The sequence below is a fragment of the Pseudomonas sp. 1912-s genome, assembly GCF_029269205.1.
Taxonomy (GTDB): Bacteria; Pseudomonadota; Gammaproteobacteria; order Pseudomonadales; family Pseudomonadaceae; genus Aquipseudomonas.
On the sequence record NZ_JARIXR010000021.1, the window covers coordinates 57,141 to 114,453 of the forward strand.

The 57,313-nt window shown below is 62.0% G+C and carries 53 protein-coding genes and 1 tRNA gene (2 of these 54 only partly in view); 23 read left to right on the forward strand and 31 right to left on the reverse strand.

Annotated features, from left to right (window positions below; all coding sequences use genetic code 11):
- The 5 genes from P3C29_RS23090 to glnT all read right to left on the reverse strand — a co-directional run.
- Positions 1–782, reverse strand: partial view of an ammonium transporter gene (locus P3C29_RS23090; protein WP_275965545.1) — the 5' portion only. 544 nt of this gene lie to the left of the window's left edge; the window shows 782 of its 1,326 coding nt (coding positions 1–782); its start codon is at positions 780–782; the stop codon falls past the left edge of the window.
- A 205-nt stretch (positions 783–987) separates the two neighbouring features.
- Entirely contained in the window at positions 988–2,316 is a 1,329-nt protein-coding gene (locus tag P3C29_RS23095; protein WP_275965546.1) for an FMN-binding glutamate synthase family protein, read from the reverse strand.
- Between the two features lie 15 nt (positions 2,317–2,331).
- Positions 2,332–3,006, reverse strand: coding sequence for a protein glxC (locus tag P3C29_RS23100; protein WP_177079427.1), 675 nt, complete (start codon positions 3,004–3,006; stop codon positions 2,332–2,334).
- An 11-nt stretch (positions 3,007–3,017) separates the two neighbouring features.
- Positions 3,018–3,923 (reverse strand): glutamine amidotransferase family protein, encoded by a 906-nt coding sequence (locus tag P3C29_RS23105; RefSeq protein WP_177046663.1) that lies wholly within the window; start codon positions 3,921–3,923, stop codon positions 3,018–3,020.
- Between the two features lie 22 nt (positions 3,924–3,945).
- Entirely contained in the window at positions 3,946–5,280 is a 1,335-nt protein-coding gene (gene glnT, locus P3C29_RS23110; RefSeq protein ID WP_275965547.1) for a type III glutamate--ammonia ligase, read from the reverse strand.
- A gap of 280 nt (positions 5,281–5,560) precedes the next feature.
- On the opposite strand from glnT, the gene P3C29_RS23115 reads away from it, so the two are divergent.
- The 7 genes from P3C29_RS23115 to P3C29_RS23145 all read left to right on the forward strand — a co-directional run bounded on the left by P3C29_RS23115 (position 5,561) and on the right by P3C29_RS23145 (position 13,971).
- A complete protein-coding gene (locus P3C29_RS23115; RefSeq protein ID WP_177046668.1) occupies positions 5,561–6,160 on the forward strand; it encodes a helix-turn-helix domain-containing protein in 600 nt (199 codons plus the stop codon).
- 1,041 nt (positions 6,161–7,201) lie between these two features.
- Positions 7,202–8,068 (forward strand): formyltetrahydrofolate deformylase, encoded by an 867-nt coding sequence (gene purU / locus P3C29_RS23120; RefSeq protein ID WP_275965548.1) that lies wholly within the window; start codon positions 7,202–7,204, stop codon positions 8,066–8,068.
- A complete protein-coding gene (folD, locus tag P3C29_RS23125; protein ID WP_275965549.1) occupies positions 8,065–8,970 on the forward strand; it encodes a bifunctional methylenetetrahydrofolate dehydrogenase/methenyltetrahydrofolate cyclohydrolase FolD in 906 nt (301 codons plus the stop codon). The genes purU and folD overlap by 4 nt, the downstream gene beginning before the upstream one ends.
- Positions 8,952–10,193, forward strand: a complete 1,242-nt coding sequence (locus tag P3C29_RS23130) for an FAD-dependent oxidoreductase (RefSeq protein WP_275965550.1) — start codon at positions 8,952–8,954, stop codon at positions 10,191–10,193. Before folD ends, P3C29_RS23130 begins: the two co-directional genes overlap by 19 nt.
- 14 nt (positions 10,194–10,207) lie before the next feature.
- A complete protein-coding gene (locus tag P3C29_RS23135) occupies positions 10,208–10,507 on the forward strand; it encodes a sarcosine oxidase subunit delta (protein WP_177047429.1) in 300 nt (99 codons plus the stop codon).
- Entirely contained in the window at positions 10,504–13,401 is a 2,898-nt protein-coding gene (locus tag P3C29_RS23140) for a 2Fe-2S iron-sulfur cluster-binding protein (protein WP_275965551.1), read from the forward strand. The genes P3C29_RS23135 and P3C29_RS23140 overlap by 4 nt, the downstream gene beginning before the upstream one ends.
- Positions 13,402–13,404: 3 nt before the next feature.
- Positions 13,405–13,971, forward strand: a complete 567-nt coding sequence (locus P3C29_RS23145) for a sarcosine oxidase (RefSeq protein ID WP_275965552.1) — start codon at positions 13,405–13,407, stop codon at positions 13,969–13,971.
- On the opposite strand, the gene P3C29_RS23150 is transcribed toward P3C29_RS23145, so the two are convergent.
- Positions 13,959–15,365, reverse strand: a complete 1,407-nt coding sequence (locus P3C29_RS23150) for a cytosine permease (RefSeq protein WP_275965553.1) — start codon at positions 15,363–15,365, stop codon at positions 13,959–13,961. The genes P3C29_RS23145 and P3C29_RS23150 overlap by 13 nt on opposite strands.
- A gap of 322 nt (positions 15,366–15,687) precedes the next feature.
- Between P3C29_RS23150 and P3C29_RS23155 the strand changes: the two genes are divergently transcribed.
- A complete protein-coding gene (locus tag P3C29_RS23155; protein ID WP_275965554.1) occupies positions 15,688–16,173 on the forward strand; it encodes a flavin reductase family protein in 486 nt (161 codons plus the stop codon).
- Positions 16,174–16,215: 42 nt separating this feature from the next.
- Here the strand turns inward: P3C29_RS23155 and P3C29_RS23160 are convergent, their stop codons facing one another.
- Positions 16,216–18,162, reverse strand: coding sequence for a methyl-accepting chemotaxis protein (locus tag P3C29_RS23160; protein WP_275965555.1), 1,947 nt, complete (start codon positions 18,160–18,162; stop codon positions 16,216–16,218).
- A 188-nt stretch (positions 18,163–18,350) separates the two neighbouring features.
- Between P3C29_RS23160 and P3C29_RS23165 the strand changes: the two genes are divergently transcribed.
- Entirely contained in the window at positions 18,351–19,394 is a 1,044-nt protein-coding gene (locus P3C29_RS23165; RefSeq protein WP_275965556.1) for an LLM class flavin-dependent oxidoreductase, read from the forward strand.
- 105 nt (positions 19,395–19,499) lie between these two features.
- On the opposite strand, the gene P3C29_RS23170 is transcribed toward P3C29_RS23165, so the two are convergent.
- Complete coding sequence (locus P3C29_RS23170; protein ID WP_275965557.1) at positions 19,500–20,855, reverse strand: PAS domain-containing methyl-accepting chemotaxis protein; 1,356 nt, start codon at positions 20,853–20,855, stop codon at positions 19,500–19,502.
- 122 nt (positions 20,856–20,977) lie between these two features.
- Here P3C29_RS23170 and ltnD point away from each other — a divergent pair, with 122 nt between their 5' ends.
- The 6 genes from ltnD to P3C29_RS23200 all read left to right on the forward strand — a co-directional run bounded on the left by ltnD (position 20,978) and on the right by P3C29_RS23200 (position 27,501).
- Positions 20,978–21,976 (forward strand): L-threonate dehydrogenase, encoded by a 999-nt coding sequence (ltnD, locus tag P3C29_RS23175; protein ID WP_274610272.1) that lies wholly within the window; start codon positions 20,978–20,980, stop codon positions 21,974–21,976.
- Positions 21,977–21,986: 10 nt separating this feature from the next.
- A complete protein-coding gene (otnK, locus tag P3C29_RS23180) occupies positions 21,987–23,279 on the forward strand; it encodes a 3-oxo-tetronate kinase (RefSeq protein WP_275965558.1) in 1,293 nt (430 codons plus the stop codon).
- Positions 23,276–23,914 (forward strand): aldolase, encoded by a 639-nt coding sequence (locus P3C29_RS23185; RefSeq protein WP_275965559.1) that lies wholly within the window; start codon positions 23,276–23,278, stop codon positions 23,912–23,914. Before otnK ends, P3C29_RS23185 begins: the two co-directional genes overlap by 4 nt.
- A gap of 181 nt (positions 23,915–24,095) precedes the next feature.
- Complete coding sequence (locus tag P3C29_RS23190; RefSeq protein WP_201123131.1) at positions 24,096–25,556, forward strand: SLC13 family permease; 1,461 nt, start codon at positions 24,096–24,098, stop codon at positions 25,554–25,556.
- Positions 25,557–25,577: 21 nt separating this feature from the next.
- Positions 25,578–26,360, forward strand: a complete 783-nt coding sequence (otnI, locus tag P3C29_RS23195; RefSeq protein WP_169387945.1) for a 2-oxo-tetronate isomerase — start codon at positions 25,578–25,580, stop codon at positions 26,358–26,360.
- A 70-nt stretch (positions 26,361–26,430) separates the two neighbouring features.
- On the forward strand, positions 26,431–27,501 hold the full coding sequence (locus tag P3C29_RS23200; RefSeq protein ID WP_201123127.1) for an alpha/beta fold hydrolase: 1,071 nt from the start codon (positions 26,431–26,433) through the stop codon (positions 27,499–27,501).
- Here the strand turns inward: P3C29_RS23200 and P3C29_RS23205 are convergent.
- Both P3C29_RS23205 and P3C29_RS23210 read right to left on the reverse strand, forming a co-directional pair.
- Positions 27,498–28,319: a DeoR/GlpR family DNA-binding transcription regulator gene (locus tag P3C29_RS23205; RefSeq protein ID WP_275965560.1), complete on the reverse strand. Its 822-nt coding sequence runs from the start codon at positions 28,317–28,319 to the stop codon at positions 27,498–27,500. The genes P3C29_RS23200 and P3C29_RS23205 overlap by 4 nt on opposite strands.
- A gap of 116 nt (positions 28,320–28,435) precedes the next feature.
- On the reverse strand, positions 28,436–29,563 hold the full coding sequence (locus P3C29_RS23210) for an alpha/beta hydrolase (RefSeq protein ID WP_275965561.1): 1,128 nt from the start codon (positions 29,561–29,563) through the stop codon (positions 28,436–28,438).
- Between the two features lie 164 nt (positions 29,564–29,727).
- On the opposite strand from P3C29_RS23210, the gene P3C29_RS23215 reads away from it, so the two are divergent.
- A complete protein-coding gene (locus P3C29_RS23215; protein WP_178120991.1) occupies positions 29,728–30,567 on the forward strand; it encodes an EcsC family protein in 840 nt (279 codons plus the stop codon).
- 67 nt (positions 30,568–30,634) lie between these two features.
- Here P3C29_RS23215 and P3C29_RS23220 read toward each other — a convergent pair.
- The 5 genes from P3C29_RS23220 to P3C29_RS23240 form a co-directional block, all read right to left on the reverse strand.
- Positions 30,635–30,710, reverse strand: a tRNA-Gly gene (locus tag P3C29_RS23220).
- Between the two features lie 63 nt (positions 30,711–30,773).
- Complete coding sequence (gene pgsA, locus P3C29_RS23225; RefSeq protein ID WP_003208929.1) at positions 30,774–31,334, reverse strand: CDP-diacylglycerol--glycerol-3-phosphate 3-phosphatidyltransferase; 561 nt, start codon at positions 31,332–31,334, stop codon at positions 30,774–30,776.
- Between the two features lie 32 nt (positions 31,335–31,366).
- Entirely contained in the window at positions 31,367–33,190 is a 1,824-nt protein-coding gene (gene uvrC, locus P3C29_RS23230) for an excinuclease ABC subunit UvrC (protein WP_085989921.1), read from the reverse strand.
- A gap of 16 nt (positions 33,191–33,206) precedes the next feature.
- On the reverse strand, positions 33,207–33,848 hold the full coding sequence (uvrY, locus tag P3C29_RS23235; protein ID WP_008436066.1) for a UvrY/SirA/GacA family response regulator transcription factor: 642 nt from the start codon (positions 33,846–33,848) through the stop codon (positions 33,207–33,209).
- A 151-nt stretch (positions 33,849–33,999) separates the two neighbouring features.
- On the reverse strand, positions 34,000–34,365 hold the full coding sequence (locus P3C29_RS23240) for a helix-turn-helix transcriptional regulator (protein ID WP_201123123.1): 366 nt from the start codon (positions 34,363–34,365) through the stop codon (positions 34,000–34,002).
- Between the two features lie 81 nt (positions 34,366–34,446).
- Between P3C29_RS23240 and P3C29_RS23245 the strand changes: the two genes are divergently transcribed.
- The gene (locus P3C29_RS23245) at positions 34,447–34,689 is read left to right on the forward strand and encodes a DNA-binding protein (RefSeq protein ID WP_275965562.1); all 243 of its coding nucleotides are present in this window, start codon (positions 34,447–34,449) and stop codon (positions 34,687–34,689) included.
- Between the two features lie 64 nt (positions 34,690–34,753).
- Here P3C29_RS23245 and P3C29_RS23250 read toward each other — a convergent pair whose 3' ends face one another.
- Together P3C29_RS23250 and P3C29_RS23255 are read right to left on the reverse strand one after the other, a co-directional pair.
- The gene (locus P3C29_RS23250) at positions 34,754–35,188 is read right to left on the reverse strand and encodes a GNAT family N-acetyltransferase (RefSeq protein WP_201123121.1); all 435 of its coding nucleotides are present in this window, start codon (positions 35,186–35,188) and stop codon (positions 34,754–34,756) included.
- Between the two features lie 13 nt (positions 35,189–35,201).
- Positions 35,202–35,954, reverse strand: a complete 753-nt coding sequence (locus P3C29_RS23255; protein ID WP_275965563.1) for a carbon-nitrogen hydrolase family protein — start codon at positions 35,952–35,954, stop codon at positions 35,202–35,204.
- A gap of 619 nt (positions 35,955–36,573) precedes the next feature.
- Between P3C29_RS23255 and P3C29_RS23260 the strand changes: the two genes are divergently transcribed.
- On the forward strand, positions 36,574–37,650 hold the full coding sequence (locus P3C29_RS23260) for a 3-deoxy-7-phosphoheptulonate synthase (RefSeq protein WP_275965564.1): 1,077 nt from the start codon (positions 36,574–36,576) through the stop codon (positions 37,648–37,650).
- Between the two features lie 112 nt (positions 37,651–37,762).
- On the opposite strand, the gene P3C29_RS23265 is transcribed toward P3C29_RS23260, so the two are convergent.
- The 11 genes from P3C29_RS23265 to P3C29_RS23315 form a co-directional block, all read right to left on the reverse strand.
- Entirely contained in the window at positions 37,763–38,473 is a 711-nt protein-coding gene (locus P3C29_RS23265; RefSeq protein WP_010173699.1) for an NAD(P)H-dependent oxidoreductase, read from the reverse strand.
- 9 nt (positions 38,474–38,482) lie between these two features.
- Positions 38,483–40,102 (reverse strand): ABC transporter ATP-binding protein, encoded by a 1,620-nt coding sequence (locus tag P3C29_RS23270; protein WP_275965565.1) that lies wholly within the window; start codon positions 40,100–40,102, stop codon positions 38,483–38,485.
- 2 nt (positions 40,103–40,104) lie between these two features.
- Positions 40,105–40,932: an ABC transporter permease gene (locus P3C29_RS23275; RefSeq protein ID WP_201123111.1), complete on the reverse strand. Its 828-nt coding sequence runs from the start codon at positions 40,930–40,932 to the stop codon at positions 40,105–40,107.
- A 3-nt stretch (positions 40,933–40,935) separates the two neighbouring features.
- Positions 40,936–41,895, reverse strand: a complete 960-nt coding sequence (locus P3C29_RS23280; protein WP_010173705.1) for an ABC transporter permease — start codon at positions 41,893–41,895, stop codon at positions 40,936–40,938.
- Between the two features lie 157 nt (positions 41,896–42,052).
- Positions 42,053–43,639, reverse strand: coding sequence for an ABC transporter substrate-binding protein (locus P3C29_RS23285; protein ID WP_010173707.1), 1,587 nt, complete (start codon positions 43,637–43,639; stop codon positions 42,053–42,055).
- A gap of 12 nt (positions 43,640–43,651) precedes the next feature.
- Positions 43,652–45,262, reverse strand: coding sequence for a 5-guanidino-2-oxopentanoate decarboxylase (locus P3C29_RS23290; RefSeq protein WP_275965566.1), 1,611 nt, complete (start codon positions 45,260–45,262; stop codon positions 43,652–43,654).
- Positions 45,263–45,273: 11 nt separating this feature from the next.
- Entirely contained in the window at positions 45,274–47,373 is a 2,100-nt protein-coding gene (locus P3C29_RS23295; RefSeq protein WP_275965567.1) for an acetate--CoA ligase family protein, read from the reverse strand.
- A gap of 18 nt (positions 47,374–47,391) precedes the next feature.
- Positions 47,392–48,552, reverse strand: coding sequence for an acyl-CoA dehydrogenase family protein (locus tag P3C29_RS23300; protein ID WP_010173712.1), 1,161 nt, complete (start codon positions 48,550–48,552; stop codon positions 47,392–47,394).
- Positions 48,553–48,593: 41 nt separating this feature from the next.
- Positions 48,594–49,385, reverse strand: a complete 792-nt coding sequence (locus P3C29_RS23305) for an enoyl-CoA hydratase-related protein (protein ID WP_010173714.1) — start codon at positions 49,383–49,385, stop codon at positions 48,594–48,596.
- 153 nt (positions 49,386–49,538) lie between these two features.
- A complete protein-coding gene (locus tag P3C29_RS23310) occupies positions 49,539–50,177 on the reverse strand; it encodes a TetR family transcriptional regulator C-terminal domain-containing protein (RefSeq protein ID WP_010173716.1) in 639 nt (212 codons plus the stop codon).
- Between the two features lie 41 nt (positions 50,178–50,218).
- Entirely contained in the window at positions 50,219–50,977 is a 759-nt protein-coding gene (locus tag P3C29_RS23315; protein WP_010173719.1) for a class II aldolase/adducin family protein, read from the reverse strand.
- Between the two features lie 131 nt (positions 50,978–51,108).
- On the opposite strand from P3C29_RS23315, the gene P3C29_RS23320 reads away from it, so the two are divergent.
- The 4 genes from P3C29_RS23320 to P3C29_RS23335 all read left to right on the forward strand — a co-directional run bounded on the left by P3C29_RS23320 (position 51,109) and on the right by P3C29_RS23335 (position 54,773).
- On the forward strand, positions 51,109–53,064 hold the full coding sequence (locus P3C29_RS23320) for an FAD-dependent oxidoreductase (RefSeq protein WP_275965569.1): 1,956 nt from the start codon (positions 51,109–51,111) through the stop codon (positions 53,062–53,064).
- On the forward strand, positions 53,040–53,630 hold the full coding sequence (locus P3C29_RS23325) for a cupin domain-containing protein (protein ID WP_275965576.1): 591 nt from the start codon (positions 53,040–53,042) through the stop codon (positions 53,628–53,630). Before P3C29_RS23320 ends, P3C29_RS23325 begins: the two co-directional genes overlap by 25 nt.
- A gap of 121 nt (positions 53,631–53,751) precedes the next feature.
- The gene (locus P3C29_RS23330; protein ID WP_169387814.1) at positions 53,752–53,958 is read left to right on the forward strand and encodes a hypothetical protein; all 207 of its coding nucleotides are present in this window, start codon (positions 53,752–53,754) and stop codon (positions 53,956–53,958) included.
- Complete coding sequence (locus P3C29_RS23335) at positions 53,946–54,773, forward strand: hypothetical protein (RefSeq protein WP_275965570.1); 828 nt, start codon at positions 53,946–53,948, stop codon at positions 54,771–54,773. The genes P3C29_RS23330 and P3C29_RS23335 overlap by 13 nt, the downstream gene beginning before the upstream one ends.
- 14 nt (positions 54,774–54,787) lie before the next feature.
- Here the strand turns inward: P3C29_RS23335 and P3C29_RS23340 are convergent, their stop codons facing one another.
- From P3C29_RS23340 to P3C29_RS23350, 3 genes are all read right to left on the reverse strand, one after another.
- Positions 54,788–55,543: an outer membrane protein gene (locus tag P3C29_RS23340; protein ID WP_275965571.1), complete on the reverse strand. Its 756-nt coding sequence runs from the start codon at positions 55,541–55,543 to the stop codon at positions 54,788–54,790.
- 133 nt (positions 55,544–55,676) lie between these two features.
- Positions 55,677–56,228, reverse strand: coding sequence for a DUF3455 domain-containing protein (locus P3C29_RS23345; RefSeq protein WP_201123091.1), 552 nt, complete (start codon positions 56,226–56,228; stop codon positions 55,677–55,679).
- A 135-nt stretch (positions 56,229–56,363) separates the two neighbouring features.
- The gene (locus tag P3C29_RS23350; RefSeq protein ID WP_010173726.1) at positions 56,364–57,062 is read right to left on the reverse strand and encodes a hypothetical protein; all 699 of its coding nucleotides are present in this window, start codon (positions 57,060–57,062) and stop codon (positions 56,364–56,366) included.
- Between the two features lie 225 nt (positions 57,063–57,287).
- Here P3C29_RS23350 and P3C29_RS23355 point away from each other — a divergent pair, with 225 nt between their 5' ends.
- A protein-coding gene (locus P3C29_RS23355) for a hypothetical protein (RefSeq protein ID WP_275965572.1) crosses the window boundary here: on the forward strand, positions 57,288–57,313 show its start. 838 nt of this gene lie beyond the right edge of the window; the window shows 26 of its 864 coding nt (coding positions 1–26); its start codon is at positions 57,288–57,290; its stop codon lies beyond the right edge, outside the window.

Below are 57,313 nucleotides of genomic sequence, written 5' to 3' on the forward strand. Positions count from 1 at the left end.
TTGAGCCCGCCACCGGAGCCGATATTGAACCCGAACCAGCCCACCCAGAGCATCGCCGCGCCAGCCATGGTCAGGCTCAGGTTGTGAGCCGGCATCGGCGTGTTCTGGTAGCCCTTGCGCTTGCCCAGGATCAGGCACGCAGCCAGTGCAGCCACACCGGCGTTGATGTGCACGGCGGTGCCGCCGGCAAAATCGAGTACGCCCCAGTTATGCATCAAGGCACCCGAACCACCCCACACCATATGCGCCACCGGGGCATAGACCAGGGTGAACCACACGGCCATGAACAGCAGCGCCGCCGAGAACTTCATGCGTTCGGCAAAGGCCCCGGCGATCAGGGCCGGGGTGATGATGGCAAAGGTCATCTGGAAGGTCACGAACACACCTTCCGGAATATCCCCCACCAGGCTCTCGGGGGTCATGCCGGCCAGAAAGGCCCGGCTCAACCCGCCGACAAAACTGTTGAACGTCACCTGCCCTTCGACCATGCCGGTGGTGTCGACCACCATGCTGTAGCCGTAGATCACCCACAACACGCCCACCAGGCCGGCGATGCCAAAGCACTGGGTGAACAGCGAGAGCATGTTTTTCGCACGTACCAGGCCGCCGTAGAACAACGCAAGCCCCGGCAGGCACATGAACAGCACCAGCACGGCGGCGGTGACCATCCAGGCGGTGCTGCCGGTGTTCAAGGTGGGGGCGTCGGCGGCCTGGGCCAAGGGTGCGAAGGCAGCGGCCGCCAGTAACGCGAAAAGGGATTTGCCAAGAAGACGATTGACCATGTTCAAAGCTCCTGCAAAAGAAATGGGATGGGACTGGCAGTGAGCAGTTGTTGTTTGGGGAGCCTCTTGGCGGGCCCCTTGATTTGATTTTTTTTGTGGCGAGGGAGCTTGCTCCCGTTCGACAGCGCAGCTGGAGCCGGCTCTTTCAGGGCTGCTTCGCACCCCAGCGGGAGCAAGCTCCCTCGCCACAGGTTTTCATCCAGTTTCAGTAACCGCTACCGGAACCCGGTACCCAACGGGTCCCCGCCAGCGGCACCCGGGCCATGGCGGCCGACTCCACCGTCAGCGCCACCAGGTCCTCGGGGTCGAGGTTGAGCAGGTGGGATTTGCCGCATGCACGAGCCATGGTCTGCGCCTCCAGCACCATCACCCGCAGGTAGTTGGCCAACCGACGCCCGCCTTCTACCGGGTCGAGGCGTTTCGACAGCTCCGGGTCCTGGGTGGTGATCCCGGCCGGGTCGCGGCCGTTCTGCCAGTCGTCGTAGAAGCCGGCGGCGGAGCCGATCTTTTTCAGCTCCGCGTCCAGCCGTGGGTGGTTATCGCCCAGGGCAATCAACGCCGCCGTACCGATGGCAACCGCGTCCGCGCCCATCGCCATGGCCTTGGCCACATCGGCGCCGTTACGAATCCCGCCCGACACGATCAACTGGACCTTACGGTGCATGCCCATCTCCTGCAAAGCCTGTACCGCTTGCGGGATGGCCGACAGAATCGGGATGCCAACGTGCTCGATAAACACTTCCTGGGTGGCGGCCGTACCGCCCTGCATGCCGTCGAGGACAATCACATCGGCACCGGCCTTGACCGCCAGCTTCACGTCGTAATACGGCCGGCTGGCGCCGATTTTCACGTAGATCGGCTTTTCCCAATCGGTGATTTCCCGCAGCTCGGCAATCTTGATTGCCAGGTCATCCGGGCCGGTCCAGTCCGGGTGGCGGCACGCGCTGCGCTGGTCGACGCCAATCGGCAAGGTGCGCATGCCGGCCACGCGCTCGGTGACTTTCATCCCGAGCAACATGCCGCCACCGCCGGGCTTCGCGCCCTGGCCCAGGACGATCTCGATGGCGTCGGCCTTACGCAGGTCGTCGGGGTTCATGCCGTAACGCGACGGCAGGTACTGATACACCAGATGCTGGGACTGACCGCGCTCTTCCGGGGTCATGCCACCGTCGCCGGTGGTGGTGCTGGTGCCGGCGATGGTCGCGCCACGCCCCAGGGCTTCCTTGGCGTTGGCCGACAGCGCGCCGAAACTCATGCCGGCGATGGTCACCGGAATCTTCAGGTGGATCGGTTTCTTGGCAAAGCGATTGCCGAGGATCACGTCGGTACCGCACTTCTCGCGATAGCCTTCCAGCGGGTAGCGCGACACGCTGGCGCCCAGCAGCAGCAAGTCATCGAAGTGCGGCAGCTTGCGCTTGGTGCCGCCGCCGCGAATGTCGTAGATGCCGGTTTCAGCGGCACGCTGGATTTCCTGGATGGTCAGACGGTCGAAGGTGGCCGACTCGCGCAACACTGGAGGGGTTTGTTCACTCATGGTGGAGCTCCTGGATCAGTACGCGGAGGCGTTATCGACTTTGAAGTTGTAGAGCTGGCGGGCCGAGCCGTAGCGCTTGAAGTCCGCCGCCTGATGGGCGAAACCGGCGCGGTCGAGCAGTTCCTGGAGTTCTTGCAGGTGCTCGCTGCGCATCTCTTTTTCGATGCAATCGGAGCCCAGGGACTCCACCGTACCTTTGACGTAGATATGGGTTTCATACAGCGAATCCCCCAGCGCATCGCCGGCATCGCCGCACACCACCAGGCGCCCGGCCTGGCCCATGAAGCAGCTCATATGACCGATGCTGCCGCCGACAACGATGTCGATGCCCTTCATGGAAATACCGCAACGCGCCCCCGCGTCACCTTCAATCACCAGCAAGCCGCCATGGGCCGTGGCGCCGGCGGCCTGGGAGGCGCTGCCTTTGACGCGCACCGAGCCCGACATCATGTTCTCGGCGCAGCCCACGCCGACATTGCCGTGCACGGTGATCGACGCCTGTTGGTTCATGCCCGCGCAGTAGTAGCCCGCGTGGCCCTCGATATCGATGGACACCGCCTGGTTCACCCCCACGGCGAGGTTGTGCTTACCGTTGGAATGGGTGACGCGCCATTCGTTATCGATAGCCTGCGCGTGCAGCGCCTGGTTGAGATCGCGCACGCTGGCGGTGGAAAGATCGATGGTTTTCATGTGTGCGCTCCTTAAGCTGACTCGCGTTCCCAGATGTACAGGGTGGCCGGTGCGGGCTCCCAGATACGGGCGTTTTCAATCCCCGGCAGGCTCGACAGCGCCTGGTACTCGGAGGCCATGGCGACGTAGTCGTCGGTCTCGGCGAGAATCGCCGGCTTGCAGGCAATCGGATCGCGGATCACCGCAAAACCGTTACGCGTGCCGATGGCAAAGGTGAAGAAGCCGTCGAGGTCTTCCAGGGAGTGATCCAGCGCTTCCTTGAGGGAATCGCCCTGTTGCAGGCGCCAGGTCAGGTAGCCGGCGGCGACTTCGGTGTCGTTGTCGGTTTCGAAATGGATGCCTTCGCGCTTGAGTTCCTGGCGCAGGCGGAAGTGGTTCGACAGCGAACCGTTGTGCACCAGGCACAGGTCGGCGCCGGTGGAAAACGGGTGGCTGCCTTCCATGGTCACTGCACTTTCAGTGGCCATGCGCGTATGGCCGATGATGTGGCTGCCCTGCATGCTCGCCAGACCGAAGCGCTGGGAGATCTCTTGAGGCAAGCCCATGCCCTTGAGAATCTCGATGCTCTGCCCGGCGCTCATGATGCGCACGCTCGGTGCCAGTTCGGCCAGGGCCAGGCGCACCGGGGCTTCGTCGGCGTGGATCTTCAATACAGCGGCACTGGCGTTCTGGAACCAGTCCAGGGAACAGCCCAGGCGCCCTTCCAGCTCGCCCATCAGGGCTTTCCAGTCAAACGCTTCGGTGGTCGCCTGCAGGGTCAGCTTGACCCAGCCGTCGGCCACTTCGTCGCCGTAGATAGCGAACCCGGCACTGTCCGGGCCACGGTCGGTCATGGCCTGCAACATGGGTTCAAAGAGCTTGCCGAGCTGGGGCTCCAACTGCGGGTTTTTCAGGTACAGGCCTACGATTCCACACATAACAAGTCTCCGTCACACGGTGTCAGAAAAATTCGGTATAGCGCTGGATTTCCCAGTCGCTCACATGGCGGCTGTACTCAACCCACTCCATGCGCTTGAGCTTGATGAACTCACCCACGATCTGCGGGCCCAGTACCTCGACGAACAGCGGGTCGGCTTCCAGGGCGTCGCAGGCTTCCTTGAGGGATTGCGGCAGGGTCTTGATGCCGCGCTCGGCGATCTGCTCAAGGCTCAGGCTGTAGAGGTTTTCGTTGCAGACGTGGTCGATTTCCAGCTGGCGATCAATCCCGTCCAGGCCGGCCGCGATGATCGCGGCGCTGACCAGGTAGGGGTTGCAACCGGCGTCCGGCAGGCGGAACTCAAGGCGGCCATAGGGCACCCGCACCATGGCGGAACGGTTGTTGGCGCCGAAGGCAATAAAGGCCGGGGCCCAGGTGGCACCGGACAAGGAGTTGCCCACCACCAGGCGCTTGTAGGAGTTGACGGTTGGCGCGGCGAACGCGCACAGGGCCGGGCCGTGGGCGAGCAAGCCGGCGGCGAAGTGATAGGCCATTTTCGACAAGCCCATGCCGCTTGGATCGCTGGCATCAAAGAACAGGTTTTTGTTCTCGGCGCTGCTGATGGACAGGTGAAAGTGCATACCGTTGCCGGCGCGCTTCGGGTCGGGCTTGGGCATGAAGGAGCAGATCATGCCCAAGTCATTGGCGATCTCGCCGGCGGCCATGCGGAAGAAGGTAAAGCGGTCGGCCGAGGTCAGGGCATCGCTGTAGGTGTAGTTGATTTCGAATTGGCCGTTGGCGTCTTCGTGGTCGATTTGATAGACCTCGAAATCCACCGCCTGCAAGGCTTCGGTCAGTCGCTCAAGAAACACCCGCGAGCGCGACAGCCCTTTGTAGTCGTAGCAAGGCTTGTCCAGGTTGTCGCTGGGGTCGACCAATTGCAGCTTGCCCTGCTCGTCCCGGCGCATCAGGTTGAACTCGGGCTCCAGGCCGGTGTTCAGGGTCCATCCCTTGTCTTGCAGGCGCTGCACTTGCTGCTGCAGCACGTAGCGGCTGTCGTAGGGATGTGGCTTGCCGTCCACATGGCCGACGCACACCACCCGCCCGTAGCCCGGCTGCCATGGAACCGGGGTCAGGGTCGACAGGTCGCCGCGGGCCATGAAGTCAGGCCCGTGAGGCTCCATGCCCATGCCGCTGATGGCGAACCCGGCAAAACCTGCACCCTCTTCGGCCACCGTCTTGAGCCCGCAGATCGGCACCGACTTGGTCTTGGCCGCACCGTGTATGTCCACAAACTGCGCAAGCACGTACTTGATCCCGTGCTTGTCGATGATGCGCTGGGTTTCTGCTGGCAACATTGCGTGTCACTCCTCGCGAAAGGCAAAACCGTGTGGGTGGGCCTACTGTCTTTTTATTCCTAAAAAGAAAGTTAGTTTCCCTGCAGGAATGCAATACCCTTGCCAGATTCGCGAGCGACCGATTGAAGTGCCGATCAAAGCGCTTTTGTGCTGTATATATGGGAAAATTCTTTTCCCCGCAGGAATACGTAAAGCGGGGTGGCCTTCAAGTGCCAGACTTTGCACTTTCCCAGTGCGAAAATAATATTACTGAACGGAAACCGTGCAGGAGCCGATGATCATGTCCACCGAAACCGCCCCGCGCCTCAAGCTCGAGCAATACCTGGGGCTGCAGATCAAACGCCAGCGTCAGGCCCAGGACCTGAAGTTGTCCGATGTGGCGAAGATTGCCGATATCAGCCAGGGCATGTTGAGCAAGATTGAGAATGCCCAGGTGTCTACCAGTCTCGATACCTTGAGCCGCTTGTGTGATGTGCTTGGGCTGCCGTTGTCGAAGTTGTTCAGTGAGTATGACCAGCAGGATGGCAGTGCCTTGTTGGTCAAGGCTGACCAGGGGATGGAAGTGGTGCGTCGGGGGACCGAGAAGGGGCACACCTATCACCTGCTCAACCATACGCGGGGGCCCAAGAAGAGCTTCGAGGCGTATATGGTCAGCATGGATGACGCGAGTGAAGAGTTTCCGACCTTTGCCCACCCTGGGACTGAGTTTTTGCATTTGCTCGAGGGTGAGCTGATTTATCGGCATGGGAATCAGCTGTATCGGATGGAGGCCGGGGATAGCTTGACGTTTGAGGGGGAGATTCCTCATGGGCCGGAGGAGTTGGTGCAGGTGCCGATTCGGTTGTTGTCGATCATGAACTATGGCAACGATAAGGAGTGATTGGGGGCATATCCGTTTCTTCGGTTATGGCTTCTATTGGTTCCGCTCTTACAGCGGGTCACTTTTGAAAGGAGCCGGAATGCCGGCCCAGCCAAAAGTAACCAAAAGGCTCTTGCCCCACCACTCGGCACCTCGCCTAGGCTCGGTGTGCCCTCACTCCGGCGTTGGACCGTGGGCCGCCGCGATGGGCCATCCTTGGCCCAGCGCGGCTAACCCGGCGTCCTGCCGGGTTACCCACGCTCCAAAGCCTGCGTTCGGCCAGCGTGGTTTAACGGGGCGCCTAAGATCAAGATCAAAAGCAGATCAAGAGCACAGCGGCCTACAGGCCGGCTTGAGTGGTGTGAAGCAAAGGCAACATCAAGATCAAAATCTACAGCGGGCACGGTCAAATGTGGGGGCTGGCTTGCCTGCGATGCAGACAACTCGGTACATCAGACACACCGAGGTGATGCCATCGCAGGCAAGCCAGCTCCCACAGAAAAGCAGAGCTGCATCAGTTTCAGATTTGGCTTTGGCTTTTGATCTGGCTTCTACCACTCAAGCCGGCCTGTAGGCCGCTGTGCTGTAGATTTTGATCTTGATCTGACTGCCCCATTCAGCCCGAGGCCGAACGCAGGTGGTGCGGAGCGGGTAAACCGGCAGGACGCCGGTTTAGCCGCGCTGGGCCAAGGATGGCCCATCGCGGCGGCCCGCGGAGCATCGCCGGAGTGAGGGAACACCGAGCCTTAGCGAGGTGCCGATAGGCGGGGCAGAGCCCTTTGCTTACTTTGGGGCTTTTCCAAAGTGAGTCGCTGTAAGAGCGAAACCATAGGCGGCCGTTACCTAAATAACGGATATGTACCCCAAAAGCCCCCGGCAAAAACTTTCCCCCCAGTTAAAAAACTTTCCCAAACCCCTAGACGCCTCGCCCCCATTCCCCTATAAAGCCATTTCAGGAATATTTTATTCCCCACAAGAAAACGCGCTCATGGAATGAGCCAGCTGTCCTCAGACATTTTTTCGCTATGCGATGAGCTGCCGCCATCATCCCGAGGACGTGTCATGCAACACGAAAAAAACCATTTCATCATCAAGGTCACCTGTCCTGCGGTGTCCGGCATCGTCGCAGCCGTGACCACCTACCTGGCGGACAACGCTTGCTACATCGGGGAGATGGCGCAATTCGACGACGATTTCAGCGGCCGCTTCTTCATGCGCGCCGTGTTCCGCTTCAATGACGGCCACCCCGGCGACCTCGAACAGATCAAGACCGGCTTCGCCGACATCGCCCAGGCCTTCGACATGCAGTGGGAACTGCACGACACCCGCGAGCCCATGCGCGTGATGCTGATGGTCAGCAAATTCGACCACTGCCTCACCGACATGCTCTACCGCTACCACAAAGGCGAGATGGACATGACCATCACCGCCATCGTCTCCAACCACCTCGACTTGCGGCCCATGGCCGAGCGCGAGGGCATTCGCTTTATCTACCTGCCGGTGGCAAAGGACAACAAAGCCACCCAGGAAGCCGAACTGATGAAGATCGTCGACGACACCCGCACCGAGCTGGTGGTGCTGGCGCGCTACATGCAGATCCTGTCCGACGACCTGTGCCGGCAACTGTCGGGGCGCGCGATCAACATTCACCATTCGTTCCTGCCTGGTTTCAAAGGCGCGAAGCCCTACCACCAGGCCTATCAGCGCGGTGTGAAGCTGATCGGGGCCACGGCGCACTACGTTACCAGCGACCTCGATGAAGGCCCGATCATCGAACAGGAAGTCCAGCGCGTAGACCACGTGTACAAGCCTGACGACCTGGTCGCCATCGGCCGTGACACCGAAACCGTCGCCCTGTCCAAAGCGGTCAAGTACCACCTGGAGCACCGGGTATTCCTCAACCAGGACAGAACGGTGGTGTTCCGGTGAGTGACCCTAAACTGATCGACGGCAAAGCCGCCGCCGCCCGAGTGCTGCTGCAAGTGCGCGAGGATGTGGCTCGCCTGCGTGAGCAAGACATTGAACCGGCACTGGCGGTGATCCTGGTGGGCAACGACCCGGCCAGCCAGGTCTATGTGCGCAACAAGATCCTGCGCGCCGAAGAGGTGGGTATTCGCTCCCTGGAACACAAGCTGCCCGGCGACACCAGCACCGAACAGCTGCTGATCCTGATCGGCCAGCTGAATGCCAACCCGGCGATCAACGGGATCCTCCTGCAATTGCCGCTGCCGCCGCAGATGGACGAACTACGCGCCCTGGAAGCCATCTTGCCGGAGAAGGACGTGGACGGCTTCCACAGCCAGAACGTCGGCGGCCTCAGCCAGGGTCGTGCGGTGCTGACGCCTTGCACCCCCAGTGGTTGCCTGTATTTGCTGGAACAAACCCTGGGTGATTTGCGGGGCAAACATGCGGTGGTGATCGGCCGTTCGAACATCGTCGGCAAGCCCATGGCCGCCCTGCTGCTCAAGGCGGATTGCTCGGTCACCGTGCTGCATTCCCGCAGCCAGAACGCACAGGCCTTATGCCGACAAGCCGACATCGTGATCGCCGCCGTTGGGCGCCCGCGCTTGATCGATGCCAGCTGGTTGAAGCCGGGCGCAGTGGTGATTGACGTCGGCATCAACCGCATCGACGACGAGGGCCGCAGCCGCCTGGTGGGCGACGTCGACTTCGACGGTGCCCTGCCCCATGTCGCCGCCATCACCCCGGTGCCCGGCGGTGTCGGCCCGATGACCATCGCTTTCCTGATGAAAAACACCGTGACCGCAGCCCTTGCGCAACACCACGCCTTACGCAGCCAATCGGAGGCCGTATGCCATTCAATCTATTGAAATACGGACTGAGCTCGGAGTACCCGGTGGAGGTGGACCTGCCGCCGCCCAAGGAACTCAAGCCCAGCTATGACGTGGTGATCATCGGTGCCGGCGGCCATGGCCTTGCCACCGCTTACTACCTGGCCAAGTACCACGGCATCACCAACATTGCCGTGCTGGAAAAGTCATACCTGGGCGGCGGCAATACGGCGCGCAATACGGCGGTGATCCGCTCCAATTACCTGACCAGCGAGGGCGTCCGTTTCTATGCTGAGTCGGTGAAGATGTTCCAGTCGCTGTCCAACGAATTCGACTTCAACATCATGTACTCCGAGCGCGGTCAACTGACCCTCGCGCATACCGATGCCACCGTGCGTTCGTTCCGCCAGCGGGCCGAGGTCAACAAGCATTTTGGCGGGCGTACCGAGATGATCGACCGCCAACAGATCCGCGAGTTGGTGCCCAGCCTCAACCTCGACCCCGGCCACTTGCCGGTGATCGCCGGGCTCTGGCACATCGACGGCGCCACCGCGCGCCATGACGCCGTGGCCTGGGGTTACGCCAAGCAGGCGGCCAAGCGTGGCGTGGAAATCCACCCGCTCACCGAAGTGCAGGACCTGATCATCGAAAACGGCGCGATCACTGCGGTCAAGACCAATCGCGGCACCATCAAATGTGGCTGCGCGGTGCAGGCGATTGCCGGGCACAGTTCGTTGCTGATGGCCAAGGCCGGCATCCGCTCGCCGATCCAGACCTTCCCGCTGCAGGCGATGGTGACCCAGCCGTTCAAGCCGTTCCTCGACCCGCTGGTGAGTTCCTCGGCCCTGCACTGCTACGTGCAGCAAACCAGCCGCGGCGAAGTGGTGTTCGGCGGCGGTTCCGACCCTTACCCGTTGTTCAACACGCGTTCGACCCTGGACCTGAAGGAAAGCCTACTGGCCCACGCCATCGAGATGTTCCCATTCCTGGCCAACGCCAAGTTGATGCGCCAATGGGCCGGGATCACCGACATGACGCCCGACTACAGCCCGATCATGGGCCTGTCGCCCGTGAAGAATTACTACCTCGACGCCGGCTGGGGCACCTGGGGGTTCAAGGCAACGCCCATTTGCGGCAAGACCATGGCCGAACTGGTGGCCAGCGGCGGCAAGGTGCCGGAGCTGATCAAACCCTTTGGGCTCGAACGGTTTTCGACCTTCCAGCAAGTCAACGAAATGGGCGCCACGGCGGCCAGTCACTAAGTGGAGAGCGGACTATGAAAATCATGACTTGCCCGCTCAACGGGCCGCGCAATATCAGCGAGTTCACCTACGGCGGCGAGTTCAAGCCGATGCCCGATCCGGTGAACTGCAGCGACGCCGAATGGGCCGACTACGTGTTCAACACCGACAACCTCGCCGGTGTGGTACGCGAATGGTGGATGCACACGCCATCGAGCTATTGGTTCCTCGCCGAGCGCCACACCGTCACCGACGAGATCCTGCGCACCTTCGATCCCAAGGAACTGTTCAGTGCCCGCGTCGACTTCAACACCGCCAGGGAGATCGCCGGATGAGCCGCCTACCCGCCCCCATGGGCTTGCTGATCCAGCGTGACCAGTTGCTCGATTTCAGTTTCGATGGCCAACGCTACCAGGGCTTGCAAGGCGACAGCATCGCCAGCGCACTGTTGGCCAACGGGCGCTTCCTGATCTCTCGTTCGTTCAAATACCACCGCCCCCGCGGCCCGCTGACCATGGCCGGCCAGGACGCCAACAGCCTGGTGCAGTTGCCCCAGGAGCCGAACGTGCTGGCCGACGCCCACGCGCTGTCCGGCGGTTTGCAGGTAAGTGCGCAGAACGTCAACGGCTCGCTGGACCACGACCGGGATGCCTACCTGGGCAAGTTCTCCAAATTCATGCCGGTGGGGTTCTACTACCGTTCGTTCTACAAGCCCAAGGGCATGTGGAAAGTCTGGGAACCGATCATCCGCAAAAAGGCCGGCCTGGGCGTGCTCGACCTGAAATTCCAGCCCGAGTACTACGACAAGGCCTATCTGTTTACCGACCTTGCGGTGATCGGCGCCGGCCCCGCCGGTTTGCAGGCGGCCCTCACCGCCGCGAATGCCGGGGCCAAGGTATTGCTGATCGAGCAGCAGCCGATCCTGGGCGGCTCGCTGACCTATGCCCGCTTCGATATCGAAGGCACGCGCGCCGACGCACTGCGCCGCGAGCTGCTCGGCGCAGTGCAGCAACACGCGAATATCCAGGTGCTGACCGAAGCCACCTGCAACGCCTGGTTCACCGACAACTACCTGCCGGTGATCCAGGGCAAGCGGATGTACAAGGTGCGCGCGCGCCAGTGCCTGGTGTGCAGCGGCTCGTTCGACCAGCCAGTGATCTTTCGCAATAACGACCTGCCGGGCGTGATGCTGACCAGTGCCGCGCAACGCCTGATGAAACTGTACGCGGTCAAGCCCGGCAAACGTGCCGTGGTGCTGACCGGCAACGATGACGGTTACCTCGCCGCCCTCGACCTGCACGACCAGGGCGTGGACGTGGCCGCCGTGATCGACCTGCGTCACGCCCCCGCCGACAAAGCACTGCCTGGTGCCCTGGCCCAACGCAACATCCGCTGCCTGAACAACAGCACGGTGTTCGAGGCCTTGCATGAAAAAGGCATGCGCCATGTAAAGGGCGTCGATGTGCGCCAGATCACTGGCCAGGGCCAGGTCAGCGGCAGTGGGCAACTGATTGACTGCGACCTGCTATGCATGTCCGCCGGCTACATGCCGGTCTATCAACTGCTGTGCCAGGCCGGCGGCAAGCTGGCTTATGACGACCAGCGTGCAGCGTTCAGCCTCAGCGGTTTGCCCCATAACCTGAATGTGGCGGGTTCCGTCCACGGTCGGCACCAGTTGGACAACGTGCTGGTGGACGCGACCAATGCCGCGACCAACAGCGTGCTCGCCCTCGGTTTGAGCGCCGCCGGCCCTCAGTTGCCGTTGCGCAGCGAAGCCGAGGTGAATTTCAACTGGCCGATCTTCCCGCACCCTAAAGGCAAGGATTTCGTCGACTTCGACGAGGACCTGCAAGTGGCGGATATCGTCAACGCGACCCGCATCGGCTACCGCGATGTGCAGTTGGTCAAACGCTACTCCACCGTGGGCATGGGCCCGTCCCAGGGGCGTCACTCGGCACTGCCGACGGCGCGGCTGGTGGCGTGGGCAACCCAGCGCAATATCAGTGAAACCGGCGTTACCACCGCGCGGCCGCCATTTGTGGCAGAGAAGCTGGCGCATGTCGCCGGGCGCGCCTTCGACCCTTACCGCCAAACGCCAATGCATGCCCGGCATGTGCAGGCCGGGGCGAAAATGATGCCCGCCGGCATCTGGCAACGCCCGGCGTATTACGGCAAGCCGCAGGATCGCGAGGCGTGCATGCAGGCCGAAGCCCTGCATGTGCGCAACAAGGTCGGCCTGATCGATGTCTCGACCCTGGGCGGCCTGGATGTGCGCGGCCCGGACGCCGCCGAATTACTCAACCGGATGTACACGTTCGCGTTCCTCAAGCAGCCGGTGGGCCGGTCACGCTATGCGCTGATGACCAATGAACATGGGGTGGTGATCGACGACGGCGTGTGCGCGCGACTGGGCGACAACCACTTCTACGTCACCGCGACCACCAGCGGCGTCGACCGGATCTACCAGCAGATGCTCAAGTGGAATGCACAATGGCGCCTGGACGTGGACGTGGCCAACGTCACCGCCGCGATCTGCGCGGTGAACGTGGCCGGGCCGGACTCGCGCAAGGTGCTGGAGCAAGTCTGCAGCGACCTCGACCTCAGCGCCGAAGGCTTCCCCTACCTGGGCGTACGCCAGGCCACGGTGGCCGGGATCAAGGCCCGGTTGCTGCGGGTCGGTTTTGTCGGCGAACTGGGTTATGAAATCCACGTACCTGCGCGCCACGGCGTGGCGTTGTGGGATGCCCTGATGACGGCCGGCAAGGCCTTTGACATTCGCCCCTTCGGCGTCGAAACCCAGCGCCTGCTGCGTTTGGAAAAAGGCCACGTGATCATCAGCCAGGACACCGACGGCATGACCCACCCGGCAGAAATCGACATGGGCTGGGCGGTCAGCCGCAACAAGCCGTTCTTCGTCGGCCGGCGCTCGGTAGACATCCTTGAAGCCCAGCCGCTGAAACGCAAACTAGTGGGTTTCACCTTGCCCAAGGGCAGCGTGCAACCGCTGGAAGGCCACCTGGTGCTCAACGGCCCGGACATCAGCGGCAACGTGACCTCCTGCGAGTACTCCACCACCCTGGGCAAAATAATCGGCCTGGCCTACGCCGGTATCAACCAGAGCACGCCGGGGCAGCGGATTTCGATTCGCGTCGAGGGCGGCATTGTCGTCCAGGCCGAGGTAGTGCCACTGCCCTTTTTCGACCCCACCAACCAACGCCAGGAGGGTTAAGCCATGACCAGTCTGAAAGCCCACGAGATGATCCCGCCGGCGTGCCGCCTGGTGGACCAGACCGACCTACCAAGGGTCGGCTTTCGCGGCGCGCAGAGCGCCGAGTACCTCACGGCGCGCGGCTTCACGTTGCCGGGCGCGCCCAACCAGGCCTGCGCGCAAACGGATGGCAGTTGGGTGGTGCGCCTGTCGCAGAACGAATACCTGTTGCTGGGCAGCCAGCAGGATCAGGGGCAGCGCATCGCCGATGAAGAAGCACGCTGGGAGCTGGATCACCGCGCCAATTACCTGCTGCCGCGCCAGGACAGCCATGCCTGCGTATTGCTCAGCGGCGATGTGATTGCCCAGGTGATGGCGAAGCTCTGTGGTGTCGACCTCAGCGCCGCCACCTTCAATACGGGGGCGGTGGCACAGACGTCGGTGGCGCGGGTGAATGCGATTGTCATCCACACAGGGAGTGTGGAGGTGCCGGCGTTTCATATCCTGTGGGATCGCGCCTCGAAGGAGTACTTCGATGGCGCGTTGCGGGATGCGTTGCAGGAGTTCGGCGGGGTGGCTCAGTCGGTGTAGCCCAGGCGTGCAGCCCTGACCTTTTGGCTGCGTTGACGTGTCGCCAGGCAGTAATACAACGGGCACGTCACCACCAACCCCACCAGCCATGACAGGTCTGCGCCTTCCACCAGGTTGGCGTAGGGCCCCACATAAAGCGACGTATTGGCAAACGGCAGTTGCACGATGATGCCGATGAAATACGCCACGATCGCATGCAGGTTAAAGCGCCCGTAAATCCCGCCGTCCGCCTGGAAGATCGAGGCAATGTCGTAGGCGCCGCGCTTGATGACATAAAAGTCAATCAGATTGATCGATGCCCACGGCACCAGCACGATCAACAACGCCAGAATCAACCCGATAAATTGCGAGATAAAGTCCGCTGACGCGCCCAATGCAACCACACAGCATCCGGCGAGCACCACTCCCGACAGCACCACCCGCACCTTGATGCTGGGTGTCCACTGGCTGGCAAAGGTCTGGATCGAAGTAATGATCGACAGCACCGCCCCGTACAGATTCAGCGCGTTGTGGCTGATGATATTGAGCAGGAACAACACCATCAAAATCGGCCCCAGCCAGCCTGTGGCCTGCTTGACCGCGACCATCGCCTCGGTGCCTTCGGGCGTTGCCAGGGCGGCGACCAGGCCAAAGGAGAATGACAAAATGGTGCCAAGGGTGGCGCCCAGGTAGGTGGCGACAAAGGGTCGGGTGATGCCGATATCCACCGGCAGGTAGCGCGAATAATCACTGGTGTAGGGCGAGAAGCTGATCTGCCAGATAACCCCCAACGACACCGTCGCCAACCAGCCGGCCAGGTTGAAGCCGCCACGGGTGAGGAAGTCGGCCGGCAGGTCATGGGCAAAAATGTAGAGGAAGCCCGCCAGCAATGCGCTGCCCATCACCCAGGTGCCGATGCGGTTCAGGGTATGGATAAAGCGGTAGCCGATCACGCCGATGGCCGTGGCGCTGAGCGCGCCGATCAGGATGCTGGCCGGCACCGGTACCGACGGCACGATGCCGACGATGGATTTGCCGGCCAGCACGATGTTGGAGATGAAGAAGCCGATGTAGATCAGGGCCGCGAAGAACACGATCAGCAGCGCGCCGTAACGGCCGAACTGGCCCCGGCTCTGCACCATCTGCGGGATGCCCATGCGCGGGCCCTGGGCTGAGGCGAGGGCAATCACGATGCCGCCGAGCATGTGCCCGAGGGCAATCGCCAGCAGCCCCCACACCAGGTTGAGATGGAACACCTGGGCCACCATGGCGCCGGTAACGATGGGCAGCGGTGCAATATTGGTGCTGAACCATAAGGTAAACAGGTCGCGGGCCTTTCCATGGCGTTCTGCGAGGGGGACGTAATCGACCGTGTGATTCTCGATCAGGGGATCTTGCCGGGACATCTGGGGCATGGAAATGAACTCGCGTTTGTCTGATCTTATAGTTGTTTGACGCCAAACCGAGGGAGCTCTCTGGTCGCCCCTCAGATGAACACCATATTATGGTATTCCAACATTTTCACAAGACTGATCCGTAGTCTCAAGCTGTATCTGATCCGTAATTGTGCCACATGCCCCCTCGCTTTTTCGCGCCTTAACCCCCGTATTTATTGGTTATAAGACCAAAGACTGACGTTGGTCGGTGGCTTGAAAAAGCTCTTGATTAGATTGTATTACGGTATACCATCAGACCTACAAATCCATAAAATCCGCTTTACCGCCAGAGGACTGTCCCATGATCGATGCCGCCATCTACAAACAAGTGATGGGTTCGTTTCCGTCCGGGGTCACCGTGATCACCACGCTCGATGACGACGGGCAAATTGTCGGGCTGACCGCCAGTGCCTTCAGCTCGTTGTCCATGGACCCGGCCCTGGTGCTGTTCTGCCCCAACTACAGCTCCGACTCCTACCCCGTGCTGATCAAGAACAAGCGCTTTGCCATTCATGTGCTTTCCGGTGGGCAGCAGAGCGAAGCCTATGCCTTCGCGCGCAAGGGCAAAGACAAGGCGCAGGGTATCGAGTGGACGTTGAGCGAGCTGGGCAACCCGATCCTCGCCAATGCCACGGCGGTGATCGAGTGCGAGTTGTGGCGGGAATATGAAGGCGGCGACCACGCCATCATGGTCGGTTCGGTGAAGAACCTGATCGTGCCCCAGCAGGACGCCGGGCCACTGGTGTATTGCCACGGCAAGATGGGCGCCCTGCCCGTCATTGCCTGATCGTCACGCTGGCAGGCGCCCGGCAGGCCGGGCGCCCATCGGTCACGTGCGAAAACGGCTGACCAACTGATTCAACGTCTGCGACAACGCCGTCAACTGCTGCGCATCCTGGCGCGTGGAGTCGGCCAGGCTCGCCACCAACTGGGCATCCCCGTGAATCTGGCTGATATGCCGATTGATGTCTTCCGCCACTTGGTGCTGCTCTTCGGCGGCCGTGGCGATTTGCGTATTCATGTCGCGGATCACGTCCACCGACTCGCGAATCAAGCCAAAGCTGGCCCGTGCATCGTTGATCGACACCACCGTTTCCAGGGACACCTCCAGGCTGGCATGCATCTGCTTGCCCATCTGATGGGTGCGCCGCGCCAGGTTGCCCAGCAGCCCGTCGATCTCCCCGGTGGAGTCTGAGGTGCGCTTGGCCAAGGCCCGTACCTCGTCCGCCACCACGGCAAATCCACGGCCCTGCTCACCGGCCCGTGCGGCCTCGATGGCGGCGTTCAACGCCAGCAGGTTGGTCTGCTCGGCGATGGAGCGGATGGTGCCGAGGATGGACTGGATGTCGTTGCTGTCTTTTTCCAACTGCTCCATGGACTGCGCGCAGTGGCCGACTTCTTCGCTCAGGCGCCCGACGCTGCTCACCGCCGCGTCGATCTGCTGCTGGCCGGTGTGTGCCTGGCGCTGGCCGTTGTCGGCCGAGTCAGCCGCCTGGCTGCAGGAACGCGCGACTTCGTTGGAGGTGGCGACCATTTCGTGAAACGCCGTGGAGACCATGTCCACCGCTTCGCGCTGGCGTTCGGCGACCTCAGCCATTTCCACCGAGACTTCGGTGGCACTGCCGGAGCTGCTGTGGATCTGTGCGGCCGCCTGGCCTATGCGCTGGATCAGCATGCGGATGGCTTCAAGGAACTGGTTGAACCAGCCGGCGAGCTGCGCCGTCTCGTCGCGCCCTTTGACGGGCAGGCGCGCAGTCAGGTCGCCTTCGCCCTGGGCGATGCCTTCCAGCCCGCTGGCCACGCCGCGAATCGGCTTGACGATCAGCCCGGCAAACCAGGCGCCCACCACCGCAAACAACACAGCGCACACCAGCGCGATCGCCGCAATCAGCCAGGTGAGCCGCGCTGCGCCGGCCATCACTTCACTTTCCCGCACCACCCCGACAAACCGCCAGCCCAACGCCTTGGACGGCCAGACAAACGCCATGTAGCGTTCCCCGGCCAACTCGACCTGCACCAGGCCCTGGCCGGCCTCGCTCAGTTGCCGGTAACCCTCGCCCAACTCGCCGAGCTTCTTGAAGTTGTGGGACGGGTCATTCGGGTCCACCAGCACCGTGTTATTGGCTTCCATCAACATCAGGTAGCCGCTGTCACCCAGCTTGATCTGTTTGACCAGATCGGTCAGTTGCTTGAGGGAAACATCAATGTTCACCACCCCGCTCGCCTTGCCCTGGCGGTCGTTGAAGCTTTGCACCGTACTGACCAGCACCACGTCATCGGCGGCCCAGTAATAGGCCTCGGTGCGCAGGGTCTTGCCGGGTTGCGCCATGGCCGTCTTGTACCAGGGCCGAGTGCGCGGGTCGTAGCTTGCGAGTTTGGGATCGCCCGGCCAGAACACATAACCGCCGTCTTCGGTACCCAATGACAAGTAGGTGTAGGCCCCATGACTCTTGGCCAACCCCTCGAACAGCTTGAACAACTGCTGGTCACGTTCACCGGGCGCGACCTGCGCGGCATCGCTGGCCAGGTAGCGTTTCACGTCGCCATTGATGCCCTGCAACTGCGGGTGCGCGGCCAGATAAGCGACGTTCTGGCTGATGCCTTCGAAAAACAGCTGCATGGCGTTGTCGACCTGGCGAATCTCACGTTCGCTGCCGTCGATAAAGCCGTCCCGTGCCTCATGGCGCACGTTGAGGATGATCATCACCGCCACCAGAATAACCGGCAGGCTGGCGATCACCGCAAACGCCAGGATCAATTTTTGTTTTATGTTCATCGAGCTCGCTTTCCTTGTGAGGTAACTGTGCGACCGTTGGAGAGAAAAGTTTTGCGGATATTCCGTATTATGGTATACCAACAATCAATCCGCCGAACAGCCGTCATCACTGGCAAGCTTCACATTGGCGAGAGCACTTAAGGGCCCGCAGTCGACAGGCCGATCACAATAGATCCGAGGTAAGCGTCATGAAATTTTCCCTGTTCGTGCACATGGAACGCTGGGATGAAAGTGTCAGCCATCGCCAGTTGTTCGAAGACTTGACCGAACTGACCCTGATGGCCGAAGCCGGTGGTTTCAGCACCGTCTGGATTGGCGAACACCACGCCATGGAATACACCATCTCGCCCAGCCCGATGCCGCTGCTGGCTTACCTCGCAGCCAAGACCAGCACCATTCACCTGGGCGCGGGCACTATCATCGCGCCGTTCTGGCACCCGCTGCGGGTGGCCGGCGAATGCGCGCTGCTCGATGTGATCAGCAACGGACGCATGGAAGTCGGCCTGGCCCGTGGTGCCTACCAGGTCGAGTTCGACCGCATGGCCGGCGGCATGCCCGCCTCCAGCGGCGGCCAGGCCCTGCGCGAGATGGTCCCGGTGGTGCGTGCCTTGTGGAAAGGTGACTACGCCCACGAAGGTGACATCTGGAAATTCCCCACCTCCACCAGCGTGCCCAAGCCCATCCAGCAGCCCAACCCGCCGATGTGGATTGCCGCTCGCGACCCTGACTCTCACAACTTTGCAGTGGCCAACGGCTGCAACGTGATGGTCACCCCCTTGATGAAGGGCGACGAAGAAGTCCTAGACCTGAAGAACAAGTTCCAGGCCGCGCTGGACAACAACCCGGATGTGCCGCGCCCGCAACTGATGGTGCTGCGCCACACCCACGTGCACGCCGTGGACGACCCTGAAGGCTGGAAAGTCGGGGCCAAGGCCATCGCCCGGTTTTATCGCACCTTCGATGCCTGGTTCGGCAACAAGACCGTACCGGTCAACGGCTTCCTCGACCCGAGCCCGGAAGAAAAATTCGCCGGCCGCCCGGAGTTTGAACTGGAGAGCCTGCACAAGACCGCAATGATTGGCACGCCGGAAGAGATCATCCCGCGCATCCAGTATTACCAGTCCCTGGGGGTCGACGAGTTCAGCTTCTGGTGTGACAACAGCCTGCCCCACGCGGAGAAGAAAAAATCCCTTGAGCTGTTTATCAAGCACGTGGTGCCAGCATTTCGCTGAGGGTAATCCCTGAGCCGCACACCGCGCCGGCAAAAAAAACGCCACTCAATGAGTGGCGTTTTTCATACCCTGTTCAACGTCAAGACCCAGGCCCGGCTCGAAGCGCTACCCCACCCAACTGATCGCAGTCTTTGGGATCACCTCGGACTCATCCAGCTTGGAAGCAAACATGCTCACCGCCTCGACCGCATCGCTGGTGCCATTGCGAATCTGCAAAATCACCGAGCCGGCTTGATCGGCCAGGGTAACGCCGCGCTGCGCGCCTTCCTGGGTGGCATTCATGCTGACGACGGCGTCGCGTGTCTCGGCGAGTATCTTGCTGATCATCTCGGAAATTTCCGCCGTCGAACGACTGGTGCGCCCCGCCAGTTGCCTGACCTCGTCGGCAACGACTGCAAACCCGCGCCCTTGATCCCCCGCGCGGGCGGCCTCGATGGCCGCGTTGAGTGCCAGCAGGTTGGTCTGGTCGGCGATCCCGCGAATGGTGTTGACGATCGCCGTAATCTGCTCGGAGCGATCGCCCAGTTGCTCCACCAACCGCGCAGACGCACCGATATTGTCGGCAATTCGGCGCATCTCGCTGGCCGTCTCTTGAATGACCTGAGTGCCCTGCTCGGCAAACTTCTCAGTCTCGGCAGAGATATGGTAAGCCCGAGAGGCTCCGCGGGAATCGGCCTCGAATTTCTCGACCCGCTCGGTGATATCGCTGGCGAACTTGACGACCTTGGTTAACTGGCCGTCGGCGTCATAGACCGGGTTATAGCTTGCCTCCAGCCACACGACGCGGCCGTGCTTGCCGAGGCGCTTGAATTGCCCGCTGAAAAACTCACCCGCATTGAGGCGACGCCAGAAGTCCGAGTACTCACTGCTGTTAACAAGGCCGGGTTCGCAAAACAGGCGGTGATGCTTGCCCTGAAGTTCCGCCATCCCATAACCCATGACATTCAGAAAGTTTTCGTTGGCGACCAATACATTGCCGCTCAGGTCGAACTCGATCACCGCCATGGCCCGGTCCAGCGCCACGAGCTTGCTGCGGGTAGCGGCCTCCTGCGCCACTTTGTCGGTGACGACAAGCGCGTACTTGACGATCTTCAACACCTGGCCACGCTCATCCAGCACCGGGTTGTAACTGGCTTCCAGCCAGACCGTCTGCCCCTCTTTGTTGACCCGCTGAAACGTGCCGGAGACGAACTTGCCGGCCCGAAGCTCCGCCCAGAACTGGCTGTACGCCGCGCTGTTCGTCAACGCTGGCAAACAAAAGTCCCGGTGTGACTTTGCGCTCCATTCATCCGCGCGATATCCCAACGCCTGCAAGAAATTTTCGTTGGCGCGAAGCACCTTGCCGTTCAAGTCGAACTCGACCACGGCCATGGAGCGCTCAAGTGCAGCCATCAATCCTTTGTACCCTGCAACATCGGCCGTCCTGGCCGCCAGTTCCGTTTTTAACGTTTTATTGAACATGACGTACCCCTTCAGAGCAGTGGACTCTAAAGGCGCTATCGGCTGTCAGGCACGGAACTAAACACAGCCCGCTGACTTTTCATTTGACGTCAATTTAACGACTGCGCCACCGATGTTAAAATATGTTATTTGAAAAAATAACTTCACATAATCTGATCACTGGTGGATTATCAGGCCTACACGCAACACACCCTGACCACAGAACAGGAACCCCCATGAATAATAAAAACGTAGGCGTTATCGGACTGGGCGCGATGGGCCTGGGCATTGCCCGCTCGTTGCTGCGCAACGGCTTCAATGTGCATGCCTGTGACGTGCGCGAAGCCGTCACCCAACAGTTCGCCAGCGAGGGCGGCGTGGCCTGCAGTTCACCCGCCCATATGGCAGGTGAATGCGATGTGATCATCACCGTGGTGGTGAATGCCGAACAGACCGAGACCGTGTTGTTTGGCGAGCACTCCGCTGCCGCTGCATTGCGCCCGGGAAGCCTGGTGATTGGCTGCGCCACGGTGGCACCGACCTACGCCGTGGAGCTGGGCAAGCGCCTGGCCGATGCCGGGTTGCTGTACCTCGACGCCCCTATCTCCGGGGGTGCCGCCAAGGCCGCCGCCGGCGAAATGACCATGATGACGTCCGGCCCGACCGAGGCCTATGCCAAGGCTGACGACGTACTCGCGGGCATGGCCGGCAAGGTCTATCGCCTGGGCGACGTGCATGGCCTGGGCTCCAAGGTCAAGATCATCAACCAGTTGCTGGCGGGCGTGCACATTGCGGCCTCCGCCGAAGCGATGGCGCTGGGGCTGCGCGAAGGGGTCGACGCCGACGCCTTGTATGAGGTGATCACCCACAGCGCCGGCAATTCCTGGATGTTCGAGAACCGCGTGCCGCACATTCTCAAGGCCGATTACACGCCGTTGTCCGCCGTGGATATTTTCGTCAAGGACCTGGGCCTGGTGCTGGATACCGCACGCGCCAGCAAGTTTCCGCTGCCATTGTCGGCCACCGCTCACCAGATGTTCATGCAGGCCTCCAGCGCGGGGTTCGGGCGCGAGGACGATTCAGCCGTCATCAAGATTTTCCCGGGCATCGAACTGCCGGTTGCCAAGCCTGACTCCGTATAAGGACCGCTTCATGAACCGACCTGCCGCACGCCCTTTGCTGGGCTGCATCGCCGACGATTTCACCGGGGCCACCGACCTCGCCAACATGCTGGTGCGCGGCGGAATGCGTACCGTGCAGAGCATTGGCATCCCGAGCGACGAAGTCGCGGCCGGGCTGGACGCCGATGCCATCGTCATTGCCCTGAAATCCCGCACCCTGCCCGTTGCAGAGGCCGTCGTCGACTCATTGGCAGCCCTGGAATGGTTGCGCGCACAGGGTTGCGAGCAGATTTTCTTCAAGTACTGCTCCACGTTCGACTCAACCTCCGCCGGCAATATCGGCCAGGTCAGCGAAGCCCTGCTAAAGGCGCTGGGCGGTGATTTCACCCTCGCCTGCCCGGCGTTTCCGGAAAACGGCCGGACGATCTTCCGAGGCCACCTGTTCGTACACGACCAATTACTCAATGAGTCGGGCATGCAGCACCATCCGCTGACCCCGATGACCGATGCCAACCTGGTGCGCGTGCTGCAATCGCAAACCTCACGCACCGTCGGCCTGCTGCGCTACGACAGCATCGCCCAGGGCGTTGCGCAGGTGCGCGAGAAGATCGCCGAGCTGCGCGCCCAGGGTGTCGGCATGGCGGTTGCCGATGCCCTGTCCGACCAGGACCTTTATACCCTCGGCGCTGCCTGCGCCGACTTGCCGCTACTGACCGGCGGCTCGGGCCTGGCCCTGGGGCTTCCGGAAAACTTCCGCCGTGCCGGCAAGCTGCGCGACTTCGACCCGGCCTCGCTGCCAACGGTGGAAGGCGGCGAAGTGGTACTGGCTGGCAGTGCGTCGATCGCCACCAACGGTCAGGTAGCGGCCTGGATCGAAGCCGGGCGGCCGGCGCTGCGCATCGATCCACTGGCCCTGGCAGCCGGTGAGCCAGTGGTGGCAAACGCCGTGGCCTTTGCACGCCACCAGCCACACACCGTATTGATCTACGCCACCAGTACACCGGACGAGGTCAAGGCGGTCCAGCAGCAACTGGGCGTCGAGCGTGCCGGCGAGCTGGTGGAGAACGCTCTGGGCGCCATCGCCCAAGCCCTGCGCGACAGCGGTGTGCGGCGCTTTGTGGTGGCCGGCGGTGAAACCTCCGGCGCCGTGGTGAAAGCCCTCGGCGTGCACCTGTTGCAGATTGGCGCACAGATCGACCCCGGCGTGCCGGCCACGGTGAGCAACACTGCCGAGCCGCTGGCGCTGGCCCTCAAGTCCGGCAACTTCGGCGGCCGGGACTTTTTCGACAAGGCGCTGAAGCAATTGGCCGGAGGTGCGCAATGAGTCGCGAAAACGCTCTGCGCGAGGAGATTTGCACGGTCGGGCACAGCCTCTACCAGCGCGGGTTTACCGTGGGCAGCGCCGGCAATATCAGCGCCCGGCTCGATGACGGCTGGTTGATCACCCCCACCGACGCCTGCCTGGGGCGCCTGGACCCAACGACCATTGCCAAGGTCGACCTGGCGGGCAAATGGGTCTCGGGGGACAAGCCGTCGAAGACCCTGGCCCTGCATCGCCAGGTCTACGACCGCAACCCCGGGGTCGGTGGCGTGGTGCATACCCATTCCACGCACCTGGTGGCCCTGACGCTGGCCGGCGTGTGGAGCCAGGACGACATCCTGCCGCCGCTCACGCCGTATCAAGTGATGAAAGTCGGCCATATCCCGCTGATCAACTATCAGCGCCCCGGCGCACCCAATGTCGCCGAACAGGTGGCCCAACTGGCCAACCGTGTGCGCGGCGTGATGCTCGAGCGACTGGGCCCGGTGGTCTGGGAAAGCTCCGTGTCCAGGGCCAGCTATGCCCTGGAAGAACTCGAAGAAACCGCACGACTCTGGCTGATGAGCAACCCGCGACCGGCGCCACTGGACCAGGCCGCACTGGACGAACTGCGGGAGACGTTCGGCGCCCAGTGGTAGGCGCCGGGATTTACCCGCAACCCCTTGATGCACGCCTTCGCGACAAGGTTGCCACGCTGTCGCGACAACGTGCCTGAACAATAAAAACAACAGGACATTCCAGCATGACCCAGCCCTACTGCAGTGTTGACGCTTACCGTGTCACTCACCCTTCACACGTTCGACGCGACGGGTGGATGCGATGAGCCCGCTTATTCTGATGGCAACCGCCGGTCTCGGGATCGCGCTCCTGCTGTTCCTGGTCCTCAAATACAAGTTCCAGCCGTTTGTGGCGTTGATGCTGGTGAGCATCCTGGTGGCTCTGGTCGCCGGGGTGAAACCGGCCGACCTGGTCGCCACCATCGAAGGCGGGATGGGCAAGACCCTCGGCCACATCGCAATCATCATCGCCCTGGGCGCCATGATCGGGCGCATCATCGAGCTGTCCGGCGGCGCCGAGGCGCTGGCGAAAACCCTGATCGAACGCTTCGGCAACCGGCGCACACCGCTGGCGCTGACCATTGCCGGCTTCATCATCGGCGTGCCGGTGTTCTTCGAAGTGGGGGTGATCATCCTGATGCCGCTGGCGTACGGTGTCGCCCGCCGCGCGCGCAAACCGCTGCTGATGTTTGCCTTGCCGATGTGCGCGGCATTGCTCACGGTGCATGCGTTCCTGCCACCCCATCCGGGTGCCGTGGCGGCCGCCAGCCAATTGGGCGCCGACCTCGGCCGGGTACTGATGTTCGGGCTGCCGCTCACGGCATTCCTGTGCTACGTCGGCTACTGCGTGGCGGGGCGCATGACGCGGCGTTTCTACCCGATGTCCGATGATATCCGTGCAGAAGTGTACGGGCCGCACGTGACCAACGATGACCTGCGCGCCTGGCACGAAGGCAATGCCCGGAACGTCGAACAGGCTGCCGGCGCCGTCGCACACATGGGCCTGGAAGAATCCACCAGCAGCATCGTGGCCAAGCTGCCACCCGCCCCGGCGCCGGGTTTCGGGCTGATCGTCAGCCTGATCCTGTTGCCCATCATTCTGATTCTGCTGGGCACGCTGGCGACGTCATTGCTGCCCATCGAATCGACCCTGCGGGCGATCATGACCGTGCTCGGCGCACCGCTGGTGGCGCTTCTGCTCGACACCTTGCTGTGTGCCTGGTTACTCGGCTCCCGTCGCGGCTGGAGCCGTACCCAGGTGTCCGATGTGATCGGCTCGGCATTGCCCGGCGTGGCCATGGTGATCCTGATCGCGGGCGCCGGCGGTGTGTTCGGCAAGGTGCTGGTGGACACCGGGATTGGTGCAGTGGTCTCCGACCTGCTGCGCACCACCGGGCTGCCGGTGCTGGCGCTGGGCTTTTTGCTGACCATGCTGCTGCGCGCGGTGCAGGGTTCGACCACCGTGGCGCTGGTGACGACTGCGGGTATCATCAGCCCGTTGATCGCCACGCTCAACCTCACGCCCAACCATATGGCGCTGCTGTGCCTGGCCATGGGCGGTGGCGGGCTGGCGATGTCGCACATCAACGACGCCGGTTATTGGATTTTTACTAAACTGGCCGGGCTCAACGTGGCTGACGGCCTGCGCACCTGGACGGTGATCACCACCCTCCTGGGCACCCTGGGCTTCCTTATCACCCTGTTGATCTGGCCTTTTGTCTGATCGCTTTTACCAGGAGTTCACATGCCTCGCTTTGCTGCCAACCTGAGCATGCTCTACCCCGAACATCCGTTTCTGGAGCGCTTCGCCGCGGCCGCGGCCGATGGTTTTGAAGCGGTGGAATACCTCTTTCCCTATGAATACAGCCCACAGGAACTGCAACAACGCCTGACCGACAACGGCCTGGTACAAGCCCTGTTCAACGCGCCGCCCGGTGACTGGGCGGCGGGCGAGCGCGGCATCGTGACCTTGCCGGGTCGCGAGGACGAGTTTCGCGCCGGCTTCGACCGGGCGCTGGAATACGCGGCCGTGCTGGGCAATACCCGCGTCCACGTGATGGCCGGTTTGCTGCCGTCGGAAAGCGACCGTGCGCGTCACCATGGCGTGTACCTGGAGAACCTCGCCTACGCTGCCGCCCAGGCGCAGCAGGCCGGTATCACGGTACTGCTGGAACCGATCAACACCCGGGACATGCCGGGGTTTTTCCTCAACCGCCAGGACCAGGCACAGGCCATCTGCAAGGAAGTCGGCGCCAGCAACCTGAAAGTGCAGTTCGACTGCTATCACTGCCAGATCGTCGAGGGCGACCTGGCCGTCAAGCTGCGCCGCGACATGGGCGGCATCGGCCATATCCAGATTGCCGGCGTGCCTGACCGGCATGAGCCGAACCTTGGGGAGCTGAATTACCCTTACCTGTTCGAGCTGATCGACGAACTGGGGTATGACGGCTGGATAGGCTGCGAATACCGACCGCGCGGCGACACCTCGGCCGGCCTGCAATGGCTGCGGGACTGGAAGGCACGTTAAGCCAATGCGACCCTCCCCTGCGCGCCGCTCGCGCAGGGGCTCCCAGAACAAAAACAACAGGACACTTCCCATGCAGCGCTTCGCTTCCCGGCCCGCTATCGGGCTGCTGTTTTCGCTGATCGTTACCGGTTCCACTGTGAGCGCCGCGCCGTTGCCGGCCGCGACCGAAGGTGACTGGGTAGCCCCCGAGTTCACCTTCCATACCGGTGAAAAGCTCGCCAACCTGAAACTGCACTACATCACCCTTGGCAACCCGAAGCACCCGGCCATCCTCTACCTGCACGGCACCTATCGGCCCGGCAGTGATGTGTTGAGCAAGGATTTCGGTGGCGAACTGTTCGGCCCCGGGCAGCCGCTGGACGCCAGCAAGTACTACATCATTTCCACCGACGGGATTGGTGTCGGCCAATCGAGCAAACCCTCGGACGGCCTGCGCGCCAAATTCCCCGAATACAACTACACGGACATGGTCCAGGCCCAGTACCGGCTGGTCACCGAGGGCCTGGGGGTCAAGCACCTGCGGCTGATCATCGGCAACTCCATGGGCGGCATGCAGACCTGGATGTGGGGGCAGACCTGGCCACAGATGATGGACGCCCTGGTGCCTATGGCCTCACAACCCACCGAGATGTCGTCACGCAACTGGATGATGCGCCGGCTGCTGGTGGAGTCGATCAAACAGGACCCGGCCTGGAACAACGGCAACTACAGCGTGCAACCACCGTCCTTGCGCCTGGCGAATGCACTGTTCAGTGTCGGCACCAGCGGTGGCACCCTGGCCTATCAGGCGGCGGCGCCTACCCGGGCCCTGGCCGACAAGTTGGTGGATGAGCGCCTCAACGCGCCGCAAACCGGCGACGCCAATGACTTTATCTACCAGTGGCAATCATCGGCCGACTACGACGCAACGCCAGGCCTGGGCAAAATCCAGGCTCCGGTGCTGGTCATCAACTCGGCGGACGACGAACGCAACCCACCGGAAACCGGTCGCCTGGAAGCCTCGCTGCGGGAACTCAAGGATGCTCGGTTGCTGCTGATTCCGGCCAGCGCCGAAACCCGCGGCCACGGCACCACCGGCATGGCGAAATTCTATGCGAACGCGTTGGGGCAGTTCATGCAGCAGACCGAAAAAGCGCGCTAGGCCTGCTCGGGGTCGGACGGCAACATCAGTTCGACCCCTTGCTTGCGGATGCCGTCTGCCGCGGCGGGCGCCAACGCTGCATCACTGATGACGATATCGAACTGCTCAAGCCCGGCGATCTTGTACATGCTGAAGGTGCCGTACTTGGAACTGCTGGCCACCAGCACCACTTGCGACGCCGACTGCATGGCAACCTGCTTGACCTCCACCTTCAGCGCCGAAGGGGTGGTGATTCCACGCCGCAAGTCCCAGGAGCTGGTGGAGATGAAGGCGATGTCGGTGACCACCTGGCGCAGGGTGGCCACCGCCAGCCCGCCGACACACGAATGGTTGGAGTGATCCAACTGCCCACCCGTGTGAATCACCGTGACTTGCGGGGCGTCCATCAGCGCCTGCACCACGCCGAAGTCGTTGGTCACCACCGTCATGCCGGCGAGTGCCTTGATGTAAGGCACGATCTCCAGCGTGCTGGTGCCGGCGTCCAGGTAAACCGTCATGTCCGCACTCAGCAAACGCGCGGCAAGCCTGGCCATGGCTTGCTTTTGCGGCAACTCGACCACGGCCTTGAGCTGATGGCTCGGCTCGCTGTGAAGCTGACTGGCAATGCGCACCCCGCCGGTGACCGAATACGCCCGGCCTTCCTGTTCCAGCAACGCAATATCGCGCCGCACCGTCATGTGCGAGCAGTCGAACATCTCCATCAACTGATGAACACTCATCACTTGATGCTTGCGTAACTGACGCAGTATCAGCTCACGGCGCTGATCAGGAATCATCGGTGCGCCGCTCTCGGCGGTGATGTCCTTCTGGCTTGGCATTCAAGGCTCCAACGGATACGGCGGGTGGGGTTCGGGTGAACCACATAGTAGCGAATCCACTGCAGCCCGCGCGAGCCTGGCAGAAAAAGCAGTCGCCGCAAGACGCATGACCTGCGCTACTTCAACCGCCCCGCCTCACCCAGCCAGCCTGGCGCGCCGTTGTGCAACCACTCAGTGGCCGCGGGATTGTGTTTGATGCGGCTGTCCAGAAACGCCACGCCAATGGCCTGGATCGCAGCCACTTGCTTGGGGTCTGGCGCCGGCTCGCCTGCCATCGGGCTACCGCCACCGGGCCTGAAACCATGCTTGTGCCCTCGGCCTTTGGGGGCATCACCGGAGGCATCAGCGCCCTTGTCAGCCTTTTTTGCCGGTCGGCTGAACAGTTCGCTACCCGACAAGGTCTTGTGGGTCGCACTGTTCAACTCCAACTGGACACTGCCGGCCGCCGTCACCGACTCGCCCAACACTTCTCGCTGACGATAAGAACTGACCCAGTTGAACGGATCTTCATCCTGCTGCCCGGTCATCGACAGCACCGGCGCCGATATCCGGGCGAACCGGTCTGGCCGGGCATCGGCGTCCACATAAGGGCTGAGCAGCAACAGCGCCCTGGGCTGAATCGCGACGCCCGACGCAGCGCCAGGCTCCAGCGCGCCGGCGAGTGCTTCTGCGGTCTGTGTGCCTAAATCAAAGCCGGCCACCACCACCTGGTTCCAGTCGATGGCAGCCAGCTGCGGGTCACCTTTGGCGGCCCGCGCCCGAACCTCGGCCAGGACTTTCTGCAACGTAGACAGCCTGTCCCGCAAGGAGGCGGCGGAGTAATGACCGCTCGCCATCCCGCGAAAATCGCCATACAACGCCTGCTGCGAGGCGAACACCGACGGGTCATGGGCGTGCCCCTGAACCGACAGCACCCCATAGCCGGCCTGCGCCCACGCCTTGCGCCACGCCACCCCGCCCGAGGCCGACTCACCCAAACCGGGCAAGTAAATAATCAGCGGCAAGCGCTCATGGGTCACCGGCGCCAGCCACGCAACCTCCACCGCTTGCTGGTCGAACTGCCAGGTTGCGCCCCAGCCGGCGGTTTCGTAGCGGGACGGTTGATACGCGGTGCTCAGCTCTTTATTGACCCGCTCGCTGAATGCGGCTCGCGGGTTTGGCGGGTCGCCCGCGCAACCCGCGATCAATCCCAGGCTACCCACCAGGGCGCCCACAGCCAGCCAGTACCGAGGTTGAAGGTTCATTCGATGCACACCGTCGTTCAGATCAAGATGACTGGCAGCCTAACCGAGCCGCTGGCGAAGAAAGCACTCGCTCAGGTAAAGAATGGGTAAAGCGTGACGGCACGATGGCCCTCCTCGCGGGTCTTTGTTTTTATGAGAGCCAGAAAAACTTCAAGGAGACGCCCGTGAGCATCAAAGACCACCCCGAGGACTACCAGGATCTCAAGCGGGCCGTCGGCTTGCTGGAGTCCCCCTCCCTGACGGCCAGGCTGTCCGGCATGATCGGCTCCCCCATCGAAAGTGCGGTAAAGGCATTGCCCGCCGTGGTTTCAAAAAGGATCAACGGCGCTGTGGCAGCGGCACTGCAATCCTCCGCTGATGCAGCGCTGTGGAGCCTGGAGAACAACCCGAAAAAGTCCGCCTCGACCCGCTGGCACAAGGTTTATGCGGCAACCTCGGGCGCCATTGGCGGAGCCTTCGGTGTTGCGGCGTTGTTTATCGAGCTGCCGATCTCCACCACCATCATGATGCGCTCGGTGGCCGACGTAGCGCGCAGCGAGGGATTTGACCTGGCAGACTTTGCCACCAAGCAGGCGTGCATCGAAGTGTTTGCCATGGGCGGCGCCAGCCAGGCCGACGATGCCACCGAGACGGGCTACTACATCACCCGCAGTTTCACCACCCAGGCCATGCAACAGCTGTCGAAGGAACTCGCGGGGATCGCCGCCAAGCAGGGCTCAAAGGCCATCGGCAGCCTGTCGCCTGGGCAAGCCGGAAAATGGCTGGCGATCCTGATCGACAAAGTCGCGACACGTTTCGGCTTTACCATCTCCAGCAAGTTCGCGGCGCAGGCCGTTCCCGTGATGGGCGCCTTTACCGGGGCGACGATCAATGCCCTGTTCACCCATTTCTATCAGGACATGGCGCGGGGGCACTTCATCGTCAAACGGCTTGAAGAGAAATATGGTTTTGAGCAGATCAAGGAAGCGTACATGGCCATCAAGGCGGTGCCTCGGGTCAGCTAGAGACCGGGCCACTGGAATAAAAAAGGCAAAAAAAAGCGCCACTCAATGAGTGGCGCTTTTTAATATTTGGAGCGGGAAACGAGACTCGAACTCGCGACCCCGACCTTGGCAAGGTCGTGCTCTACCAACTGAGCTATTCCCGCGTCTTGGTGATGCGCATTCTATAGAATCCTCATCACCCGTCAACCCCTTGATTCAAAAAAGTTTTATTTCTTTTCAACCTCGGTGCGCAGATGCGGCCAGGCGGCGCGCAAATATTGCAGCATGGACCACAAGGTCAGGCCTGCGGCAATCAGCAGCAAGGCGTAGCCCAGCAGTACCCAGAAGGAGAAGTCCGACGGGTTGGCCAGCAGGATCACCAGGGCGAGCATCTGCGCCGCGGTTTTCCATTTGCCCATGTTGGACACGGCCACATGGGCACGGGCGCCGATTTCGGCCATCCATTCCCGCAGGGCCGAAACGACGATCTCACGACCGATGATCACGGCCGCCGGCAAGGTCAGCCAGAGGTTGCCGTGTTCCTGCACCAGCAGCACCAGGGCTACCGCTACCATCAGTTTGTCGGCCACCGGGTCGAGGAACGCGCCAAACGGCGTGCTCTGTTCCAGGCGGCGGGCCAGGTAGCCGTCCAGCCAGTCGGTGGCAGCCGCGAAGGCGAAGACCGAACTGGATGCCATGTAGCTCCATTCGTACGGCAGGTAAAACAGCAAAATGAAAATCGGAATGAGCAGGACGCGTAGTACGGTGATCAGATTAGGGATATTCATCGGCACAACTGGCTACGAGGTGAGAAGGCATTCTACTCGCTGTGCAGATTTGCATAAATCAACTCTGCGAGCTTTTTACTGATACCGGGAGCTTTGGCTATTTCTTCGATGCTGGCACGGGACAGCTCCTGCAAGCCACCAAAATGTTTTAACAGGTCACGCCGCCGTGTCGGCCCGACCCCTGCCACCCCTTCCAGGGTTGAGGTGCGCCGGGTTTTGCCACGCCGGGCACGGTGGCCGGTGATGGCGAAACGGTGGGCTTCGTCGCGGATCTGCTGGATCAGGTGCAGTGCCGGAGAGTCGCCCTTCAAGGTGAACTCATGCGCCGCATCATTCAAGTACAAGGTTTCGAAACCGGCCTTGCGGGTCGCACCCTTGGCCACGCCGAGCAGGATCAGGTCGGGGACGGCCAGTTCGTTGAGCACGTCGCGGGCCATGGACAGCTGACCCTTGCCGCCGTCCACCAGCAGAATGTCCGGCAGCTTGCCCTCGCCGTCCTTCAGTTTGCTGAAGCGGCGGGTCAGGGCCTGGTGCATCGCAGCGTAGTCATCGCCCGGGGTGACGCCTTCGATGTTGTAACGGCGGTAATCGGACTTGATCGGCCCTTCCGGCCCGAACACCACGCAGGAGGCCACGGTGGCCTCGCCGCTGGAGTGGCTGATGTCGTAGCACTCCAGGCGCTGGGGCGGTTCGTCGAGCTTGAGCACTTCGGCCAAGGCATCAAACCGTGCAGCGACGTGCTGGCGGTTGGCCAGGCGTGCGCCCAGGGCCTGTTCGGCGTTGGTCACTGCCAGCTGCTGCCAGCGGGCACGGGTGCCGCGCACGCGGTGGCTGATGTCCAGCTCGCGGCCTCGCAGTTCGTGAATCGCCTCGATCAGCGCGGGGAAGTCCTCGTGCACCACGTTGACGATCAACTCGCTCGGCAGGTCGCGCTCGGGGCTGCTGACGTAGTACTGGCCCAGGAACGCCGCCATGACTTCGGCGACCTCCTCTTCTATACCGGTCTGGGGGAAGAAGTTCTTGCTGCCCAGCACCCGCCCGCCCCGCACGCTGATCAGGTGCACACAGGCGCCGCCTGGGTTGACGAAGGCCGCGATGACATCGACGTCGCCGGTGCCGCCTTCCATGCTCTGCTGGTCCTGGACGCGGCGCAGCAGGGAAATCTGGTCACGCAGTTCTGCGGCGCGCTCGAAATCCAGGGTGCTGGCCGCTTGCTCCATGGCGCCGGACAATTCATCGGCCAGGGCATTGCTGCGACCTTCAAGGAACATCACCGAGTGACGCACGTCCTCGGCGTATTCCGCCGGCTCAACCAGGCCCACGCACGGCGCCTTGCAGCGTTTGATCTGGTATTGCAGGCACGGGCGGTTGCGGTTCTTGTAGAAACTGTCTTCGCACTGGCGCACGAAAAACGCCTTTTGCAGCAGGCTCAGGCTCTCGCGGATGGCGCCGGCGCTGGGGTAAGGCCCGAAATATTTGCCCTTCTGCTTCTTGGCACCGCGATGGATGCTCAGGCGCGGAAAGTCGCCGTCCGAGAGAAACACGTACGGGTAGGACTTATCGTCACGCAGCAGGATGTTGTAGGGCGGCCGCCATTCCTTGATCAGCGTCTGCTCAAGCAGCAGCGCCTCGGTTTCATTGGCGGTGATGGTGGTTTCGACCTGGGCGATACGCGCCACCAGCGCCGCAGTCTTCGGCGCCAGGCCCGTCTTGCGGAAGTAACTCGCCAGGCGGCTCTTCAGGTTCTTGGCTTTACCGACGTAGAGCAGGCGCGCTTCGCTGTCGAACATGCGATACACGCCGGGGCGGCCACTGCAGGTTGCAAGAAACGCACTCGGATCGAACAGGAATTTTATTTCAGGGGCTGTCATTTCAGGCGCTGGCGTCAACCATGCCGTGGCGTACCGCCAGCAGGGTCAGTTCAACATCACTGCTGATGGAAAGCTTTTCGAAAATCCGGTAACGGTAGGTGTTCACGGTTTTCGGCGACAGGCACAGCTTGTCGGAGATCGACTGGACTTTTTGGCAGCCGACAATCATCAAGGCGATCTGGATTTCCCGCTCCGACAGCGCATCGAACGGCGAGTCGCTGGTGGGCTGGAACGACTTGATCGCCAACTGCTGGGCAATCTGCGGACTGATGTAGCGTTGACCGGCAAACACCAGGCGAATGGCCTGGACCATTTCCGCCAGGCCCGCACCTTTTGTCAGATAGCCGGCAGCGCCCGCTTGTAGAAGCCGTGTAGGAAACGGATCTTCTTCACACACGGTGACTACCACGACTTTGATATCCGGATGGCTGCGCAACAACTTCGTAGTGGCGCCAAGACCGCCGATCCCGGGCATCTTGACGTCCATCAAAACCACGTCGGGCTTCAACTCCCGGGCCTTGATCAGGGATTCCTCCCCTGATTCGGCCTGGCCGACTACTTGCAGGCCATCGATGTCAGCCAGCATTCGTGTAATGCCTGTACGAACGAGATCATGGTCATCGACTACTAGCACCCTAATCAAGCAGACACCTCGCGATATGGTCTTATAGGTTGCTGAACACCTTAGCAAAAAACCAAGGCGCAGACCTAGCTGCAAGCGTCATATATATAGAGTTTCAATGCACAACAGACCGTCGCCGAACGGCTCGCGGCTTGATTTCCTGGGTAAAAGGTCAGGAATCCTGGGCCGAAGACCTGTTTTTTCCGTTGCTCAAGGCTGAATGCTCGGCCAACGTAGAGGTCAAGCGATGGATTGCGTCCTGGTCTTCCTTGAACATCGCCCGGTAGTTGCCCAGCACTTTCTCTTCAACCTGGCTGAGGTTTTCAAGTTGGGTTGGTGTTGGCGTGCCGGTTAACACGTACAGGATATCGACACCTTTTTCTGCCACGCGAGACAGGTAATCTGCCTTGGGCGCGCGACCGCCACTTTCATATTTACCCTGTGCGTTCGCCTCTACACCTCCTATTTCACCAAAACTTTTCTGCGACAGGCCGAGTCGCTCTCTTTCTTGCCTTAACCGGGAACCGATTCCACTCATTTGGATGTATGATCCTATTTGGCACACCCCAAGAGGTGACACACTCATCTCGTTTTACACAAACTTGAACGGTTTTGAACTATGCCCGGTATTCGCACTGCTGCACAAGCCAAGGCCTGGCTGGAACATCAAGGTAAGTCTGTTCAAGCGTTCGCCCGGGAACATGGCGTAGACCCGGCAACCACTTATCAAGTGCTCGCTGGGCGCAAAAAGGGACGGCGTGGAGAAGCTCACAAGGTGGCGGTCCTGTTGGGCATGAAGGACGGCATCATTATTCCAGGTGATGATGAAATCGTGAGGCAAGCGCAGGACGTCACGTCCTGAAGTCAGTATGCGCTTATTAAAACCAAGTGCCTGTTTTCCTGAAATCGGACAAATCCGCACCTGATCACGGGCGGCAATCGCGCTCCATGCGCCAGAAGCAATCCTCCGCACCCACGATTTCCAGGCCCTTGCGCTGATAGAGCCTGCGCGCCGGGTTGGTCTTGAAAACGGTCAACCGTAAAAGACCCAGCCCCTCGGCGCGCGCCTTATACACCATCTGCTCGATGACCCAGCCGCCCGCCCCTTGATGACGAAACGCCTCAAGGATGTGCAATTCGCGGATATACAGCGCCTTTGGGTCACGACTGACACTGATAAAACCCAGCACCTCGTTATCGCGACAGATCAGCCAATTCTCCCGACCGGCCCAGGCGGTATCAAACCCGGCATCAGACCACGAAAGATCGTATTGGCGATAATAGTTGCCCATGGCCTGATGGGTCAGGGTTCGGGCGAAGGCCAGGTGTTGGCTGGTCGCTGCCTGCAGTTGAAACGCCATGGGCCTGCGCTCCCTAAATCACCACCTGTTCCCCGTGCCACTGGCCGGCGGTGTTGCGACGTGCGATCACCAACGCATCGCCTACACCCGGGCTGGCGGCGATCAAACCGCCATCTGCGCCCCAGATTGCGCTGCGCCCGGCGCACGTCCAGCCACCGGATGGGCCGCCGTGATTGGCCATCAGTACCACCATCCCGTGCTCGGCCGCGTAGCCCTGAAGCAAGGTTGTGTCCGCAGCGTAGCCGCCTTCGCTGATCAGCACACCGGCGGCGTAGATATTCGCCCCCGCCTCGGCAGCGTGCCGGGGATGGCTGGCGTGGGAGAAATCTGCGCATACCGCCAGGGCGATCCGGTCGCCACCCCATTCAAGCGCCGCACCGCCGTGCCCCGCGGTAAACGCTACTTCTTCGCCAGGGTGCAGATGCTGCTTGGTGTACACCGCCAGCGAGCCGTCCGGGCCCAGCACCAACGCGCCGATCAACACGTCATTCGCCGCCCCTTGGCGAATCGGCATGCCCACCACGGCGGTGATGCGCAGCTCACGCGCCATCTCCCGCAGCGGCGCCAGCACTTCATCGTGCGGCGCAATCGCCAGCCCGGCGGCCAACGCCGGTTCATAGCCGGTCAGGGACAGCTCCGGAAACACCAGCAATTGCACACCGTGCGCCGCTGCGATGCGCATGAATGCCAAGTGATGCGCGATGTTGGCGGGCAAGTCGCCCGCAATGGAAACGGTTTGGGCAGCAGCAATCGTCAAGGCAGTCATGGTCGCATCCAGGCAATCATCGTGAGGTCCGTGCAGCATATCGAGACTTGGGTCATAGCCGTAAGTACCCAGCCTCGATAGAAATTACTGATTGAATCCGCCCACTCGCCTCAGTTAAGCTCCACCCATCATTTGGAGACACACCATGTTGCAACTCACCCACACTCAGGTTTGCCCTGCTGCCAGCGCCCAGCGCTCGGTCGTGGCTGCCCGTGTGAGCGGTTTGAGCGCACTGGTCAGCTTTTATTTTGGGTATTGGTTTAGCCACTGGCGCGCCTGATACCTGAAATCGGCGCCCACTACTCAAGGGGTCGCCTACCAGAGAAATCTAAACCCCCGGTCGGCTCCCCGACCGGGGGTTTTGTTTTTTCAGCCCTTATTATTTTTGCCACACATCGAACACTTAAAGGACTCACGACATGAACTACGCCACCTATTACCGCTACGACACCTCCACCGCCTGGCGATTTAGCAAGCTCCGTTCGGGACAGCCTGCCGCCTCCGATCGGTCACCTATTGGTGGCAAGCCAACACACGTAGCCAATACGGCCAATTGTCGAACACCCCAGTAGGGCCGAGCGTGCGGGAACAGCCCGCCGCTTGCCCAGGAAGCCAGAATATGAACTCTTCGATCGCCGCTCTGCCTGTTTCTACCCTGTCCTGCGCCAATGAAGCGCTGACCCAGCGTTTGCCCAGTTCTCTGGAGCTCAAGCACCAACTGCCCCTGAGCCCGTTCCTCAACGAACAAATCCACGCCCATCGCCAAGCCGTGCGCGCCATCCTCAAGGGCGAAGATTCACGCCTGCTGGTGATCGTCGGCCCGTGCTCGATCCACGACCCGGAATCGGCCATGGAATACGCCCGCAACCTGAAAAAACTGGCCCATGAAGTCAGTGACCAGATGCTGCTGGTGATCCGCGCCTACGTCGAAAAACCCCGCACCACCATCGGTTGGAAAGGCCTGGCCTACGACCCGCGCCTGGATGGCAGCGACGACATGGCCGCCGGCCTGACCCTGTCCCGGGAACTGATGCGCGAAATGCTGCGCCTGGGCTTGCCGGTCGCCACCGAGTTGCTGCAACCGATGGCTGCCGGCTACTTCGATGACCTGCTGAGCTGGGTCGCCATTGGCGCACGCACCACCGAATCGCAGATCCACCGCGAAATGGCCAGCGGCCTCGGCATGCCGGTGGGCTTCAAGAACGGCACCGACGGCGGCGTCGCCATCGCCTGTGACGCCATGCGCTCCGCCGCTCACCCGCACCGCCACTTCGGTGTCGACAGCCAGGGGCATCCGGCGATCATTCAGACCCCGGGCAACCCCGACACACACCTGGTGTTGCGCGGCGGCCACCGTGGGCCGAACTACGATCGCCAGAGCGTGGCCCAGGTTCACGCCGACCTGGCCAAGAGCAAAGTCGCACCACGGATCATGGTCGACTGCAGCCACGCCAACAGTGGCAAAGACCCGCTGCGCCAACCGGCGGTGTTCAACGACGTGCTGGAGCAGCGCTTGCAGGGCGACACCTCGCTGATCGGCATGATGATCGAAAGCCACCTGTTCGAAGGCTGCCAACCGTTGAGCCCGTCAATGAAATACGGCGTGTCGATCACCGACGGCTGCCTGGGCTGGGACGGCACCGAGCAGTTGCTGCGCAGTGCTGCCGAGCGGTTGCGGGCACAGAGTCCCGCCTGACAATGAAGATCAAATGTGGGAGCGGGCTTGCTCGCGAATGCGGTGGTTCAGCCAGCACATGCATCAACTGACACACCGCTTTCGCGAGCAAGCCCGCTCCCACACTGGATCTTCACTGAGTTGAGGGCAGTGGATACAGCGCCTCATCAAACTGCTCCAATTTGGGAAACACCAACGGCTGGTCATCCGCCAGCCCTTCCAGTCGCCGCTGGTAGCTGTGCAGGAATTCCTGCCGGGCCTCGGCGCTGATATACGGCACATGCCACGCCACAAACGGCTCCAGCACCTCAAACCCGACGTACGCCAGCGTGCCACGCAGAATCGGTCGAAGCATGTCCTCCAAAGGCCCATGAATCGCACCCTCGCCAAACATATGCTCGCGCCCGCCGAGGGTGACGGTGACCAGCGCTTTCTTGCCAGCGAGCCCACCCTGGTCATAAAACCGCTTGCCGCCGTAGCACACGCCCGACACCAGCACCCGGTCAATCCAGCCCTTGAGCATGGCCGGCGCCGAGAACCAGAAGATCGGGAAGTTGAGGATCAGCAGATCGGCCCACAGCAGCTTGTCCAACTCTTGCTGAATATCCGCCGCGATGGACTGGCTTTTCACCCCCAGTCGCTGCTCCAGCGCGTACACCAGGTACTCGGGATTCTCCCGCGAGGTGAAGTCCGAGGCACTGGCCACCGGGTTCCAGTTCATCGCGTACAAATCGCTGACCTGCACCTCATGCCCCTGCGCCTGCAGGGTGGAAATCGCCTGGTCACGCAAGGCCGCGGTAAACGACTGCGGCTCGGGATGGGCATGCACAATCAACACCTTCATAAAAACTCCTCAAGAAGTAAGCGCGGCCCGTTCGGCCAGCAAATGGTCGAGCCAGTCGGGGTCCATTTCCGGCTCCGATGAAAACAGCAGGCCGGTGTAGTCCTGATACGGCGGGGTGAAGATCGCGCTGCGGCTGCCCTGGTCCACCACCCTTCCGCGCTGCATCACCACCACTTCGTCGGCGATGGCGCGCACGGTCGCCACGTCATGGGTGATAAACAGGTAGGCCACGCCCAACTGCTGCTGGATCCGGTTGAGCAGCTTCAGCACACCTTCGGCCACCAGTTGATCAAGGGCGGAGGTCACTTCATCGCAGATGATCAGTTGCGGGTCGGCCGCCAGGGCGCGGGCAATGCAAATCCGCTGCTTCTGGCCACCGGACAATTCACGTGGCTGACGCTCCATGAACGTGGCCGGGTCCAGCTCGATCATCTCCAGCAATTCGGCGACCCGGGCGCGCATGGCCTTGCCCTTGAGGCCAAGGTAGAAGGTCAGCGGCCGGCCGATGATGTCGACGATGCGTTGGCGCGGGTTCAGCGCGGTGTCCGGGATCTGGTAGATCATCTGGATCCGCCGTAACTGCTCCTTGCTGCGCCGACGAAAATCCGCCGGCAACGCTTCACCGTCATACAGCACCTGCCCGGCGGTGGCTGGCAGCAGCCCGGTGATCAGCCGGGCCGTGGAGCTTTTGCCGCTGCCGGACTCACCGATCACCGCCAGCGTCTGGCCGCGATACAGGCTCATCGACACGTCGTGCAGCACCGGCTGATGCCCATAGCTGGCGCACACCTGGCGCACTTCCAGCAAAGGCACCTGCTGCTCGGGGCAGGCCTTGGGCTCGGTGCGAAAACTGCGCACCGCCCACAGGGATTTGGTGTAGTCCTGCTGCGGCGCGCTGAGCATGGTGCGGGTCTCGGCCTCCTCCACCAGCTTGCCGTGGCGCAACACCATGATGCGGTCGGCCATCTGCGCAACCACCGCCAGGTCATGGCTGATATACAGCGCGGCGCTGCCGAAGGTTTTCACCGCATCGCGGATCGCCGCCAGCACCTCGATCTGGGTGGTGACGTCGAGGGCCGTGGTGGGTTCGTCGAAGATGATCAGGTCGGGGTGACAGGCCATCGCCATGGCGGTCATCACCCGTTGCAGTTGCCCACCGGACACCTGATGGGGATACCGCTGGCCGATGGTTTCCGGATTGGGCAGGCGCAGCACACGGTACAACTCCACCGCCTCGCGTTCGGCCTCGGCACGGCTGATGCCACCGTTGATCACGGCGGTTTCCACATGCTGGTCAATCAGCCGGTGGGCCGGGTTGAACGACGCGGCAGCACTTTGCGCAACGTAGGCAATGCGCAGCCCCCGCAGCTTGCGCAAGGCTTCAGGCTTGGCCTGCAACAGTTGAATGCCGTCAAAGCACACCGAACCGCCGGTGATGCGGCAACCATCCCGGGCAAACCCCATGGCCGCCAGGCCCAAGGTTGATTTACCCGCGCCGGACTCTCCAATCAATCCCAGCACCTCGCCCCGCTGCAAGGTCAGGTCGATGCCCTTGATCAGCGGATGCCAGGCCTCTTCATAATGCCCTTCGATCTGCAGGTTGCGGATTTCCAGCAATGGCTTGTCCATCCTCAACACTCCTTCAGGCCGCTGGATTTGTGCAGCATCCAGTCGACGACAAAATTCACGCTGACGGTGATCAACGCCACCGCCAGCGCCGGCAGCAACGGGCTGATGTCGCCGAAGGTAATCAGCACCGCGTTGTCGCGGACCATGCTGCCCCAGTCAGCGGTGGGCGGTTGAATCCCCAGGCCGAGAAACGACAACGCGCTGATAAACAAAAACACGAAGCAAAAGCGCAGGCCGAATTCGGCAATCAATGGCGCGGCGGCGTTGGGCAGCACTTCGCGGGTGACCAGCCACCACAGCCCTTCCCCGCGCAAACGCGCGGCTTCGACGAAGTCCTGCACCACCACGTTCATCGCCACGGCCCGGGACAGGCGAAACACCCGGGTCGAGTCCAGCAGTGCAATTACCAACACGAGGGAGGTGGCGTTGGTGCCGACCACGCTGAGAATCAGCAAGGCGAAAATCAGTTGCGGGATCGCCATCAGGATGTCCACCACCCGCGACAATCCCTGGTCGACCCCGCCCCCCTTGATTGCCGCCACCAGGCCGCTCAAGCCACCCAGCAAAAACGCCAGCACCGTCGTCAGGAAGGCGATGCCCAGGGTGTTGCGCGCGCCATACACCAGGCGGCTGAACATATCCCGCCCGAGGTTATCGGTGCCCAGCAAAAACTGGCCGCTCCAGGGCGCAAACCCGTCGCCCACCACCTGGGTTTCGCCATAGGGTGCGAGCACCGGTGCAAACAGCGCCACCAGCACGTACAGCACAATGATCAGCAGGCCGAACTTCGCGCTCAATGGCGCCTTGGCCAGTTGTGTGAGAAAGCTCATGGTCTACCCCTTGGGATGCATCAGGCGTGGGTTGGTGGCGATGGACAGCACATCGGCACCGGTGTTGAGCAGGATGTAGGTGGCGGCGAAGATCAGGCTGCACGCCTGCACCACCGGGATATCGCGCTTGGACACCGAGTCCACCAGCAACTGCCCGAGCCCCGGATACACAAACACCACTTCGACCACCACCACGCCCACCACCAGATACGCCAGGTTGAGGGCGATCACGTTGACGATCGGCGCCAGCGCATTGGGCAGCGCGTGGCGCCAGATAATCCGCGACTGGCTGATGCCCTTGAGCCGGGCCATTTCGATATACGGGCTGGCCAGCAGGTTGATCAACGAGGCGCGGGTCATGCGCATCATCTGCGCGATCACCACCAGGCTCAGGGTGGCGACCGGCAGCACCGAGCGTTCGAGAATGGTGCCAAATGACGCGTCCGGCGCCAGGTTGGACAGGCTGGGAAACCAGCCGAGCTTGACCGAAAACACCAGGATCAGCAGGTAGGCAACGAAGAACTCGGGGAACGACACCGCACTCAGGGCCGAGGTGTTGAGCAGTCGGTCGAACCAGCTGTTGCGGTACAGCGCAGCCAGCATCCCCAGCACCAGCGCCAAAGGCACCGAGACCAGTGCGGCCAGTGCCGCCAGGCGCAAGGTGTTGCCCAACCGTGCGCCGATCAGCTCGGCGATGGGCCGCTGGTTGGCCAGGGAGGCGCCGAGGTCACCGTGCAGCAGGCGCAACAGCCATTGCACGAACCGGCTCAGGGGCGGCAGGTCCAGGCCCAGTTGTGCGCGAAAGGCCGCCACGGTTTCCGGCGTGGCGGACTGGCCGAGCATGGCCTGGGCGATATCACCGGGAAGCATGCCCACGGCCAGGAAGATGATCACCGACACGGCGAACAAAGACAGGAGGCCGAGGGCCAGGCGTTGGAGCACCAGTTTGAATAGGCTGTTCATCGTGCAGTTCCTTGAATCGGGCACGCTTGTGTAGGAGCTGGCTTGCCGGCGATGGCATCGCCTGGATATTCCCGAGACACCGAGGTGCCTGCATCGCTGGCAAGCCAGCTCCTACTGTTGATCTTCATTGCCTGAGCCATAGCGCCCGGCACAAGAATCACGCCTGCCACCACCGCTCGATCAGCCGCAACCCATCCAGTTCCCCATACGGCGCCGTCAGCGGTCCATGGCTGACGCGGTTCGAGCGTGCCGCCACCGAACTGGCAAACAGCGGCACAATCGCCCCGCCATCGTCGCGGCACAGGCTCTGCATTTCGTTGTACATCTCCTGGCGCACCGGCGCGTTCATCTCGCCCCGTGCGGCGTTGAGCAACTGGTTGAAGCGCGCGTTATCCCAATGGGTTTCGTTCCACGCCGCGCCCTTGGCGTAGCCGATACTGAACATACGGTCGGCGGTCAGGCTGCTGTACCAGAACGAGGTGGTGAACGGCTGCTTCATCCAGACATTGGAGAAGAACCCGTCCGCGGGCTCGCGCACCACGTCGATATCAATCCCGGCCTGGCGTGCCTGTTCCTTGAACAGCACCGAGGCGTCCACCGCGCCGGTGTAGGCGGCGTCGGAGGCTTGCAGGCGCACCTTGAGCGACTCCACACCGGCCTTGCGCAGGTAGAAGCGCGACTTGTCCGGGTCGTAGGTGCGCTGCTCCAGCGCGGCGTTGATAAAACGGCTGCCGGGCTGGATCGGATGGTCATTGCCCACCAGGCCATAGCCATGCAGCACCGAGGCCAGCAGGGTTTCGCGGTTGATCGCATGCTTCATCGCCATGCGAATGTCGTTGTTCTTGAACTCGTTGCTGTCGCACAACATCGGGAAGGTGTAGTGCTGGGCGCCCTTGGTTTCTTCGATGACCAGCGTGGGGTTGCGCTTGAGCAGGGCCACGGTTTTCAGGTCGACCTTGTTGATCACATCCACTTGGCCGGTGACCAGCGCATTGACCCGCGCCGCGCCGTCGGCAATGGCGATCAGCTCGGCGCTGGCGAAATGTGCGCGGCCCTGTTTCCAGTAATCGGGGTTGCGCTCCAGGTCCATGCGCACGCCGGGTTCGAAGCTTTTCAGGCGATAACCGCTGGTGCCGACCCCGGCCTGCCAGTCGGCGACGCCGTCCTTGGCGGGCATGATCACCAGGTGATAATCGGCAACCACGTAGGCGAAATCGGCATTGCCCGAATGCAGTTCGAACACCACTGCATCGGTGCCCTTGGCGCTGACACTGGCCACATCGCCGATCACCGTCTTGGCGGCCGAGGTGGAATTGGCTGCCAGGTGGTGGTTGATCGAGGCCACCACGTCCTCGGCGGTCAGGCTTTTGCCGTTGTGGAAGGTCACGCCCTGGCGCAGTTTGAAGGTCCAGATGCGCGCATCGGGCGTCGACTCGAAACTTTCGGCCAGTTCGGGGATGGCGCTGCCGTCCACGGCAATTTCAGTGAGGGTGTTGTACACCGCCGAAAAGCCGACGAAGGTGAAGGTGTCGACCCAGGACCCGGGGTCGCGGGAGTCGGTGGTGCTGCCGCCGGCCAGGCCCATGCGCAGCACGCCACCCGGTTTGGGCACGGCCTCTTCGGCGAAGGCCGGCAGCGGCAGGCCCATGGAAAACGCGGCGGCCACGGCACCGGCGACGGCGCTGTGTTTGAGGAAATCCCGTCGGTGCATCGCTTGAGTCATTTTGTTGTTGTTTTCGCTCATGGTGTTGCTCCTCTAAAGGTTCACACAGGCATGCTTCAACTCGATCAAGGTCACGCCGTTGCGCTTGAAACCGTTACGCAAATCCGTCTGCAGCTCATCCAGGTTCTGTGGCTCGCTGACCGTGCAACCGAACGCCCGCGCCAGGGCGGCAAAGTCCGGGTTGCGCGGCAGTACGCCGATGGGTTCGATGTCCAGGTTCAGCATGTCGTCGCGAATTTGCCCCAGGGCGTCGTTGTTCCACAGCAACACCACCAGCGGGCTGTCCAGTTCTTCCACGGCCGTGGCGAGTTCCTGGGCGGTGTAGAGAAAACCGCCGTCGCCCACCAGCACCAGGCCAGGCCGTTCAGGCGCGCCGAACTTGGCACCGATACCGGCCGGCAGGCCATAGCCCAGGGTGCCGTAGCCGGTGGGGTGCAACCAGCTACGGGTGGCGTTGCTTGCGAAGGCGTAATTGCCGGTGTAGGCCAGTTGGGTCATGTCACTGCTGATGAAGGCATTGGCCGGCAGCTCGGCGGCCACGCGGTCGAGAATGGCCTGGTGAATGCGCTGCAACGGGCCATGCCCGCTGCTGACCGCCTGGCGTAATGCCGCGACCGATCTGGTCGCTGCATCGGCGTTGCGCGGCGCGGCTGGCAGGCGTTCCAGCAAGGCCTGCGCGGTGTATTGGGCGTCACCGTGCAAGGCCACGGCGCAGGGATAGAAATCGTTGAACTTGCGCGGGTCGATGTCCACTCGCAGCAACTCGCCATTCAGCGGCAGGCGTTCGCGCCAGAAGTCGGTATCGGCCATTTCGGTACCGATGGCCAACACCACATCCGCCTCGGCGATCAACTGCCAGCCGGGCTCCACGCACAGGGTAGAACCGGCATTCAGCGGATGCTCCACCGGCAGCAACCCCTTGCCGGCCACACTGCTGAAAAACGGCGCGGCCAATTGCGTGCTCAAGCGCTCCAAGGCTTGCGCGGCCAACAACGCACCACCACCGCCGATGATCATCGGGCGCTTGGCCGCCGCCAGTTTCGCCACGGCTTGATCGAGGCTTTCAGCCGATGGCAAACCGCGCCCGGGACGCCGCACCACTTCATTGCTCCAATCCCGCTTGATCGGCGCCGAGAGCACATCCAGCGGCACCGAAATATGCACCGGCCGTGGCCGCTCACTGTCGAACACCGCGTAGGCCCGCGCGATCAACTCCGGCAAATCCTCGGCACTCAACGCCACCGCCGAAAACGCGGTGATGGGCGCGGTCATCGCCCGCTGGTCCTGGGTTTCATGCAGGCAACCCCAGCCCTTGCCGAGGCTGGCGGTGTGGTTGACGCTGGAAATCACCAGCAGCGGAATCGAGTCGGCATACGCCTGGCCGATGGCCGTCGCCGCATTGGTCACCCCCGGCCCGGTGATGATGAAACACACCCCCGGCTTGCCGCTGACCCGCGCATAACCGTCAGCCATGAAGCCGGCGCCCTGCTCGTGGCGCGTCAGAACGTGACGGATGCCGCTGCCGGGCAACCCCCGATACAGCTCCAGCGTATGCACGCCGGGAATCCCGAACACGGTGTCGACGCCATAGTTGGCCAGCAATCGCACCAGGGCCTGGCCGCCCGTCAAGGTTTTGCTTTGCATCGTCATCTCCTTCACGCCTGGGCGAGACGGATCAATGCATCGACCGCCGTGGCGCCCCGGGCATTGACCAGCAATGGGTTCACATCCAGTTCCAGCAACTGCCCGGCGTTGGCGCAGGCGTAGTCCGCCACGGCACGAATCGCCGCCACCAGCGCCTCCATGTCGACCACTTCGCGCCCGCGAAAGCCTTGCAGCAATGCGGCGCTGCGCAGGCTGAGCAAGGCATTGCGGATCGCATCGTCGGTGGTCGGCAGCAACAGGCTGCGGCTGTCCTTGAGCAATTCCACGAGAATGCCACCCGCGCCGATCACCAGCGCCAGGCCGAAGTCGTTCTCGCGCTTGATGCCCACAATCAGCTCGGCCAATGGTGGCGTGGCCATGGATTCCAGCAGCAGGTGATCGAAGGGTACGTCCGGCGCATAGGCCGCGATTTGCTCGCGCATCTGGATTAGCGCGGCGCTCAAGGCGAGGCCGTCGCGCAGGTTGAGCGCCACCGCGCCGGCTTCGGTTTTATGCGGCAGGTCGGCGCTGACGGCCTTGAGCACCAACGGGTAACCCAGCACGCCGGCATCGGCAATAGCTCGCTCCGGTGTACTCAAGATACCTGCCGGCGTGGTCAGCCCGAACGCACGTAAAGCCTGTTTCGAATCCCACTCGTTAAGCGACTGCCCGTGTGCTTCAAGCGCCTGAGGACACAGAGGGACCAGTATCGACTCACCCCGCGCCAGGAGCGCCCGACGATTGTTCTGGTAGTCGGCAATCCGGCCCCAGGCCGCCAGCGCGTCTTCCACGCCTTGCAACGCCGCAACACCCTGGGCATGCAGGCGCTCGCGGGCGTGGGCCGGCAGCAATTCGGGGAATGCCGAGGTGACAAACCCGGTCTTGCCGTGACGGGCCAGCGCGCTGCAAAACAGCTCCAGCAACAGGTCGCATTCCTTGCGCTCGCCGGTAAATTCGGCCGGGTAGTCGAGCACCAGCATCGCCGCGTCCGCGTCGGTGCGCAGTGCCGTGTCGAGCATGCTGTTGAGGGCTTCGCGGTTGCCCCAGATGGCCGTGGTGAAATCCAGCGGGTTGACCAGGTTGGCGTAACTGGGCAGCACCTGCGCCAGCTCCGAACGCTGGCCTTCATCGAGTTTCGGCAGGCTCAGGTCGTTGCGTTCGGCGTAGTCGGCAATCAACCCGGCATCGCCACCGGAACAGGCCAGGGCGATCAGGCTGTTGCCCGCCGGCAAATTGCCGCAGGCCGCCGCTTTCAGGGTTTCGACAAAACTTACCGGCCCGCTCACCCGGATCACACCCAGGCGCGCAAACAGGCTGTCGTAGAGCGCATCGGAGCCCGACAACGAACTGGTATGACTCAGGGCCAGCTCCGCGCCGATCTGCGACACGCCGGTTTTCAGGGCGATGATCGGAATGCCTTTTTCCAGCGCCTTGTGAGCTGCGCGGGCGAACCCAGGCACATTCTTCAAGCCTTCCAGGTGCAAGCCAATGGCCGTCACACGCGGCTCATCCAGCAGCACATCCATCAACTCGGCCACACCCAATTGCGCCTGGTTGCCCACCGACGCCATATAGGCCACCGGCAACGAACGGTCGCTCATGGAGAGGTTGTAGGCAAAGTTGCCGCTCTGGGTCAGCACCGCAACGCCCTTCTCGACCGGCTTGCCGCCATGCGCCACCGGCCACAGTGCCGAGCTGTGCAGGTAATCCAGCAAGCCGTAGCAATTGGGGCCTAGCAGTGCCATCTCGCCCGCCGCCTTGAGCAGTTGTTGCTGCAAGGCCTGGCCCTCGGCGCCGGTTTCGGCAAACCCGGAGGCGTAGCAGATGGCGCCACCGGTGCCGATGGCCGCCAGTTCGGCGACACAGGTCAACGTCAGCTCGCGATTGGTGGCGATGAACACCGCGTCCGGGCCACACGGCAAATCGGCCACACGGCGCACGCAGGGAATGCCATCGAGGCTGTCATGTTGCGGGTTGACCAGCCACATCTGGCCGTCAAAACCACCTTCGGTGCAGCGCTTGAGGGCGCGGGCCATGCTGCGCCCGCCCACGAACGCCAGGTGACGGGGCGCCAGCAGGCGCTTGAGATTGTCGCGAATAGCCTGGGACATAAGCGTTCTCCCACCCGATCAGCGCAACAGCGGCCGCAACAGTTCGCGGGCAATAATGTGGCGCTGGATTTCCGAAGTGCCTTCCCAGATCCGCTCGATCCGCGCGTTGCGCCAAATGCGCTCCACCGGGCCTTCGTCCATCAAGCCCATGCCGCCGTAAATCTGCACGGCCTCGTCGGCGACCTTGCCCAGTACCTCACTGGCAAACAGCTTGGCCATGCCGGCTTCGCCATCGGTCATGGTGCCCTGGTCCATCTTCCAGGCGGTGTTCAGGGTTAGCAGCTCCGCCGCGCGGATTTGCGTGGCCATGTCGGCGAGCTTGAACGAGATGCCTTGATAGGTGCCGATGGGCTGGCCGAACTGTTTGCGGTCTGCCGCCCATTGCAGGGAAACGTCCAGCGCACGCTGGGCCTGGCCGACGCAGTTGGCAGCCACCATCACGCGGCCTGCGGTCAGCCAGGCGTTGGCCACTTCCCAGCCCTTGCCGACTTCGCCGAGGACTTTGGAGGCCGGCACGCGGCAGTCGTCGAAGAACATTTCATAGGTGTGGTAGCCACGGTTGCTGACGCACTTCGGGCCCCGGCGAATGGTCATGCCCGGCGTGCCACGGTCCACCAGGAACGAGGTCACGGCGTTGCGCGGGCGGCCGTTGTGTTCGTAGGTGTCGGTGACGGCAAACACGATGGCGAAATCCGCGTGGCCGGCGTGGCTGATGAAGTGCTTACTGCCGTTCAGCACAAAGTCATCGCCGCTGCGCACGGCGCGGGTCTTGATCGCGTTGGCGTCGGAACCGGCGCCCGGTTCGGTCAGGGCAAAACAGTCGATCTTCTTCCCCTGCACGCACGGCAACAGGTACTCGCCAATCTGCGCTCCGGTGCAGGCCATGAGGATTTTCGACGGCCGGGCAACAAACACATGCAGTGCCCAGGAGACCTTCGACAACTCCCGCTCGATCAACGCCTGGGACAGGTAATCCAGGCCGCCACCGCCCACTTCTTCCGGCATGTTGAAGGCATAGAAACCGGCCGCGATGGCCTTGTCACGAATCTGCGCGGCAAGTTCCGGCGAGACTTCATCGGCACGGTCCACCGCCTCCTCGTGGGGCAACAACTCCTTGGCAACAAAACTGCGTACCGCGTCCACCAACATGTCTTGTTCTTGGCTGGGCTGGAAATTCATGGCGCTACCTGTCGATCGTTCGAGGGTGTTTTGAGGAGGGACTATTTGCCGGAGAAATTCGCTGGGCGCTTTTCCATCGACGCGCGCAGGGCTTCAGCGCCGTCGGCACTGCGCCCGCAGAGCAAACCGGCGGCGAGTTCAGCCTGGAGCTGCTCGGCCAGGCTGCGCCCGGCGCCTTCGCGGATAAGGGTTTTGGTTTGGGCAAAGGCGAACGTCGGGCCGTTGGCGAGGCGCGTGGCCAGGTCGGTGACGTGGGCGTGCAATTGCTCATCGGCGACGACTTCACCCACCAGGCCGGCGGCCAGGGCGCGATCGGCGCTCCACAGTTCGTCGAGGAACAGCAAGCGCTTGGCCTGTTCGCTGCCGATCAAGCGTGGCAGGTGCCAGCTGGCACCGGCGTCCGGCGAGTAGGCCATGCTGGTGTAGCCGGCCTTGAAGCGCGCCGATTGCGCGGCCACACGCAGGTCGCAGCACAGGGTCAGGTCCATGCCGGCGCCGACCGCCGTGCCGTTGATGGCGGCGATGGTGGGTTTATCGAGGGTGTGCAGGCGGGTCATCAGGGCGTGGGCGGTTTCGGTCCAGCCGTAGGTTTCGAGGGCGCCACGGGCTTCGGCGTCGGCCCACTCAGCGAGGTCGGCACCGGCGCAGAAGCTGCGACCGCTGGCGGTCAGCACCACCACGCGCACGGCCGGGTCGCTGTTGAAACCGTCCAGCAACGCCTGCAGGTGCTTGAGGGTCGGGATGTCCAGGGCATTGCGCTGGGCGCCGCGATTGAGGGTGATCCAGGCAACGCCTGCTTGCACTTGAGTGAGCACGGACGGATCGGTAGTCATGGAATCCTCGAATTATTTTAATTGGCTTGAGGGGTGCGACATGGGGCGATACTAAACGAGTGTTCAGCAAGGAGGCAATCGGGTAACTGCAAATATTTTTCGAGGGGGAATGCCGGCCTGAACATTGCGTCCAGGCGGCGAGAAATCGTCAGTTCAGGGTTTGATCCGGAAGCGCTGGCGGCCGCCAGCCTGCAAGCCATCGACCCACGCTTCGCAGATCTGGATGCCCTGCTCCGGGGTGAACGTACCGGGGTTGAGCCCCGATTCCAGCCACAAACCATCGAGCAAGGCGCTCAAGGCAATCGCTGCCAAATCCGCGTCGAAACGCTCCCAGGCTTCTTCAGCAGCCATGTCCACCAGGGCCGAACGCATGATGGTGCGGTACTCGCCATAGGAATGTTCGTGGGCCTGATTGATCGCCGGGGCGGTCTTGACCGCACCCCAGAACACCAGCCAGGCATCCAGCAGTTGCGGGTCCAGCAACTCGGGGGAAAACGAGCCGCGAAAGAACGCCGAGAGCCGCTCTCGCGGGCTGGGCGGTGCCTTGGCCATGGCATCACGCAGCAGGTCCATCACCTGCCGGGTAATCGACCGATAGGCCTCGGCCACCAGCTCATCCTTGCCCGAGTAGTGATGGCTGATCAGCCCCACCGACACCCCGGCCTCGGCGCTGATCTTGCGGATCGACGCGCCCTGGAAGCCGTCGCGCTTGAGGCAGGCCAATGTCGCCTGGACCAGATTGGCCTTGCGCAACTCCGGTTCCATGCGGGAGAAACGGGATTCCTGGGTCATGAGGCGGTGTCCTTGGGTTGAGTCGGCTGGACGACTCTACCTCACTCCCGGAACCCCGGCGACACCCGATCCAGCAACCGCAGCAATGCCGCCCATGCCAGCTGCATGGCATCCAGGTCCGCCAGCTCACCCTCTTCCAGTGGCCGGCCCGGGTCATTGAACTGGCGCTCGGTGTGTTCGCACACAGCCGCAGGCGGCAGGATCAACTTGCCGCAGGCCTGGGCGGCGATCTGGATATCGCAGGCCTTTTCCAGGTAATACATGCGCAGGAACGCCTGGCTGACCGTCTCCCCCACCGTCAACAGGCCATGGTTGCGCAGCATCAACACCGGCTTGTCACCGAGGTCGCGAACCAGGCGTTGTTGCTCGTCCATGTCCAGCGCCACGCCTTCGTAGTCGTGGTAGGCGACCTTGCCGTAGAACTCCATGGAAATCTGGTTCACCGGCAACAGCCCGCATTCCAGTGCCGCCACCGCACAGCCGGCGCGGGTGTGGGTGTGCAGCACGCACTGGGCGTCTTCGCGAGCCCCGTGAATGGCGCTGTGGATCACAAACCCCGCCGGGTTGACGCCATGGGCCGACGCCTCGACCGCGCGCCCGTCCAGGCCGATTTTTACCAGGCTGGAGGCGGTGATCTCCTCGAACATCAGCCCATAGGGGTTGATCAAAAAGTGGTGTTCGGGCCCCGGAATGCGCACCGAGATATGGGTGAAGATCAAATCGCTCATGCGAAAGTGCGCGATCAGCCGGTAGCAGGCGGCAAGCTCTTCGCGCAGGTGTTGTTCGGTGGCGCCAGTCATTTTTATTCTCCAGGCGGGTGGGTGATGTGGCTGACGCTAATCCAGTCGCCAGTAAAAAAACAAGTTGATTTTTTACTGAGGCTGACCTCCTATAGAAAAATAACAACAACAGCGCCTGGAGTATCCGCACCATGTCGCCCCATGCCTTTCCGCATCTTTTTGAACCGTTGGTACTGCGCGGCAAACGCCTGAAAAACCGCATCATGTCCAGCGGGCACGATACCTCGATGCCCACCGACAACCGGGTCAACGAACAGCTGATCGCCTACCACCGGGCCCGCGCCGAGGGCGGCGTGGGGCTGATTGTGTTGCAGGTCGCCGGGGTGCACGACAGCGCCCGCTACACCTCCCATGTGCTGATGGCCACCGATGACAGCTGCATCGACGGCTACCGCCAACTGGCCGAGACCTGCCATGCCCACGGCACCGTGGTGCTGTCGCAGATTTTCCATCCGGGGCGGGAAATCATGGAGTCGGCTGACGGCTTGCTGGCGGTGGCTTACTCGGCTTCCGGGGTGCCAAACGAGCGATTCCGGGTGATGCCCCGGGCCCTTGACCAGGCGATGATCGACGAGATCGTCGCGGGCTACGGCGCTGCGGCGAAGCGCCTGTATCAGGCCGGGATTGACGGTGTGGAGGTGGTCGCCAGCCATGGTTATCTGCCGGCGCAGTTTCTCAACCCGCGGGTGAACCGTCGCACCGACGGCTACAACGGCGAGTTGGAACAACGCCTGCGCTTCCTGCGGGAAATCATCGCCGCAGTACGGTCCGCAACCGACGAGCACTTCATCATCGGCCTGCGCATTTCCGCCGATGAGCGCGACCCCGAAGGCCTGACCGAAGAGGACTCCCTGGCGGCCGTGCAACGCCTTCAGTCAGCGCTGGATTACGTGCACATCGTCGCCGGCACCTCGGCCTCCCTTGGCGGCGCGATCCACATCGTGCCGCCCATGGCCATTGCCCCGGCGTACCTGGCGACAGAGGCGGCGATGTTCAAGGCCAGCCTGTCGATTCCGCTGTTCGTCACCGGGCGCATCAACCAGCCCCAGGAGGCTGAACTGATGCTGCAACGGGGCCAGGCCGACGTATGCGGCATGACCCGCGCACTGATCTGCGACCCCCGAATGCCGGCCAAGACCTCAAGCGGCCATGCCGAAGATGTACGGGCCTGCATCGCCTGCAATCAGGCGTGTATCGGCCACTTCCACAAGGGTTTGCCGATCTCCTGCATCCAGCACCCCGAGACCGGCCGCGAATTGCAGTTTGGCCAGTTGCAACCGGCACTGCGACGCAAGCGGATCATGGTGGTCGGTGGCGGCCCGGCGGGGATGAAGGCAGCCGCGGTGGCGGCGCAACGCGGGCATGACGTGACCCTGTATGAAGCCAGCGCCCAGTTGGGCGGCCAGGTGCTCCTCGCGCAATTGCTGCCACGTCGCAGCGAGTTCGGCGGCGCCAGTACCAACTTGCAGCGCGAGATGGTACTGGCCGGGGTCCGCGTGGTGCGCAATACCCGCGTCGACCGTGGCTTGGTGGCGCGCGAACAGCCCGACCAGGTAATCATCGCCACCGGCGCCGAGCCCTACTGGCCGGCCTTCGAACGCGGCGGCGAGTTGCAGGTGGTGGACGCCTGGCAAGTACTGCGCGATGAGGTTCCGCTGGGCCGTTCAGTAGTCGTGGTGGATTGGCGTTGCGACTGGATTGGCCCGGGCATCGCCGAACGCCTGACCCGCGCCGGCCATCAGGTACAACTGGCAGTGAACGGCACCCATTGCGGGGAAAACCTCCCGTTGTACGTACGTGATCAACTGGCCGGTGAACTGCATCGGCTGGGCATTCCGATCATCCCTTACGCCCGTTTGTACGGCTGCGACGACACTACCGTCTACCTGCAACACACCGCCAGCGGCGAGCCGATGTTGCTGGAAAATATCGACACCCTGGTGTTGTGCCAGGGCCATCAGCCGGTGGACACTCTGGGCGCAGAACTGCAAGGCCAGGTGGCGTTCACGCGCATCGGCGATTGCCTGGCGCCGCGTACCGCCGAAGAGGCGATTTATGAAGGATTAAAGGTAGCGTGGGACATTTGAACGACCAACCGCCACAGCTGTTTCTCGGCACCCGCATCCGGGGTTTGCGCAAGGCCCGGGGCATGACGCTCACCGAATTGGCACAGATGAGCGAATTGACCGCCGGCTACATCAGCCAGCTGGAACGCAACCTCGCCTACCCGTCGATCCCGGCACTGTTCAATATCGCCCGCAGCCTGGGCGTGACGATCCAGTGGTTTTTTGCCAGCGAGACCACGCCGGCCGCGGAGGACGAAGGCTTTGTGGTGCGCAAAAACAATCGCCAGAGCATTCACTATGAAGATGGCATCGTCGACCAGTTGCTGACACCCCTGCCCAATCACCAGCTGGAAATGCTCCATTCGCGCTTTCCGCCGGGGACCTATAGCCAGCAGAGTTATAGCCATGAGGGCGAAGAAGCGGGTTATGTGTTGAGCGGGAAATTCGAGCTATGGGTGGGTGAGCGGCATTTTCAGCTGGATGAAGGGGACAGTTTCAGCTTCCCCAGCAGTGAGCCCCATCGGTACGGCAACCCCGGGAAGGTGGATGCGGTGGTGATTTGGGTGATTACGCCGCCGACGTTTTAGGCCGCTGGAGTGAATGGAGACGTTTCCTACGGGAACTGGCGACGCTGGCACGTCGGCCATCAATGGCGGGCCCCACAGCCACTTGCTATAAAAACGACTGCATCTTCTCGAGGTCGTCGCCATGTTTGGATTGTATTCGTTGTTCGCCGGTAAACCGACTCAGGATGACTTGGATACCGTGGAAGCCATCAAGTCAAAAAGAACCATGAAAATTGAGGGGGAATGGGGTATCTCCGTCTCCGCCGAAGAAGTCATGGAGTCCGATGCCTACAAAGAAGCGATTCGCCAGGTCCGCAAAATGGAGGCCGATGATTCATGGGCCTGCTGATCATTTTGCCGTTACTGGTCAGCGGTTATCTGGTCTGTATAAAACATCCTTATTACTACTGCCGCCTTCACCGTTTTGAAGGGCAATTACTCTATCTGCATGTTGCGCGGCTGGGGCTGGTTTGCCTGGTCGTCGCCACGCTGATGAGTGCCTTGATTCTGGCCATGTCAAAACAGACGGTTCACGTCGCAGGTCATGAGGTTGCAACAGACTACAGCCGCTATCTTGGCGCCCTGTTGGTACAACTCGATATTGCTAACGAAAAGAATGCAGCACTCTGGGTTTTCCTGTTGCAGGCTGGTTTGACCGCCATGGTCATTCCCGCTCTCTGGGCTAGACTTTTTGTCAACGCGAAGAAAAAAGAGCTGAAACTGAAATCCGATGAACAACTAAACTGCCGGCTCGCCCTGAACATCCTTGAAGGCACGCCTTTCAAATACCTGCTCAGAGAGTCCATCCAGAAGTACACACTTTGCATGTTCAGTTTGAATGATCGAAAAGTGTATGTCGGTATTGTCTTATTCGTTGGCATGCCCACCGAATCCGAAGGAATGGACCATGCCTTCACCCTTCTTCCTCTGCTCAGCGGCTACCGTGACAAGGACACGCTGGAAGTTACCCTGGGCACGCGTTATTCAGATAAGAGTCCCCCGGCCCCCATCATGTTGATTCAGGAAAACGTGGTCTCCGTCACGCGCTTCGACTTCACCACCTGGAACACCTCCCACTGTCGAAAAAGCAGCCCGCCGCGACAGGAGCAGTTCTACAATCACCGCCCCATCCGTCCGGCGAAAGCCTCAGGCGCCTGCGCCTGAGGCCTTGCTACCGATCAATCAAACTTCCAGTTCAACCCCACCCGCAGCATCTGCCCGTCGTTCTTGAATTTCGAGTCATAACCCGTGCCCGCACCACCGCTGCCCGGAATCACTGCCACGTTCAGCTTGTCTTCGCCCAGGTCGTAGTACAGGTATTCGGTCTTGATCGACAGGTTTTGCGTGATCGCCTGTTCGATACCTGCGCCCACTGTGTAGCCCATCTTGAAGTGACTTTGATCACCGCTGAACTGGGTATTGCCGGTAGGGCCAAACATATCCACGCTCTGGCTGGTTTCGCCATACGCCAGGCCCGCGGTGCCGTAGATCAACGTATGGTCAAAGGCGTAACCCAGGCGACCGCGCAGGGTGCCGAGGTATTTGATCTTCGACTCAAACGTGTTGTTCAGCGCCAGGTGCGTATTCAGTTGCGAGGTGCCGATGTTGCGGCTGTCTTGCAGGTCGGTGTGGGAGATATCGGCCTCGACGCCCGCCACCCATTGGCCGAACTGGTAGTTGTAGCCAATCTGCGCACCACCGACGAAGCCGTTACGGTCCAGGTCCACCCGACCCGGACGCGCGCCACCGTTGATATTGGCAATATTCGGTGCCGCCTGGCCTTGGGTATTGACGTCGCCGTCACCCCCGAAGCCAACACCGGCGTTCAAGCCACCGTAGAAACCGGTCCAGTCAGTGGCACCGCTTTCAGCCGCCTGGGCACACGCCGAGGCAACAAGGGAAACCGCCGCGACAGCGAGTAAACGAGTGATCATGTAAAGCTCCTATCATTATTGGTTGAATTGCAGGCACAGCTTCGCCGCACACCGATGGCTACCGGCGCGAGGCAAGAAAACGTTCAGAGGGTGTTACGACCGAGCCGAGCGGCCCGGGGTGACGCGGTAATGATTACTGGCCGAGAAAACGGTAGTCGGCGCGGTAAGGCTCCACGTGCAAATCGCCGTCGTGCTCACAACGGCCGCTGAACACGCCACCTTCGGTGTGCAGCCGTTGCACCGCCACCACCGGTGACAGCCCGCCAACGCCTTGATGGCTCACCACATCCAGGCGCAACAGCGAAATATCCCGCCCCGTTGCCCCCGGCGCCTGGGCAGCCACTTTGCCGACCACGGCGCTGCGATCATCCAGCTGCCAGGTCGGCCCCGCAAAGTGCCGGCCCACCGTCTTGCCATTGATCATCAGCGTCGCCAGCGGCTCGCGAAACTGCCAGGCCAGCTGGCCGTTGCCGTCCTTGGCGCAGTTGTAGATCTGCACACCTTCGGCCCGCACGGTCATCAGGATCGTCTTCGCGTCACCGCTCAACGGGTCGGGCAGGTCCTGCGCCTGCGCCCTTTGGGCATCAATGGCACAGGCGATCAACACGACCATGCCGATCACTTGCAACGCCAGCAGCGCCAGGCGATTACGGCGTGCCACAACATCAGGGTCGGTGCTGCTCATCACGCGCCTGCCAGGGAGAGTTTTAAGAAACGTCAGTGCAATCATCTTGAAGTCCGTCGAGGGTCAATTGTCAGCGTCTGCAGGATGAACAATCAGCCATCAGTTTTTATTCCCGATTATTTTTCAACCGGGGCACTACCAGACTTCAACCTTGAGCTCGGTCAGCCGGCTGGCCGGCATCGGCAGGGCCTTGCCGCTGTGCACCACGCCATGGCGCGGCGACTCKCGCTTGAGGTTGGGCACCGGGATGCGCCCGCCACCGCGCACGGTTTGCGCGCCGTTCATTTGGAATTTGCCATAGGCAAAATTCAGCCCCACGCCGTTCTGGCGCTGGAAATAAATCCACCAGCGGCCTTCCTCGAATTTCATGAACGCAAAGCCCCGGGGATAGGCGTCCTCGCCATAGTCATCAAAGGTCATCGCCGTGGCGAAGCCCAGCCCATGGCCGTCGAAGCGGCTGAGGTATTCCTTGTTCAGGTAATCGCTGCCGCCCTGCACGTGGAACACCCGGTACGTGGTGTCGTCGATATGGTCGATCAGGATCGAACAGCCACTGAAATCCGGGGTGAACACGTAGCCCGTGGCGCCCGGGTTGGCGGGGATATCGCAAAAACTACCCTGGGGTACCCAATGGCCCATCAGCGGCCGTTCGATCTTGCCGTACTCACCGGGTTTATCCAGGGTGGCCAGGCGGTAGCCACCGGCTTTGTGATCGTTCACGTCGAACACATTGATGCCCGCGATCAATCCCGAAGGAATGCGCTTGGCGGTCATGAAGTTCTGTTGCAGGAAGAGCTTGGTGGAGGAAAACGCGTTCATGCATTGGGTGGTCATAGGTGCTCCTGACGAGAGGAAAGTCATCGGTCTTGCGCCAGCAAAAAGCGGCTGCCTGAATCACGCGAAACCATGAGAAGAACACCCTCCCCCGGCGCTTTATTCCATGATTTTGCTCAATCGGATTGGGCCGGATCCATACGCAAAATTGCCTTATTGCCAAGGCCCCGCAACGGGTAGCCTGCGGCCCTGCGATGCCTTGCGCACGCAACCCCGACTCGCTCGATGACTGGCGCCCACGTGAAGAAACT

Excerpts from the sequence above, each read along its gene's own strand:
- P3C29_RS23275 (WP_201123111.1), bottom strand. The coding sequence starts at position 40,932 with ATGAGCTTTCTCACACAACTGGCCAAGGCGCCATTGAGCGCGAAGTTC.
- P3C29_RS23260 (WP_275965564.1), top strand. The coding sequence starts at position 36,574 with ATGAACTCTTCGATCGCCGCTCTGCCTGTTTCTACCCTGTCCTGCGCC.
- P3C29_RS23155 (WP_275965554.1), top strand. The coding sequence starts at position 15,688 with ATGATCGATGCCGCCATCTACAAACAAGTGATGGGTTCGTTTCCGTCC.
- P3C29_RS23290 (WP_275965566.1), bottom strand. The coding sequence starts at position 45,262 with ATGCAAAGCAAAACCTTGACGGGCGGCCAGGCCCTGGTGCGATTGCTG.
- P3C29_RS23185 (WP_275965559.1), top strand. The coding sequence starts at position 23,276 with ATGAGTCGCGAAAACGCTCTGCGCGAGGAGATTTGCACGGTCGGGCAC.
- P3C29_RS23310 (WP_010173716.1), bottom strand. The coding sequence starts at position 50,177 with ATGACCCAGGAATCCCGTTTCTCCCGCATGGAACCGGAGTTGCGCAAG.
- P3C29_RS23140 (WP_275965551.1), top strand. The coding sequence starts at position 10,504 with ATGAGCCGCCTACCCGCCCCCATGGGCTTGCTGATCCAGCGTGACCAG.
- P3C29_RS23115 (WP_177046668.1), top strand. The coding sequence starts at position 5,561 with ATGTCCACCGAAACCGCCCCGCGCCTCAAGCTCGAGCAATACCTGGGG.
- P3C29_RS23315 (WP_010173719.1), bottom strand. The coding sequence starts at position 50,977 with ATGACTGGCGCCACCGAACAACACCTGCGCGAAGAGCTTGCCGCCTGC.
- P3C29_RS23130 (WP_275965550.1), top strand. The coding sequence starts at position 8,952 with ATGCCATTCAATCTATTGAAATACGGACTGAGCTCGGAGTACCCGGTG.
- P3C29_RS23245 (WP_275965562.1), top strand. The coding sequence starts at position 34,447 with ATGCCCGGTATTCGCACTGCTGCACAAGCCAAGGCCTGGCTGGAACAT.
- P3C29_RS23145 (WP_275965552.1), top strand. The coding sequence starts at position 13,405 with ATGACCAGTCTGAAAGCCCACGAGATGATCCCGCCGGCGTGCCGCCTG.
- P3C29_RS23165 (WP_275965556.1), top strand. The coding sequence starts at position 18,351 with ATGAAATTTTCCCTGTTCGTGCACATGGAACGCTGGGATGAAAGTGTC.
- glnT (WP_275965547.1), bottom strand. The coding sequence starts at position 5,280 with ATGTTGCCAGCAGAAACCCAGCGCATCATCGACAAGCACGGGATCAAG.
- P3C29_RS23270 (WP_275965565.1), bottom strand. The coding sequence starts at position 40,102 with ATGGACAAGCCATTGCTGGAAATCCGCAACCTGCAGATCGAAGGGCAT.
- P3C29_RS23240 (WP_201123123.1), bottom strand. The coding sequence starts at position 34,365 with ATGAGTGGAATCGGTTCCCGGTTAAGGCAAGAAAGAGAGCGACTCGGC.
- purU (WP_275965548.1), top strand. The coding sequence starts at position 7,202 with ATGCAACACGAAAAAAACCATTTCATCATCAAGGTCACCTGTCCTGCG.
- P3C29_RS23285 (WP_010173707.1), bottom strand. The coding sequence starts at position 43,639 with ATGAGCGAAAACAACAACAAAATGACTCAAGCGATGCACCGACGGGAT.
- P3C29_RS23150 (WP_275965553.1), bottom strand. The coding sequence starts at position 15,365 with ATGCCCCAGATGTCCCGGCAAGATCCCCTGATCGAGAATCACACGGTC.
- P3C29_RS23300 (WP_010173712.1), bottom strand. The coding sequence starts at position 48,552 with ATGAATTTCCAGCCCAGCCAAGAACAAGACATGTTGGTGGACGCGGTA.
- P3C29_RS23280 (WP_010173705.1), bottom strand. The coding sequence starts at position 41,895 with ATGAACAGCCTATTCAAACTGGTGCTCCAACGCCTGGCCCTCGGCCTC.
- P3C29_RS23335 (WP_275965570.1), top strand. The coding sequence starts at position 53,946 with ATGGGCCTGCTGATCATTTTGCCGTTACTGGTCAGCGGTTATCTGGTC.
- P3C29_RS23250 (WP_201123121.1), bottom strand. The coding sequence starts at position 35,188 with ATGGCGTTTCAACTGCAGGCAGCGACCAGCCAACACCTGGCCTTCGCC.
- P3C29_RS23095 (WP_275965546.1), bottom strand. The coding sequence starts at position 2,316 with ATGAGTGAACAAACCCCTCCAGTGTTGCGCGAGTCGGCCACCTTCGAC.
- otnI (WP_169387945.1), top strand. The coding sequence starts at position 25,578 with ATGCCTCGCTTTGCTGCCAACCTGAGCATGCTCTACCCCGAACATCCG.
- P3C29_RS23135 (WP_177047429.1), top strand. The coding sequence starts at position 10,208 with ATGAAAATCATGACTTGCCCGCTCAACGGGCCGCGCAATATCAGCGAG.
- P3C29_RS23105 (WP_177046663.1), bottom strand. The coding sequence starts at position 3,923 with ATGTGTGGAATCGTAGGCCTGTACCTGAAAAACCCGCAGTTGGAGCCC.
- P3C29_RS23205 (WP_275965560.1), bottom strand. The coding sequence starts at position 28,319 with ATGCCAAGCCAGAAGGACATCACCGCCGAGAGCGGCGCACCGATGATT.
- P3C29_RS23210 (WP_275965561.1), bottom strand. The coding sequence starts at position 29,563 with ATGAACCTTCAACCTCGGTACTGGCTGGCTGTGGGCGCCCTGGTGGGT.
- P3C29_RS23255 (WP_275965563.1), bottom strand. The coding sequence starts at position 35,954 with ATGACTGCCTTGACGATTGCTGCTGCCCAAACCGTTTCCATTGCGGGC.
- P3C29_RS23100 (WP_177079427.1), bottom strand. The coding sequence starts at position 3,006 with ATGAAAACCATCGATCTTTCCACCGCCAGCGTGCGCGATCTCAACCAG.
- P3C29_RS23200 (WP_201123127.1), top strand. The coding sequence starts at position 26,431 with ATGCAGCGCTTCGCTTCCCGGCCCGCTATCGGGCTGCTGTTTTCGCTG.
- P3C29_RS23190 (WP_201123131.1), top strand. The coding sequence starts at position 24,096 with ATGAGCCCGCTTATTCTGATGGCAACCGCCGGTCTCGGGATCGCGCTC.
- P3C29_RS23330 (WP_169387814.1), top strand. The coding sequence starts at position 53,752 with ATGTTTGGATTGTATTCGTTGTTCGCCGGTAAACCGACTCAGGATGAC.
- P3C29_RS23265 (WP_010173699.1), bottom strand. The coding sequence starts at position 38,473 with ATGAAGGTGTTGATTGTGCATGCCCATCCCGAGCCGCAGTCGTTTACC.
- otnK (WP_275965558.1), top strand. The coding sequence starts at position 21,987 with ATGAACCGACCTGCCGCACGCCCTTTGCTGGGCTGCATCGCCGACGAT.
- P3C29_RS23305 (WP_010173714.1), bottom strand. The coding sequence starts at position 49,385 with ATGACTACCGATCCGTCCGTGCTCACTCAAGTGCAAGCAGGCGTTGCC.
- P3C29_RS23295 (WP_275965567.1), bottom strand. The coding sequence starts at position 47,373 with ATGTCCCAGGCTATTCGCGACAATCTCAAGCGCCTGCTGGCGCCCCGT.
- ltnD (WP_274610272.1), top strand. The coding sequence starts at position 20,978 with ATGTTATTTGAAAAAATAACTTCACATAATCTGATCACTGGTGGATTA.
- P3C29_RS23320 (WP_275965569.1), top strand. The coding sequence starts at position 51,109 with ATGTCGCCCCATGCCTTTCCGCATCTTTTTGAACCGTTGGTACTGCGC.
- P3C29_RS23160 (WP_275965555.1), bottom strand. The coding sequence starts at position 18,162 with ATGAACATAAAACAAAAATTGATCCTGGCGTTTGCGGTGATCGCCAGC.
- P3C29_RS23345 (WP_201123091.1), bottom strand. The coding sequence starts at position 56,228 with ATGAGCAGCACCGACCCTGATGTTGTGGCACGCCGTAATCGCCTGGCG.
- pgsA (WP_003208929.1), bottom strand. The coding sequence starts at position 31,334 with ATGAATATCCCTAATCTGATCACCGTACTACGCGTCCTGCTCATTCCG.
- P3C29_RS23170 (WP_275965557.1), bottom strand. The coding sequence starts at position 20,855 with ATGTTCAATAAAACGTTAAAAACGGAACTGGCGGCCAGGACGGCCGAT.
- P3C29_RS23340 (WP_275965571.1), bottom strand. The coding sequence starts at position 55,543 with ATGATCACTCGTTTACTCGCTGTCGCGGCGGTTTCCCTTGTTGCCTCG.